Consider the following 57,671-nt stretch of genomic DNA (forward strand, 5'->3'; position numbering starts at 1 on the left):
CGCCTAATTCGCCAGTTGCAGGTAAAGCGACCGTATTTATCTTCCCAGACTTAAATACTGGTAACACCACGTATAAAGCCGTACAACGTTCTGCTGACCTTGTCTCCATCGGTCCAATGTTGCAAGGTATGCGTAAACCAGTCAATGACTTGTCTCGTGGTGCGTTAGTTGATGACATCGTTTATACCGTTGCGTTAACCGCTATCCAAGCAGTACAAAACGAAAACGCTTAACTAAAATTTCATTTATCTTTTATAAGTAAAAAATGCCAACCAGTTCAAACTGATTGGCATTTTTTTATGATGATAAAGACTGAATTATCACTTAAAAATATTATCCTATTTGTCGAAGGTGCAAGTCATAGATGTACTCATTCACCTTTGCCTGCTCAAGATAAACCACCTGTATTTGCAATGGAAGTTCAATACCCGGGTCGATAGTATGTCCACTCGTATTACCTAAAATAACATTTCCACCCACTTCTTCCTTCGTCAACCAGTTTTTTTGACTTTCATACCAGTTTTCAGAAACTTTAGCACCAGCTGGTAATTGGAATGTGAGTTGCCATTTATTAACGCGTGAATTTTGTGATTTTAATGTCAACATGTAGCTGTAAAGATAACCACCTTCCCCAGCCCAACTAGCTTGATACTGTTGTAAAACTTCTAATTCTCTTTCTGCTGTCACCGTAATCGCAGAAATTGCATTATTATTACCTTCATTTTCATAGCCTTTCGGTAGTGTCAGGCTACAGGCTAATTGCGTATCACCTACTGTCGTTAAGCTTGCATTTAATGGAATATTAACAACCTTTGAACTATTTCGGTCTATATCAACCGTTGAAGCAAATTCACCCACTATAACAAGAGAGCTATTCCCTGAATTCGCATTTATAATCGCACTACGAACCAATGTATCACTGTTATTCGTAATCTTAAGTGGGACTGACTTTGACTCTCCGGTTAATAACGTAACTTGCTTATCTATCGTTAGATTTAATTCAACCCTAGCTTTTACCTCGACTTTTACATCATAAGTATTACTTCCCTGATTAATAACACCAATCGGAGTGTGGATCCGAACACTTAATAGTGTTTCACCCGTATTTTTCCCTTCAAGAGATACAGGGATTGTGGTGATCATATTTGAGTGAAGATCAATTAATTCAGGGTATGAAATGACATTGGCTACATCACTATTTTTTGTGGTTATCTCTAATGTGACACCATAAACAGCAACATTGCCTTTATTAACTATATCAATTTCAATATTATTAACTTTACCTAATGTACTTTGGAGAGGGCTTTCAGAAGATATTTCTAAAGTAACTAACTCAACGGGGGCAGCAACAACAGAACGTGTTAGATCATTCCAACCTAAACCAACCAGTGACGCGATTGAAGACAATGCAGGGACTCGTAATATTTCACCATCAAGATTAAGACCTGCGACAAGCGTAGCTGCTTTAGACATATTGTTAACAACACAGGAAACGCCATCATGATGCCCCACATCAAATCCATATGATTCAAGTTCCTTCTGATCAAGTTGAATATCTGGAGATATTAAAAGAATATCGCCAATTTCTGAATTGTTATAATCAATATTTGTATAGAGTGCTAATTTATTAGGTGGGCATTTATCTTTTCCTTTCTGATTTTTCAATAATTCAACTGACTCATTTTTTTTCATAATAAGAATCCTTCATATCAAATAATATTTAAGCGTGTAAAAACTTAAGAAATCCACCTTTTAAAACAGTAAGAAATTAGCCTAAAGGAAGATTCATATAAGTAGCTTAAATTACTATAAGGTTAAATTTATTGCTGACAAGATAAATAAGATAATAATATTCATCAATTGATTGTTAATTATTAAATGAATTTAAATTCAAACTAATCAAATAAAAAATACACCCTGCGATATAATCACAAGGTGCAATATTAATAAAAAATTAAAATATCACTTGTTACTTTGTTTTGCTAAATAATGAAATTATTACCGCCACAATAATATTCAGAATAAATGCAGCAATACCGATATTCATGAAACTTAAACTTTCCCCTAACCAAGGGAACAATTGCGCTAAAGAAATTTTCTCGATATAGGTTACCGCGAGAAATAAAACCCCCGCGGAAATCCCACAAATAGCGCCCGCAGGGGTCATTGGATTTTTCTGTTTAAAACTCATCAACAAAGCTGGGAAAAACTGCGCAACAATATTGACCCCGAGTAACATAATAGCCACCAAGGTATCGTTACTGTGGAAAATAAAATACAAGCTGACTAACGCAACGACAGGCACCATAAAGCGTGCATAAACACCAGACTGGCGTTTTTCTTCACTCACCCCCATCGCTTTTTGTACAACTCCCGCTAACATATTAGAGGTGGTTAGTAGCAACATTGAACCAGGGACGAGTGCCGTTAACATTCCAGCAGCACCAATAAAACCGACCACAATAGGTGAGAAGGTGCTTTTAGATATCTCAAACAACGATAAATCCACAGCTGAACCTTCAAGATGCGGAATTTGTAATATAGACGCATAACCCACAAAAAATGCAAATAACATAATTAAGCTATAGGCAGGAATTAAAATACTATTGCGTTTTAAGGATTTTTCATCTTTAGCCGTAAATACCGCAGCCATATAATGTGGCCAACAGAAATAGGCAACCACAGATAAGAATATTGTGGAAATATACCAAGGGATATTTAGACCCGTTTCGGAGAATGTTAAAAAGCTTGGCATCGCCGTATCTATCGCTTTAAACATCTCCCCAAAGCTACCGTAATAATGAAGTGGGATATAAATACCAATAAATACGACCACAATTAAAATCATTAAATCTTTCAGTGCTGATGTCCAAGCTGACCCATGAATACCGGAGATCATCACAAACAACGTCACTGCAATAATTCCAATCCATATGGCAATATCTGCAGGAATTGCGCCATAAGACGCTTGTGAAACAATAATGCCTAATCCTTTAAGCTGCAAAACAAATAAAGGCACCATCGCAGCAATAGAAATCAAGCTAATTAATAACCCTAACCCCGGGCTTTGGTATTTCTTGGTAAATAACTCAGAAATCGTTCTGACATCATTATCTTTTGCAAAGCGCCATACTCTTGGGTGTACCCAGTATAAAAAGATCCCCATAAAAGCATTGACCGCTAAGGTATATAAAATTGCAGGTCCTTTACCGTAAGCCCAGCCGCTTCCACCAAGAAAAGTAAACGTGGTATATATTTCCCCTGCACTTAGAAGGAAAACTAGCAATGCACCATAGCTGCGCCCACCGACAGACCACCCTTCGTGATCCATCGTTTTGCCTTTTTTAGCACGGATAGCAAGATAAATGCTAAATAGGAAAAAAATTGTAATAATAATTAATGCGGAACTCATGATGTTTCCTTCGTATTTTTATTATCTAATACATTGATTAATAACATAACTAAGGCTGTAACAATCACCCATGAGACAATCCAGAACATTAAAAATGGCAAACCCATAACAAAAGGCTCTACTTGATTGGCATAATAGATACCTACGGTTAATGCGAGGATTGGAAAAATAACTAAATAATGATACCACTTCATATACCACCCCTTATTCCACTGGCCCGAAAGAAATTAATTCACGAGGCAAATGACTTAACATTTCTACTCCGTCCTCAGTAATAAGCAGCATATCTTCAATCATAATGCCACCAACACCAATCCCGTAATACGGCGTTTCTAAACTCATCACCATCCCAGCTCTAAATATTTCTGTCGTCGCAGCGCTCACAAAAGGGGCTTCCTCTAACCCAACGAACACCCCATCACCATGACCTAGGTGCCCACGATTATAATGAGGCAAACCTGAAGAACGAATGAGAGCCATTGTTTCATTAAAAACATCACTTAATGCAACGCCAGGTGCAACTCGGCTTAACATATATTGATGACCTTTTAAGATAGTTTGATAAATATCAGCGACTTTTTCATTCGGTTGACCAACCACAAATGTCCTTGCAATATCTGCACCGTAACCAGCCACATCAACACCACAATCAAATTTAATTAAGTCACCTTCTTTTGCTGGTTGATCATCTGGGATCATTTTGGGTGAAAAATTACTGCCCACTGAAATTAAATTGAAGCGACTATAGTTCGTTTCAGGGAATTCCATCACTTTAGCTTTAAAAGCAGCGGTTAATTCCGCTGAAGTACAGCCAACCCTGATTAATTTACTCGCAGCAGCGATACCGGCTTCTGTAATTTGTGCGGATTTTCTGAGATGAGCAATTTCCCACTCACTTTTAATCATGCGTAATTCATTAAATAACGGCGAAGAATCAACCAAATTTAAACCAGGAATAATCCTATCCAACCATACCTTACCAGTATGTGTAATTTGGTTTAATTCAATCGCAACCGGTTTTCCATAAACCCCCGCTTCAGACAACGCTTCTTTGAGTAAATTGAAAATTGTTTCTATTGGGCTATTAATTGGCCTTGGTTTTACCACTTTGCCATTTTCCGGGTTGTAAGGGTCGTCTACATCCACCCAAATTGGAAATGTTTTAATCTTTGCATTAGGCATTTGAAGTGACAAGTTTGCTGCTTCAAATTCATTCATAATAACCAATGATTCTATGGAAGGATCGCGAAAAATAACCGCAATCGCAGAGCCTGTTTGCCTGAAAGTATACATAAAGAAGCTCGCAAAACCGGTTAGGTGATAGAAGTTATCACCCACGGTTGCGATTAATGCTTCAATTCCTTCACGCTCCATAATCTCGCGAGCTTTATTGGTTACGTTCTCAAGGTGTTGTTGTTTCAAAAAAGTATTCTGTTTATCAATTGTCATTTTTATTCTCTCGAAGCGTTATATATACATCAAGCAGTGCATCATATCGCAAACGATAAATGTTAAGTTCTGTCACATTATATCTAGTGTGGAAATGAATACATCGTTTAGCATGCAAGTTGGTTATAACTAATCGTTATATATTAGCCAGAAATTAACTTTGCTAGAGATTTGATTTTGGGAGAAAAAAATTAAAGGGCTAAATAAAACAGCCCTTTAATAATTTAAATCTGATCGGTTATGAATTTTCAGCACAAGTGATGGTTTTTTCTAACTCATTATTGCGAGTTAACCATAAGGAAAGTGCTTTGAGTGAATCTGGCGTAAATTCATCACAGCGCGCGCTGATCTCTTTAGGGGTCAACCAACTGACTTCAACAACTTCAGATTCTTGTAAAGCAAATGGACCATGACTCACACAGCTAAACAACCCACCCCATACACGACAATTCGCATCTTCAAAATAAAAATGGCCATGTTCCGCAAAAGGAACGCCTGCAATACCCAGCTCTTCTTCAGCTTCGCGCTTTGCAGAATCAAGGATGTTTTCCCCTTTTGTCACGACTCCACCTGCTGTTGCGTCGAGGAAACCAGGGTGAAAATCTTTAATATCAGTGCGTCGTTGAACCAATATTTTGCCCATTCCGTCATGAACAACAATGTAAGTTGCACGGTGGCGTAGGTTTTCTGCCCGCATTTGGCTACGTGTTGCCTGAGCAATCACCGTATTGTCTTCATCAACAATATCGACCCATTCAACGACTTCGGTTGGTTGTTCCATCCTGTAAACCTTTTATTTTTAAGCTAAAAATGCTTATATCATTAGACTGATTATTATTGTATGCCAGACAATACCAATCCGCATTGATCCGCACCTATGGAGATGATCCTAGCTGAATTTGTAATTAGTTGCCATCATAAAAAGCACTTCTTTATTGCAATGATAATGAAGCCAGGTTTCTTTATGATACTCCAAGCAAATCATACAAATTGTATTCACAAATGCTATAGTTAAATCATAATGCTGTAGTTTGTTACTGATCTCAGGGATATCCCCTAAATAGTTCAAATTGCAGCTAGGCGCTAAGAGATGGCATCTTTAGGAGCATACACAAGTATGTGACTAAGGTGATAGAACGCAAGCAACAACGCTGCGGTTTGAAATATGACGGGGATGGCGATGAAAATACTCATAACAGGCGGCACCGGGCTAATCGGAACACCACTTATCCAAAAACTGATTTCTCTTGGGCATCAGGTTACTGTGTTAAGCCGTTCTCCGCAAAAAGTTTATAGCCATTTTTGTAAGGCTGTTGAGTGCTGGACGTCTCTTAATGAGCAAACTCACCTGAATGACTTTGATGCTGTTATTAATCTTGCTGGCGAACCGATCGCTGATAAGCGCTGGACCGAAGAACAAAAAAAGTTATTGTGTGATAGTCGTTGGAAATTGACACAAAAGCTAAGCGAATTAATCCTCGCCAGTGAAACGCCACCACAGGTATTTTTATCAGGTTCTGCTGTTGGTTATTATGGTAACCAAGGCCAGTCAGTCGTAACTGAAGACGAACAACCCCACGATGAATTTACTCACCAACTCACACAGCATTGGGAAGCATTAGCCGTTAATGCACAATCGGAAAAAACTCGCGTTTGTTTACTACGCACTGGCCTAGTGCTATCGGCGAATGGCGGTTTACTGGCTAAAATTCTCCCCATTTTCAAAATGGGAGCGGGAGGTCCAATAGGTGACGGAAAACAATACATGCCATGGATACATATCAACGATATGGTTCGGGCAATTTGTTTTCTATTGGATAGCCCTACTCTTTTTGGGCCCTTTAATATGACCTCACCTTATCCAGTCCATAATGACTTATTTTCTGCCACGTTAGGTGATGTTCTCAATCGCCCTTCATTTGTGCGAACACCCGCTTTTGTGATTAAGGCCATCATGGGGGAATCTGCAGCGTTGGTGTTGGGTGGCCAGCAAGCTATTCCCAAAAGGTTGGAAGAAGCAGGATTCCAGTTTGAACATATAGAATTAAAAGAAGCACTTACTGACTTGCTTATTCCACATACAGATGAATAAGGGTTATTTCACCCCTTGCCAGCGGTGAAATAGGTCTTGTTCCAGTTCGATATCAAACTGATCAAGGATGCGATTCACCGTTTGGTCTACAATATCTTGGATTGTTTCAGGTTGGTGATAAAACGCTGGCATCGGAGGCATGATCACGGCTCCCATCTCTGCCGCTTGTACCATTAAACGCAAATGGCCAACATGCAAAGGCGTTTCACGCACCCCCAGCACTAGCTTTTTGCCTTCTTTGAGGACCACATCGGCAGCTCTTGTGACTAATGTATCCGTGTAGCTATGAACAATGCCAGACAGTGTCTTCATGGTGCAGGGCATGATCACCATTCCAGCAGTGCGAAACGAACCTGAAGAAATTGCAGCGGCGATATCGCGACTATCATAGTTATGGTCAGCTAACTGCTGAACCTCTTTTACACTGTAGTCAGTTTCTAATGCTAATGTTTGGCGGGCAGCTGCACTCATCACCAAATGGGTTTCTACCTCTTTGACAGGCTTCAACACTTCAAGCAAACGGACGCCATAAATAGCCCCACTCGCCCCTGTTAACCCAATGATCAGTTTTTTCATTTCGCTGCCCTATTCACGATAACTCAGCGCATTATATACAATATTCACTGAAATTGCAGATACCAACAATGCTGCAATCCTATCTATAACGAAAATTTAAGCCATCAGCCACAATCCCAATTATACACGACTCGACTAAAATCTCTTTTCTTCAGGTCATCAGGGTGAATAAAGAAATTACCCACTCCCATATCTCCCCACATAATCCCTATTTCATAATCGGTATTTATTTGGAGAAGTAATTCATATTGTTGAATATCTTTTTCGTATTCTCTTGGGTCGGTTTGAGTGAAGAACGGATAACCGCCTATGCAATGTGCCCCTGATTCAAAAGTATCACTGTAAGGCTCAACCCATTCGTCGTAAAAGTCTTCACCGTCAAATTGGTCCTCATAATCATAGAGGTTATCAACCCCTAATATTTTCTGACCAAATTGGAAATCATCGATGCTGATGAACTGTTCCGCAGGCGTATATTCAATACTGTATTGGTGATCTATAGGGGTATAGTAATCATCGGAATGAGCCGCAATCACGGCAGAAAAATCTTGAGTTAATTGGCTGGCATCTTCAATAATATCTTCCCAATAAATAATGCGGAAATCTTCCTGTTTTTGCCTGTGTTCAAAGTCGGCTCCATATAAGTCATCACCACCAATAAAAAACTGTAAAATACCCTTTTCAGGGTAATTTTCTAATTTAGGCATTTGTGCAAAGTTAATTTGGGCAAGTAACTTGAGCGGCGTTCCTGCGCTATTCGTCGGATACTTTTCATTTATTGGCAAATACGGCATTCCCCCGACACGACTATCCCATAAAATATAGTCTTCAACTGGGGTTAACGTCATTTCAACAAGGGATTTTTTAGTGGATTTGATTTTATCTACAAAAGGTTTAATCACATCAGGAAGGGAGTTGAAATCAGCCATATATCGCTCCAAATAGGCAGTTAATGTCCCTCTAGCTTACTCGATTTTTACGTATTTTAAATCAGATATAACTGTAACTTAGGCCTTCATTTGACGTCATAGTTTTCTTGATATTTTAGGCTACAGATTAAAGATGGGAAAAATCAGAATCACTGTGGATTTTCTATATAGTTAGGGTTACAGCTAGGCGGCTAGCAAAGAGACCCTAGGAGCGCAGAAAACTACGTGACTAGGGCGAATTTGTGAAGCCAACAACGCTGTAGCCCAAACTATGACGAAAATTGACGAAAATTTAGCCTTCGTTATAAATCTCTAGGTCTTCAACCTCACTCTGATCCTTCAACTTTAACTCATCGTCCTTACGTAGGTTTTCCAAATAATCTAAATAACTTTGGTCGATATCTTTGGTCACATATATGCCATCAAATACGGAGCACTCAAATTCGGTGATTTCAGGGTTTTCTTCACGGACGGCAGCGACTAAATCGGTTAAATCTTGGAAAATTAGCCCATCTGCACCGATAAGTTTGCGAATTTCATCCACTTCGCGACCGTGTGCTATTAACTCATTTGCATTTGGCATATCAATGCCATATACGTTCGGAAAACGCACTTCCGGTGCCGCTGAAGCAAAGTAAACATTTTTTGCTCCCGCTTCCCGCGCGAGTTCAACGATTTGCTCAGATGTTGTGCCGCGAACAATGGAGTCATCAATGAGTAAAACGTTTTTATCACGAAACTCTGCACGGTTCGCATTGAGCTTACGACGGACTGATTTGCGACGCTCTTGTTGACCCGGCATGATAAACGTACGACCAACATAACGATTTTTCACAAAACCTTGGCGGTAAGGTTTATCCAGAATATGTGCGATTTCTAGTGCGATATCACACGATGTTTCTGGAATAGGAATTACCACATCGATGTTTAAATCTTCCCATTCTCGAGCAATTTTGGCGCCCAATTTTTGCCCCATGCGTAATCTTGCGTTATACACAGACACTTTATCAATAAAGGAGTCTTGGCGAGCAAAATATACATATTCAAAGATACATGGGGTCAATTGCGGGTTATCAGAACATTGGCGTGTAAATAATTGCCCTTTTTCTGTCACATAGACCGCTTCACCTGGAGCAACATCGCGTAAAAATTCGAACCCTAAAGTATCAAGTGCAACACTTTCTGAAGCGACCATATATTCATGCTCACCGCTTTCAGTAATGCGGCGCCCTAGTACTAATGGGCGAATACCATGAGGGTCACGGAAAGCTAACATTCCATGACCGATAATTAGTGCCACACAAGCATATGCGCCACGTAGTTTTTTGTGCATGGCTGACACCGCACTGAAAACATTGTCTGGCTCAAGAGGGAAATGATCAAACCTATCAAGCTCATGCGCTAATACGTTCAGTAATATCTCAGAATCAGAAGTAGTATTCACATGGCGACGCGCTGTTTCAAATAAACTCCGAGTGAGCTCATGAGCGTTTGTCAGATTACCATTATGTGCAAGTGTAATACCAAAAGGTGAGTTTACGTAGAAAGGCTGCGCCTCAGAAGCGCTCGAGCTACCGGCTGTTGGATAACGGACATGCCCTAACCCCATGCAGCCTTGTAATCTCAACATATGACGTGTTTCAAACACATCTTTAACAAGACCATTTGCTTTGCGTAAACGAATGTTGTTTTTGCCATCAATCGTGGCAATACCTGCTGCATCTTGCCCACGATGCTGAAGCACCGTGAGAGCATCATAAATTGATTGGTTTACCGGTGTAACACCGGCGATACCGACAATACCGCACATTTAGTCTTTCCTCATCAGCCAGACGGAGAAATGTTCTCCGGTAGGAAACTTGACGCATTTTGCAGGTAGTCAAAAAACCACCTGATTATATGACTGAACTGCGGAATAAGTTCCGAACGCTGCCAATCCTCACTTTGAGGTAATGGTGTAAATGTGTCGAGAAAAAACAGTAATGCCGAAACTATTAACACACCACGCAGCGCACCGAAGCAGATCCCCAGAACTCGATCTGTACCTGATAACCCGGTTTTTTGTACTAACGAGCTAATCACATAGTTCACCACCGCGCCAACAATTAATGTGGCAATAAACAGTGCAGCGATAGCAATGCCATTTCTAACCAGCACATCCTCAAAACGAGTAAAGTAGCCCGCTAAGTAAGGATAAAACGTACTCGCAACAAAAAAAGCACAGCCCCATGTCACCAGAGAGAGCGCCTCTCGTACAAAACCACGGATCAAGCTAACTAGTGCCGAGAAGCCAATAATGGCGATAATTGTGTAATCTATCCAGACCATATTTCATTCCAAAATTCGCACTCACGACATCAGCGAAGTGCATTCTAACAGAAAACGAAAACGTTTGCGTAACCATTTTTCTATCAAATTTAAAAAAATAGCGGCGAAAAGAAAAAATCATAATCGCCGCAGTAAGTTACTAAATCCCCTTACCTTTTAGGGATTATTTAAATTCTATTTTAAGGTTTATAGCTTTGGATTATCCCTTTCGTCCCCGTAATCTTATTCAGTTCTGGTAAAGCTGCTTCTAGCCTCTGCCTTGAAGCCTCAGGCCCAACGTAGATCCGTGTAAGTTTATTATTCACTGGTTTGGCAGGAACCGTATAAACTTGGTAACCGGACAACCTTAGTTTAGCGACAATCTCTTCAACTTTACTTGCATTGTTCAATGCAATCACTTGCACAACAAATGCTTTGCCCTGTGGTTGAGGCTTCGGTTCTGGCTTAGGCTCGGGTTTTGGTTGTGGTTTCGGCTCAACTTTAGGTTCAGGTTTAGGCTCCGGCTTGACGGGTTCAACTACGCTCGGCGCAGGAGTTGTCGTCGATGGACGGGTTTCAACCTGCTCATTCTGTTGCTGCGTAATGGCTTCTGACAACATGGCTTCAGAAGCACCTTCTGAAGAAGCGGTGGTAGTCGTACTCACAATAGGCGCTATTGCTTCAATATCTTCTTCATCACCCGGTTTAGGGATAATAGGAATGGCCGCAAATTCATTTTCATTGTATTTCTTATCGCCATCAAGCAGAGCAGGAAGCACAATAACGCCCACTGCAACAAGCACAATGGCGCCAGCAAGTCGATTCTGAAATTTACTAGCCACCGGCACTATCCTTCTTGATTTTCCAATAACATCATGACGTGAGCAACGGTATGAAATGACCCGCACACCACAATCACATCTTGCTCGTTTGCATCGATGCAAGCTTGCTGCCACGCTTTTTCTACGCTGTCAAACTGGTTAGCTGTCGGTAAATGTTGACTCAGTTGAGCCACATCAGCCCCCCTAAACTCAGTTAATGGCGCAAGGTACCAATCGGTGACTTGTTGTGATAAACACTCAAGCGTACCTTTGATGTCTTTATCACCTAGCATCCCGACAACCGCACGAATATGACGACCTTTAGTTTCAGGCAAGGCAGCCAATTTACTAACTAAGTACCCTGCTGCATGAGGGTTATGCGCCACATCCAAGATCATCAACGGTTTTTCACCGACAATTTGGAAGCGCCCCGGTAATTGAGCTGATTTCAAACCTTGATGAATAGCGGACTCAGTCACTTTTTGGGCAAAATCAGCATCAATTTCCAATAAGCAACTCACCACACCTAGCGCTGTTGCTGCGTTCGCTAAAGGCACATTCGGTAACGGTAAATTATGCCATTCACGCTGTGAACTTTGCCATGACCAACTATTTGCTTGCTCACTGTATTGCCAATCCGTCCCACGACGAAATAGCTTCGTACCTAAATGCTCAGCCACTTGACTGATTGAAGCTGGCATATCCGGCTCACCAACCACACCATAATGGCCAGCACGGAAGATACCGGCTTTTTCATAACCAATATGTTCACGGTCTGAACCAAGCCAATCAGTGTGATCAAGTGCGATACTGGTGATTGCGGCTATATCTGCATCAACGACATTTGTCGCGTCTAACCGCCCACCTAAACCGACTTCTAAAATCACAATATCGAGTTTAGCTTGTTTAAATAGCTGTAACGCCGCCAAAGTGCCATATTCAAAATAGGTGAGAGAAATATCTGCTCGCTGAGCTTCAATTATGGCAAATGCCTCGCAGAAATCAGACTCGGGAAGTTCTTGGCCTTGAATACGAACGCGTTCGGTATAACGGATAAGATGCGGTGAACTGTATACCCCAACTTTTAAGCCAGACGCCATAAATATGGACTCTAGTGTATGGCAAGTTGTCCCTTTTCCGTTGGTTCCCGTCACAGTGATAACTTTGGGGGCAGGCTGCGTTAGGTTCATTTTCCTAGCAACTTGACCGACTCGCTCCAACCCCATATCAATATTTTGGCTATGTAAGTCGGTGAGATAAGAAAGCCAAGCCTCCAATGGAGACTTGGCATTAGGAATGATTAGATTACTCATCATCTTTTTTATGCTTTTCAGAATCCTTTTTTGGCTCTTGGGCATCAAGTTCATCAACGGCATCGATGTCGATTTCAACCGTTTCCGCTACGATGATTGGTGTCTCATTAAAGCTTGGTTTATTGGTTAACATCGCCAATATTTCAGCTAAACGGTCACGCATCTCAGGGCGGCGAACTATCATGTCAATCGCGCCTTTCTCAAGTAAGAATTCACTGCGTTGGAAGCCTTGCGGTAATTTTTCGCGAACAGTTTGCTCGATAACACGTGGCCCTGCGAAACCAATTAACGCTTTCGGCTCTGCCACGTTAATATCACCTAACATTGCTAAACTTGCAGACACCCCACCCATGGTTGGGTCAGTTAATACTGAAATGTAAGGTAAGCCACGCTCTTGCAATTTTGCTAATGCGGCACTGGTTTTGGCCATCTGCATTAATGATAACAGTGCTTCTTGCATACGCGCACCGCCACTTGAAGAGAAACATACCAACGGGCAGTTATCTTCCAAAGCTTGTTCGACAGCACGGACAAAACGTGCACCGACAACTGAAGCCATTGAACCGCCCATAAAGGCGAATTCAAACGCTGCAGCCACTACTGGCATGCCTTTCAACGTGCCTTTCATCACGACGATCGCGTCTTTTTCACCCGTTTCTTTTTGTGCTGCAACAATACGATCTTTATATTTTTTTGAATCTTTGAACTTCAGAATGTCTTTAGGCTCAAGTTCACTGCCTAATTCTGTTGTTGAGTTTTCATCAAGGAAGGTTTCTAAGCGCTGACGGGCGTGAATTCGCATATGGTGGTCACATTTTGGACACACGGATAAATTACGCTCTAATTCAGCACCATATAATACTTGCCCGCAGCTATCGCATTTAGTCCAAACTCCCTCTGGGATGTTGGCTTTGTGTGATTGGGTCAAGTTACCTTTCTTTAAAATTTTTTCAATCCAGCTCATTAATGGACCTTTTTGTCTGATTCACTCTGGTTATCACCAGTATGTAATTTTTTGCCATTAAACCACAATGATATCTCACTGTGGATAAAAACTTGTTAAACCATCTAGTGGTTATCGATTTTTTGCGCTGCCGCACGCTTTTCTTTCGCAGCTATTCGGCGATGACGAATAATTTCAACAACGCCCGGCAAAATTGAAACAAAGATAATCGCGACTATCAGTAATTTCAAATTCTTTTGTACGAACGGTAATTCACCAAAGAAATAACCCGCATAAGTGAATAATAATACCCAAATAAACGCGCCCGTCACATTATAAAAAGCAAAGTGACGATAAGACATTTTACCCATTCCTGCAACGAATGGTGCAAAAGTTCTGACGATCGGCACGAAGCGCGCCAGTATAATCGCTTTACCGCCATGTTTTTCATAAAAAGCATGGGTTTTATCTAAATAAACGCGACGAAAAATCTTCGAGTCCGGATTTTTGAATAATTTTTCACCAAAAATACGCCCAATGGTGTAGTTTACCGCATCACCAATAATCGCCGCCGTAATCATCAACGCGACCATTAAATGAACATTCAGGTCATTGCTGTCTAATGACGAAATCGCGCCAGCAACGAATAATAACGAATCTCCCGGTAAAAATGGTGTGACCACTAACCCTGTTTCACAAAATAGGATCAGAAACAGGATACCATAGACCCACGTACCATAATCTCTGACCAGTTCAGCAAGGTGCACATCGATGTGTAAAATAAAGTCGATAATAAAAGTGATAAATTCCATATAATCCTCATCAATAATAGCATCCATGCTATTTGCAATAATTATGAGATAAATAAAAATTCGCTTTACATCAGTTCATCTGCCAGAAAAAGCGGCCCCATCACATTCTGAGGTAGCTCAAACTTCTCTGGGTAATCGACACTCACCAAATACAACCCTTCAGCTCTCGCAGTTGCAGCTGCCTTTGTACGGTCTTTTAATTCAAGAAGATGTGCCATCCAATCAATGCTTTGGTTGCCACAACCAATCTCCAACAGACTTCCGACAATATTTCTCACCATATGGTGAACAAATGCATTGGCTTTGATGTCTACCACCACATAATTACCGTGGCGGCTGACATTCACATGCATCACATTACGCCATGGCGACTTCGACTGACACTGGACTGCTCTGAATGAGGTAAAATCACGTTCACCCAATAGTGCCTGTGCCGCTTCATGCATTCTTTTTTCATCGAGTGGGTAATGAAAGTGCGTTACACCACTCGATAAAATCGCTGGCCGATAACGATGATTAAAAATCACGTAACGATATCGACGCGCTGTTGCACTAAAACGTGCATGAAACTCTTCAGCCACCGGTTTACACCAGCGAACAGCGATATCCGCGGGTAAATGGGTATTCGCCCCCATGGTCCAAGCCGCTTCTTTACGAATGGCAGAGGTTTCGAAATGCACCACTTGCCCCGTAGCATGGACACCAGCATCAGTACGCCCTGCACAAAACACGCTAATTGGCTCCGCGGCAATTTTTGACAAAGCGTCCTCTAAACAGCCTTGAACACTTTTAACTTCTTGCTGACGTTGCCAACCGAAATAACGACTGCCGTTGTATTCAATACCTAATGCGATTCGATACAACTGTGTAGACTCAGACATTAGTAAAACAGCTCCTGAGCCAGTTTTTCTGCTGTTTCTACCGCCATCAATGCGCCACCGAAACGCACGTTATCAGCCACTGACCAAAATTGTAAAATTTCGGGTATACCGTAGTCATTACGTACACAACCAATGCTTAATTGGTCATGACCTGACGCTTCAGTCACTTGGGTAGGATAATCACCCTCTTCTGAGACCTGAATATCTTCAAAACGTTCAAGTTCTTCGTTAGCTTCTTCTGCGCTCATTGGGCGCAACGTTTCTAAATGAACGACTTGCGCATTCCCATAAAAAACAGGGGATTGAATAAAGCTAACGGCCACTGGTAAGCCATCATCTTGCAGTACCTTACGCACTTGCTCAACCAAGCGACGTTCATGAACGACACTGCCTTCCATGTCAGCCAATAATGGCAACATATTAAAGGCTAATTGCTTACTAAAACGGCCTTCTTCCGCAGGGATACCATTTAATAAACGTGCGCTTTGCCCTGCTAGCTCATCGACAGCGGCTTTACCATAACTGGAAACCGACAACATATTGGTTAAAGTAATACGCCCTAACCCTGCCGCGTCCACCAGCGGTTTGATTGCCGTTAATAATTGGCTCACTGAGCTGTCAGCCAATGAAATAATATTACGGTTGCGATAATCAGCGAGTACTTGCGGATTCACATTTGGGACAATCAGTGGCACATCCGGTTCTTGAGCAAATACGCCGCTAGTATCAATGACAATACACCCTTCCTGCGCCGCTAATTCAGCGTATTGTAGGCTGACACCTTCATTAGCTGCAAAAAAGGCAATTTGTGCCTGTGACCAATCAAAATCAGTCACATTTTCAACTTGAATATTTTTACCATTAAAACGTACGCCCTCCCCTGCACTACGCTCACTGGCCAGTAAATACAGTTCGCCGACTGGGAATTCTCTTTCTTGTAACAGTGAAATAATAGCTTCACCTACAGCACCGGTTGCGCCTAATACTGCAATATTCCAACCTTCAGTCATGGCTATTCCTCTAAAAAATAAAAAATTAAATAGCCCCAATTGGCGCTATTTAACAGGTGATCATTTTAACTCATTTATTTTGTGCTAACTAAACTTGCCTTAAAACCAAGTGCATTGAGTTTTGATGCCGTTTGTTCATCATCACAAATCACTTCAAGGGATGACCATTCACGACGTTCTTGATAATTTTTGCGCAGTTTATCAAATTCGCCTGTTACCCCTGCAACCGCTCTTAATGCTGCATCATCTCGGCGCACATCATACACGAGATGCACTAACCTTTTGAGCTGGTTTTGCGTTAATTTACCATTGAAAGTCAATTGATTGATATCAGGCTTAGGCAGTAAGGATGAAAGGGAAATTTGTGACGATTTGCCGAGAAACTGGCAGTAAGCTTCATAAACTTGCGTCGTTCCTCGTGCTTTACCTTCTAGCGTATAACCCGCAATATGCGGAGTACCGATATCCACTAATGCTAAAAGTGCGGTGTCTAAATCTGGTTCTGGCTCCCACACATCTAAGATAACGCTCATTTTTTTCCCGCGATTAAGCACAGATAATAATGCTTTATTATCAACCACCTCACCTCGACTTGCGTTAATTAAAATGGTGCCATCTCGTAATTTTGCTAAACCCGTTTCATCCATTAAATGGAAAGTTTGATATTCCCCAGACATATTCAGCGGAGTATGGAAGGTTATCACGTCAGCTTGCTTGAGCACATCTTCAAAAGAAACAAATAGCTCGTCGTCCCCTTTGGCTGCACGCGGTGGGTCACAGAGTAATGTTTTGACTCCCCAAGCCGATAACCTAGCCGCTAAACGCCCTCCGACATTACCAACACCAATAATTCCTACTGTTTTATCACGCAAATCAAAGTTGTCGCGTTCCGCTAGCAGCAATAGTGAAGAAAAGACATATTCAACGACCGCTATCGCATTACAACCCGGTGCTGATGAAAAACCAATATTTGCGGTTGATAACCACTCGGTATCAATGTGGTCAAAACCGGCTGTCGCGGTTCCAACAAATTTAACCGGTGTATTACCGAGCAGTGATTCATTAACCTTAGTGATAGAACGTACCATTAATGCATCTGCATCAATTAATTCTTGTTCTGGTATAGGACGCCCCGGTACCGCTTTCACTTCACCAAGGTCACTAAATAAAGTTTGAGCATATGGCATATTCTCATCGACTAAAATTTTCACGCTGTTATCCCAATCAATCACTTGTTTGTTGTGTGTCGTTATATAGATAAGTGGAGCAATATTTTGCCACGGTTTAAGCCAGATGCCTATGAGAGGTTACCTTCTACTGTAAATTCTTTCGCTCGAAAGCGATCTGGTGTGACACCTGATATTTGTTGGAACATCGCAATAAAGGCGGATGCCGAGCTATATCCGACATCCAATGCAACTTCATGTACACTTTTTCCTTTTTCTAGCCCGGCAACGGCATGTAGGTAGCGTAAACGTTGACGCCATTCACTAAACGACATTCCTAACTCTTGCTGGCAACGCCTTGATAACGTGCGTTCCGATGTATAATAGCGTTTTGCCCATTGTGCTAACGTCGTATTATCTGCTGGGTCACCTTGTAACTCTAATAAGATGGGAGCAAGAAATTTATCTTTTGAAACAGGCAAATAGGTGTCTTGGCAGGGAGACAATGGAAATTGATCAATAAGCACATGAGCCAAACGCAAGTCTTGCTCTGTTTCGGGCTGAACAATACCGCGTTGATACATGTCCGTCATAATTGATTGAAATATCGGGCTAAGCTTAATCACACACGGCCGTTGAGCCAGCACTTGGTTGTATTCATGAGCAAAATCTATAATCCGAAATTTGACACTTTCTTTATTAAAGCTAGCATGGGGAATATTCGCAGGGATCCAAATGCAAAATTCTGGCGGTGCTAAATAATGTTGACCAGCCACCTCCATTTCCATGATGCCACACACCACATACAGCATTTGACCAAAAGGATGCGAATGGGATTTATACTCAGTGAGGGCGGCAGTTTGCTCATGCCGAAAAGCAACCAATTCAGGCTCTGCGATATTACATTCGCTGATTTGCCAAATGTCTGATTTTAAATTTTCCATGGTACCTGTCTGAAAAGCGTTATCGATTGTCTGGTTATCAGTATATATAAAAAATCGGACAGATGTATACTAGCGCCCATTCAATATGGGAGAGTGTTTTAATGAAAAATCTTCTTTTTCCGCTGATTGCGGTTTTATTATGGTCAATTAATGCCATTGTAAACAAAGCGGCATCAACCGCTATTGACCCTGCGGCAATCTCTTTTTACCGTTGGGCGCTGGCCTTGCTTGTCATGACGCCTTTTGTATTACGTTCTGTGCTTCGAAATTTTAAAATGGTCAGGAAGCATTGGTGGCAACTTGCCATTTTGGGCGCTTTAGGGATGATGCTTTACCAAAGTTTAGCTTATTATGCCGCACACAGCGTGAGCGCTACTTTTATGGGAATTATGAACTCCATGATCCCATTATTAACAGTGATTATTAGTATCTTTGTACTACGCGTTATTCCTACCGTGGGGATTGTGCTAGGTTCAATTCTTTCATTATGTGGGTTAGTGTGGTTAGTGAGCCAAGGAAGCCCAAGCGCATTATTCTCACAAGGCTTAGGCCAAGGGGAAGCCATGATGTTAGTTGCGTCTGCAGCATATGCCCTGTACGGTGTGCTTACTAAGCGTTGGTCAATCCAGTTATCCAGTTGGGACTCACTCTACGTTCAAGTTTTCTTTGGCGTTATCATGCTATTCCCTAATTTCTTATTAGCTGAAGATGTCTCGCTGAACAGCCAAAATATCGGTTTAGTGGTATTTGCTGGTATTGCAGCTTCCATTATTGCTCCTGCATTATGGATCCAAGGAGTTATGCGCCTTGGGGCGAATACAACCTCCATTTTTATGAACCTAGCCCCCGTTTTCACCGCTATTATCGCTATTTTTGCCTTAGGTGAAGAACTCAAAAGTTACCATTTAATCGGTGGTGGAGTGGTTTTACTCGGGGTAATGTTAGCGCAACAATTACGCACTCCACTGACAGAATTATTCCGCCGTGAAAAAAAGGTGGTTCAAGAAGATTCTTGCCAGTAGAATAGAATTACAAAAGCAATAAATGCAATGTCGTCACTCATATGCCCCACTTTGTGGGGCTATGTTTGAAATCCTCTTCATTCTTTCGTTTATTTTCCTTTAATATTCCTCATTATTAATACTTTGTGACATTTTAAAATCACTCAATTCACCTTTAGTTCGCCCATCATTGGTATCATTTATCGGATTACCGTTTTTCAGATGAAGGATAATCCGATTGAATCTTCTGGAATTCCAATTAGACTTAAGCAAAATCAAATACTTCTTTAGGAGTATCAACTCCACTCAATAAATCGTGATAACGCGATAAATCTAAATGGATCGTGGCGATTTAGACGTGCTCGTTGCCATCAACCAATGAGCGATTTGCAGTTACGGACTAGTGGCTAGTTTATAATGTCAACCTGTTATATCGCTAAGCTTCCAGCTTGCCATCATGGATATTACATTCGATTTTCTCTAGATGAAATTCAATTAAATACACTATTTACCCAAATATCTAATGAAACTATTTATCTAAAATAGATATAATTTTGTTTACCCCCTAATCATTATCTAATTTAATTAACCACCTAATTATTTTAATGATACTTATTGCAATTTAATTTCAAATAAAAATTAGTTATTTTGTTTTGGTTGATTTATATTTCATTGTCTGGTACTTACGGGTATTACCCCTAAATAATATGGAGCATTTAATATGAATTTAAACTTAAAAAATAATACATCAATCATACCTATAATGGATGAAAACAAATAAAAAATTAAAAATACAAAAACAGAAAATAATGAAGTTAATAACTTTCGTCAATTAGCTACCCTGCTATTTAATGAAGAAAATATCAATATATCGGATATACAACGTGAAAGAGAATATCTAACAGCGATGAGAGATGATTTTATTTCTAACGTTCATAATTATGTTCCATTAAAGTCCGCTATATCCGACGTCAGCGAAGAATCCTACTATCAAACAATTAGAGATGCATTGTTATACATTATCGAGCAACACTCTCAATTAAATGAAATGAAGGTATTAGAGCAAACTGATACTGGCAATATAAATATACAGGAAGGGAAAATCACCAATTTAAAAAACAATCTCGTAAAATACATTCACGACCACTCAGAAAATAAAGATAATAACTTAATTTCACAAGATATATCAGCTTTACTTAACGAAATATACAACACGGATTTAAAAATAAGATCAATAGATGTATTTATAAAAAAACTAGAAAAAGAAACCGTAGAGGCTCTATATAACATCCTTAAAGACAAGAGTGATGATGTAGACACCGTATCGCTATTATCATCCACAATGGCAAACCTAGAACAAAACACAGCGAATCACAATTTTAATCCGGAGACTTCAAATACAACACTACCACTGGTGTTGATGCCAATACGAAACTAAGCGTATCAAGCTTTATTATCCTAAAATTTGTCACTAATGGAGCGCTCTAATTAGGGCGTTCTTTTCAGTGTGGCGCTTGGCTTGCTTTAAATGCAATTCTAACCAACAATCCATTAAGTAACTCACTTTTTAATAACTGTGGTTCAGAACCATGATAACTGGCAATATCTTTCACTAAAGCGAGACCTAGTCCTGCACCTTCCTTTCCTAACGCGTTATTTAATCGAGTAAAAGCTTCCATAGAACGGCTAATTTTAGCGTCTGGGATCCCAGGGCCTGAATCTTCGACCTCCAAAACCCAATGAAGATGGTCATCACTGCTGACCACCCGAACGGTGACCACCCCATTTGCAGGGGTATATTTAATAGCATTATCAATTAAATTTGCACACATCTCAGCTAATAAAATAGGTTCACCTTTAATCCATGCTGTTTCCGCACCTTCATAACCTAAATCAATGTGTTGGCTTTCCGCTTGGGGTAACCGAGTAAAACAAGCCTGGTGAACAATATCCACTAAGTTTATTGCACGATACTGTGTAATGGCTTCTTTTTCATGGGCTTTTAAACGTGATAACTGCAAAAGCCTATCCGTCAAATTGATCGTGTTATCAAGAGTTTTATCGATGGCTTGTAAACTCTGTTGCCGTTGGGTTTCATCCGGACTATTAATTGCAACAGAAACCTGTGTTTTGAGAACAGTTAGCGGTGTTTTAAGCTGATGAGAGGCATCCGCACTAAACCGTTCTTGCCGTCGAACCATCCGCTTTAGGCGGGAAATATAGCGGTTTAATGCATCAATTAATGGTGATAAATCAGACCACGGCAGTAAATCAGGCAAAGGGGTTAAGTCATTAGCGGAACGGCTTAACATTAAATGGGACAATTTTTTTAGCGGTGCCAATAACTTACTAAGTAAAATATAGGCAAGTACCAAAGTTAAAAACACCACAGTACCTTGGCTCATCAGGGCAGAAATTAATAATTGATTAGCGAGATCTTGTCGCGAATAGACCGTTTCCGCCACACGGATTTCAACCATCCCAGTGATACCGCCTTCATTAATGGGTTGATAAAATGCAGCAATACGGATAGGCAAGCCTTTGTACTGCGCATCATAAAAATAAACTAACGCAGTATAATGCTGTGAGCGCATCCAATACGGGGGGATCGGCGGTAAGTCATCATAACCAGAAATAGTTTCACCGTCCGGGGAAATAACTTGATAAAAAATTCGGTCATTATTATTCAGCTCGAAACTATCAAGCACGACATAAGGCACACTGACTGAGAGGTGCCCATCGACCACTTGCAAACGCTCTGCGACGGTTCGCGCTGAAGCTAATAATGTGCGGTCATAGGCTAAGTTTGCGGCATTTTTTGCACTGTAGTAGTGCGTATACACCGAAAAACTCCCCAATAAAATGAGGGGGATACCGAAAAAGAGCAGCAACTGATGAAAGAGAGAGCGTGGATGAGAGACTAATTTCATACACTACACTGCTCTAATCGGTATCCCAATCCGCGTAAAGTACTGATGTTAACATCCGAACCGGCAAGTTTTTTTCTAACACGGTGAACATATAACTCAATACTTTGTAAATTGGCTTCATCTGACAACGAAAACACCTGTTCAAATAATTGCATTTTAGAAACAGGACGCCCTCGTCGATGAAATAAGGTGTTTAACACCGCATATTCTCTTGGCGTCAAGCCAAGTGGTTCTTGTCCTAATAGGAAATAACCGTCCTCATGGTAACTAAGCAAACCAAACTGTTGTGATTCATTCACTTGCCCTTGACTACGCCGCAATAAAGCGCGAAGACGCGCTTCTAATTCCGCAATATCAAAAGGTTTGGTCAGGTAGTCATCAGCCCCTGCATTTAGCCCTTGTACTCGGTCGGCTACGTCTGAATTCGCCGTTAATAACAAGACTGGGGTTTCTTGATGACGTTTGCGCATTTGCGCTAATACCTCAAGCCCACTCATTCTCGGAAGTGATACATCTAACACGACTAATTCATAGTGCTCAGTTTGTAATAGCTGGTCTGCTATCGCGCCATCACTAGCAACATCAACTGCAAACCCAGATGACGACAAAGCCTTCTGTAACCATAATGACAATTCGTCATGATCTTCAACCAATAAAATTCTCATTCCGCATACTCATTATAATTATTTATCAGTATACGTTGGCATTCCATTGAATGAATGGAAAGCAAATGTGCGCATATTTACTGTGTCCATCACAACTATTGTTAATAAACACTATTAACGTGATTAATTTAACATTAAGTTAACATAACAAAAAAGCAAAAATACAAAACAATCTGATATATATCACATAAAAATAATAACATTTGTTAATGAAAGGTAAATGAAAGCTTCATCGGACAATGATGACATACCAACAAAACAAGAAGTAAACAATATATACCTCTAATTATTGTCTTAGTAAGGAAAAAAGAATGAAAAAATTCACACTGAAGGCCTTAGCAACAGCAATATTTTTAGTTGGCATCAACCAAGCAAATGCCCTACCTGAACGCACCGAATGTATTGCTCCCGCCAAACCCGGCGGTGGTTTTGATTTAACCTGTAAATTAGTCCAAGTGTCTCTTCTTGAAACCAAAGAAATCGAAAAACCAATGCGAGTGACATACATGCCTGGCGGTATTGGCGCAGTCGCTTATAACGCCATTGTCGCTCAACGCCCTGCAGAACCCGGCACCATTGTTGCTTTCTCCGGCGGTTCTTTACTCAATCTTGCACAAGGTAAATTTGGTCGCTATAACGAAAATGATGTGCGCTGGCTGGCTAGTGTCGGAAGCGACTACGGTATGATTGCCGTGCGCGCGGACTCACCTTATAAGACTCTGAAAGATTTAATGGATACCTTCAAAAAGGATCCGAACAGCATCGTCTTTGGTGCTGGAGGGTCGATTGGTAGCCAAGATTGGATGAAAACGGCCTTGTTAGCCAAAGCCATTGATATTGACCCTCGCAAAATGCGTTACGTAGCTTTTGAAGGGGGCGGTGAAACCTTAACGGCACTACTGGGCAACCATATTCAAGTCCTTTCAGGGGATATCAGCGAAATGACGCCATATATCAATGAAGGTAAAATTCGTATCCTTGCTGTCTACTCAGATAAACGCCTTGAAGATGGTTTATCTGACATCCCAACAGCCAAAGAACAAGGCTATGACATTGTCTGGCCAATCATCCGCGGCTTCTATATGGGCCCCAAAGTGTCTGATGCCGATTATAACCAATGGGTTGAAGCCTTCCAAAAACTGCAACAAACCGACGAATTCAAAAAACAACGCGAACTCCGCGGCTTATTTGAATACAACTTAACCGGGCAAGAACTCGATAGTTATGTCAAAAAAGAAATCGAGCAATACCGTGAACAAGCCCGTGCCTTCGGTTTAGCCAAATAATGGGGTGAACGATGAGCCAACGCATATTTGCCATAGTTTGGCTAATACTGTGTGCTATCGGAATTTATATTGGTTGGGGGATCCAGAGTGAGTTTAGTTATGAACCACTGGGCCCCCGCCCTTTTCCGGTTGTCATACTCTCTTTAATGGCGCTTTGTGCCCTTGCCTTATTATTTGGCAAGCAAGAAGCCGTTGAGTGGCCAAAACCCTATGTATTACGTCGTTTAGTTTTATTAGTCGTTGCACTTGTTATCTATGCATGGGCTTTTGAATGGTTGGGGTTCCCGATTGCCACCAGTTTGCTCACCATTAGTATTGCCCTGCTATTTGGCGCAACACCTATCGCCGCGGTTATTTCCGGCCCCGTCTTAGGTATCTTTCTATTCTATGCCTTTGATAAATGGCTAGATGTAACCTTACCTATTGGTAGCTTGCTTAATTAAGGAACGAAATCATGGAAACTTGGATGTACCTATCACAAGGTTTTGAGGTTGCTCTTGTTCCTCAAAATATCTTGATCGCCTTAATTGGCTGTTTTATCGGTACTATCGTTGGGATGCTTCCCGGCCTCGGCCCAATTAATGGTGTCGCTATTTTGCTACCGCTGGCCTTTGCACTTAAATTACCGGCCGAGTCTGCATTAATCTTACTCGCCACGGTTTATTTAGGTTGTGAATATGGTGGACGTATCTCATCCATATTACTCAATGTCCCTGGTGATGCCGCTGCAATCATGACCACGCTAGATGGTTACCCAATGGCAAAACAAGGTAAAGGTGGTGTTGCACTGTCAATTTCTGCGGTGAGTTCATTCATTGGCTCAACGATTGCGATTGTGGGTATCATTTTATTTGCTCCTTTATTAGCGCAATGGTCTTTGGCTTTCGGGCCTGCAGAGTATTTCGCTTTGATGGTTTTTGCTATTGCCTGCTTGGGCAGTATGATGAGCCAAAACCCAATTAAATCACTATTGGCGGCATTAATTGGTTTATCTCTTGCTACTGTGGGCGTAGATGCCAACTCTGGGGAATATCGTTTTACGTTTGATAGCGTACATTTATCGGATGGCGTGCAGTTTATCGTCGTGGTTATTGGTTTGTTCTCTGTTAGCGAAATTTTATTGATGCTCGAAGGCACGGCAACAGGACAAGGGCTGATCCGCAAAACAGGCAGAATGCTGTTTAATCGCAAAGAGGTCAAAGCGTGTGCTGGCCCTGCTTTACGCTCCTCTTTTATTGGGTTCTTTGTTGGCGTTTTACCGGGTGCCGGTGCCACCATTGCCAGTGCCATAACCTATATGACTGAAAAGAAAATCAGTGGCGAAAAAGGCGATTTTGGTAATGGCGATGTTCGCGGTGTCGCTGCACCAGAAGCGGCCAATAATGCCTCTGCCTGTGGCTCATTTATCCCAATGTTAACCCTTGGCGTTCCGGGGTCGGGGACAACTGCAGTAATGATGGGGGCGCTAACGCTCTATAATATCACCCCAGGCCCAGGTATGTTTACTGAGCAACCTGATATTGTGTGGGGGTTAATTGCGGCTTTGTTAATTGCTAACGTAGTTCTGCTCATTATGAATATTCCATTAATTGGCTTATTCACACGGATGCTAACGGTTCCATTATGGTTTTTAGTACCGGCTATCGCTTGCATTTCTGCTGTAGGGGTATATGCCGTTCACAGTACGACATTTGATTTGTTACTCATGATGGGGCTTGGCGTATTTGGGTTTATTCTACGAAAAATGAACTTCCCATTGTCGCCATTAATCTTAGGGTTTGTATTAGGTGAAATGCTAGAACAAAACTTACGCCGTTCGTTATCCATCAGTAATGGAAATTTCGATATTCTTTGGAGTAGTACGATTTCTCAAAGTTTATTAACACTGGCGGTATTAGTGCTAATTCTTCCACCTATTGTAAAACGCATTCGTAAACGTAAACATTCCACTATTTCATAATTCACGGTTGTTCATACGATATCTGTTGTTCATACAACCTCTGTAATACTTTGCCCCAGTGTGATTTTGGGGCATTTTTTATTAATAAATAGGGAGCTTTATATAACTTAATAAAACTACTGATTTATCATGAGCTCCTGCGCCATAATAGACATGTTTTGATTGCAAACTAGTGGTTGTGTTCGTTCTCTTTTGGTCATAACTATGCAGTGGAAATATTTTTTCAGTATTATGTATTTTACTAATCATCCCACTAAATTTACTGCGGATATAACGAGATAATGCCTTGCCTAAAATTTTAAAATCCTGCATCCAAATAGCCGCATGAAACCTTGTTACACTCATATAATTTCCTCTATTCAACTAAAAATTGAGCTAATATCATGTCACTGTTTTGGATAAAAAAATTTAATAAAATGATGTATATTCACTCAGTCATTAATAAATCATTGATTAAGATAATGACGATATATTGAATAGCGTCAATCAATTATTTTAGTCATCTCATTTATTAAAACATAAAACACAATGTTCGATAGATTACTTTTCGCCCTTTTTAATATCCAGCCGAAACCGTTAGCGTATACACGTACCATTGATGTCTATGGTGACCGTTACACCATTCATAGCCAAAAGCCCGTAACTATCACGGAAAAAGACAGCGGTTATATCCAAATAAAAGCGCTGGGTAAAATGCATATTTTTTGTGGGAAAATGCTGCATATCAGCGTAAAGAAAAATACCACTTTGGTGACTATTGGTTGGTCGAAAGGCAAAAGTCAAATATTTGAAGTGCGTAAAAATGTGAAAGAAATTGCATATCGAGTGAATTCAAATAATTCGAGTTCAAGCTACACGCCCCCTTATTATGACAGCGCATCCAGTGATGATAACCACCGCTCAAGTAGCCATTATTGTTCTAATGATAACTCAAGTTCTGATTGTTCATCATCCGATTCAGGGGGAGGTGATGGAGATTAGTTAATTTAGTTAAACAGCGTGGTTACCAGTATATTGCTTCTCTTCTAGTACCATATTAATGTCACGATATTGCTCCAAAAAATATTGTTTAATCACTCTGTTTTTTTCAAAATAATCCTTTCTTCCAGCATATGCTTTCGCAAGCATCTTAAATGCTGCTTGTTTAATCCCAAGATATTTATTGTCAATTGTCGATATTGAACTAAAAACACTTTTATAATTGGTGCTATCACTACCAAATAGGCTATTCATAACAGTATCACTCAAATTATCATAATCAATATCTAGAGTTATTTTAGCACCCTTTAAATTAGCATTGGTAAAATTGTAATCAACATCTACCTTAACTGGGATTTTAATCTGTGTATTTTCAGCTATTGCATCAGAAAAATTCGCTCTTAGCAAAGGCATGTTGTTGCTTGTATCCACAACTGTGTTCGATAGATTTGAACCTGAAAAATCAATATTTGCACTACTAATATGAATAGTTCCATCATAGGTACTATTAAGTAAAAGTTTTGACATATCCTCAGCAGTTATTATTTTATTTGAATAATCATAGTATGCTGCAAGCCTATCTAATTTATGTTCTGATTTAATTTGTATAAGGGGACTACTTCTCAACTCTTTGGTATTTGATTTTTCTGTATTAATACTTATAAAGCTATTTATAATATTAATTTGCTTTGTAATTTTCTCTTTATTTTCCGATTCAATATCCCACCCATACTGACTGTATGTATTATTTATTTTAGAAATTACCATGCTAAGTAAATTTTTCTTATTGGCTTCGGATGGATTTTTCTTATAGACTTCAAGCATCTTGCTAGAACTATTGTTGAGTTTATAAATGAGAGTTTTAATACCCATAACTTATTCCTATATCAATTAACTTTATTTATTTGATATATACTCCCATATTAAACATATTAATTATTTAATAAAACAACGATGAAATGATCAATTACTTTCACATAAAAAAACGAGAACCGAAGTTCTCGTTTATTCAATTAGTTAATCTGATACAAATTATGCTTTGTATTTGCTCATCACTAATGTGGCGTTAGTTCCACCGAAACCGAAACTGTTAGACATGACTGTTTCCAGCGCTTGCTCCGTTGGTTTAGTCACGATATTCAGGCCCGCTGCTTTCTCATCTAGATTTTCGACGTTAATGCTTGGTGCAATAAAGCTGTGTTCTAACATCAGCAAGCTGTAAATTGCTTCGTGGACACCCGCAGCACCTAATGAGTGACCGCTCATCGCTTTCGTTGCAGAAATTGCAGGAGAGTTAGCACCAAACACTTCCTGGATAGCTTCTAACTCTTTGGTGTCACCCACTGGCGTTGATGTACCGTGTGTATTGATATAATCAATTTTATCGACACCTTGCATTGCCATTTGCATACAGCGCACAGCACCTTCTCCTGATGGCGCAACCATGTCTGCACCGTCAGATGTAGCACCATAGCCAACGATTTCAGCATAGATATGCGCACCACGTGCTAACGCATGCTCTAACTCTTCAACGACGACGATACCGCCACCACCTGCGATAACGAAACCATCACGGTCTTTATCGTAAGTTCTTGATGCTTTGTCTGGCGTTTCATTATACTTTGTGGACAATGCGCCCATCGCATCAAACTCACAGGTCATTTCCCAGCTCAGTTCTTCACCACCACCCGCAAAAACCACATCCTGTTTGCCTAATTGGATCAATTCAACGGCATGGCCGATGCAGTGCGCTGATGTTGAACAAGCAGAACTAATTGAGTAGTTTACACCTTTGATTTTAAACGGTGTTGCTAAACAAGCAGAAATACCCGATGCCATTGCACGAGTCACCATATATGGGCCTACACCACGTAAACCTTTAGCACGCATACCGTCAGAACCCGCAACTTGATTACGTGGAGAACCACCACCGGAACCAACAACGATACCTGTACGTAAATTTGAAACTTGTTCTTCTGTTAAACCTGAATCCGCAATCGCTTGTTCCATTGATAAATAAGCATAGGCGGAGCAATCACTCATAAAACGGAAAATTTTACGGTCGATTAAGTCTTTCGGGTCTAAATTTTTGACATTACCCCAGACATGGCTACGTAGCCCTGCCTCTTTGAATTCTTCTGAGAAAGTGATCCCGGAACGACCTTCCTTCAGAGAAGCCAGTACTTCTTTCTGGTTATTACCAAGGCTGGAAACAATACCTAGACCAGTGATGACTGCACGCTTCATTCGTTACCTCATGACTATAATTATATGATTGCGGGATTACAGGTTGTCACTTTAGCTTACACTTGTACGCTGAACAAGTCCGATCAGGGTAAATATTTGTATTTTTTTCTTTGTGACGCGAATAAGACTTTTTTATGACGGTAGCCTTACACCGATATCAGCGGTAAAATTTAGGAATGATATAAACAATGTAGGCTTATCGTGAAAAAGAACGCTGTACAAACCGCACGCCTGAGCTGGAATGACGAAGGCACTCCTATGTCTGAACAGTTTGCAGATATCTATTTTTCTAACCAAAATGGCTTAGAAGAAGCTCGCCATGTGTTTTTGCAAGGAAATCATTTTCCTGACCGCTTTGCGACGCACCCTTTTACAACCTGTGTGATTGCCGAAACAGGGTTTGGTACGGGGTTGAATTTTTTAGCATTGTGGCAATCTTTTAATCAGTTTAAAGCCGAAAACCCAAACGCAAGATTACAGCAATTACATTTCATCAGTTTCGAAAAATACCCTTTAACAAAAACAGATTTAATCGCTGCACATCGCTGCTGGCCTGAACTTGCTGGCTTATCGCAAATCCTTTGTGAAAGTTGGCCGCAAGCCTTACCGGGTAATCAGCGGGTCATTTTAGAAAATGGCCATATCATATTAGATTTATGGTTTGGCGATGTTAATGAGCAAATATCTTTACTAAAAAACAACTTAAACAATAAGATAGATGCTTGGTTTTTAGATGGTTTCGCACCATCAAAGAATCCCGAAATGTGGAGTGAACAGCTGTTCACTAACATGGCAACATTAGCTCGCCTTAATGGGACTTTTGCGACATTTACCGTGGCAGGTGCGGTCAAGAGAGGCCTGCAACAAGCGGGTTTTACCCTTAAAAAAGTCAAAGGCTTTGGTAACAAGCGAGAAATGTTAACTGGAGTATTAGCTGAAAAAGAAATTGATATCCCAACCCCTTGGTTCGCAAGACGAAAAGCAGACAACCCAACGGATGTTGCCATCATTGGCGGTGGGCTCGCCAGTTTAACGGCAGCCTACGCTCTTCATAAGCGCGGTGCTAAAGTCACTTTATACTGCCAAGATGCCCAAGTTGCACAAAATGCTTCAGGCAATCGCCAAGGGGCTATTTACCCCTTACTCACAGGCAATAACGATCCACTTGAGCGCTTTTTTGTCAGCGCTTTCCCTTTTGCTTCTCGTTTTTACCATCAATTGGCGAAACAGGGGATCGCATTTGAAGGGCAATGGTGCGGTGTCAGCCAATTAGCCTATAACGACAAAGTGGCTCGTAAAATAGCGGGAATGTTAGAAACCGAGTGGCCTGACGATTTTGCTATTGGTAAAAAACGTCGACAACTGAGTGATATTTGTGGCGTTGATGTCAACCATGATGGCATTCATTATGCGTCTGGAGGATGGCTTTGCCCTGCCCAATTTTGTGAGAGTTTGCAGCAATATTTACAGCAGAAAGGCGTTACCTTCTGTTTTGAACATAATGTGGTGGAATTAAAACAAACTGAACAAGATTGGCAATTATTGATTGAAACAGCGCCGCAAAAAGAGCTAACACGTGTTCACTCAACTGTCATTATTGCCAATGGGCACAAACTGCGCCAATTTGCTCAAACCATCAATTTACCTATCTCACCTGTGCGTGGGCAAGTGAGCCACATTCCTACCAATCACACCCTACAACAACTGAAAAATGTTCTGTGTTTTGAAGGATATTTAACCCCTGCCGATGCCTCCGGTACACAACATTGCTTAGGTGCTAGCTACCAACGTGAGCGACTCGATTTAGATTATAGCGAGGAAGAGCAACAAGGAAACCGCCAAAAACTGATTGATAACCTACCTGATGTAACTTGGCCTAGGGATATCGACATCTCGCAACAACATTCACGCCAAGGTATTCGTTGTGTTATTCGCGACCACTTTCCCTTATTAGGCAATGTGCCTGATTTTGAACAACATCTGGCGCATTACCATGATTTACCCAGCAAAATTGCCAAAGAGCAGCCTATTGCACTAGCGCCTGTGTACCCAAATTTATTTATTTTTGGGGCATTAGGGTCAAGAGGGTTATCCACTGCCCCCCTTTGTGCGGAATTGCTGGCTGCTCAAATTTTTGGGCAAATACTCCCGCTCGACGATGAAACCCTTGCAGAATTGAACCCAAACCGTTTTTGGGTAAGGAAATTATTATTAGGTCGCCCTATTAAACTCCCTTATTAATACCTTATGTTAATGAGATAGCCATTGCACAACGGTCTTCAGCGGTAAACCCCGCCTCAACTTCAGACTGTAAAATAGCCTGTAACTCGGTGGTTAGCTCATTAATTTCAAGAATTTTAAAACCTAAGCGTTGGTAATAAGGTGCATTCCAAGGCACATCACGGCAAGTAGTCAATGTCACTACTGTGATATTCCGTGCCAAAGCGGCATCAAGAACCTGCTTAATCAGCTTTTTACCCCAACCCTGCCCTTGCCATTGCTGGCAGACAGAAACCTCACAAATATGTAGGCTAGTATGATGATCTTCAGCATTGATAAAACCAATTGGTTCATCGCAATCATTCACCGCAACCCATTCTAATTGCTCGGAAATAAAATCGAGGTGGTCTTGCTCTGTTTGCCCATCACCTTCGGCAAGCCATTGATATTTTTCGATACTCGTGAATGTCTGCCCTGCAGAAATTTCCACGGCAGGAAGATGTTTGGCATCGAAGGGGGTTGCTAAACGAATATTCGCCATAATTTTTACTCACAACAAAATTTAGCTAACAAAAAAGCGGGTTTCCCCGCTTTCAATGTATAACATTACAAATTAAATTGCGTTATTTAATAAGTTTTTCCACATATCTAATACCAGTACTTGGTCTGGTGGTGTCAATTCGCCAGCTTTGATGGCATTTTGAATACTGACTTCGACACGTTGATATAATGCTTCAGAGCTAGTTTCGTTTTCTTCTTCCAGCTCAGCCACAGCAAGGGTTAAGTGACCACGCAAATAGCCGCCAGCGAAGAGTTCATCATCACTCGCGTGCTCAACCATATCATCAATCTTCGTTAGTATGCGTGTTTCTAAATCCGCAAGCATGCTTAATCCTTACTTAAATGTGTGTTCATTAGGCAAAAATATCTTCCGGATAAGGAAAAGCTTCTGCACAAAGAGGTGGCGTATTGTAAAACAATTGTAACGCATTAATAAAGCGTAATGGGCGTTCAGGGATACCATTTTCTAAATAAAGCATCACTTGCGCATGAACTTTGCGCATAAACGCAATGCGGTCAGGCTCAAAATCCCCTTCTAAGTTGTCACAACTGACATTAAATGGAATGCCAACAGCAACACAAAACAGCCAATCTAGCGCTTGAGGTTTAATCTCTACCACTTCAAACTCACACTGTGTTTTTTCATCTCGACCGTCTGGGCAATACCAATAGCCGTAATCGACTCGCTGGCGCCTTGCTTCCCCTGCGATGCACCAATGTGAGATTTCATGCAGCGCACTGGTGAAAAAACCGTGTGCAAATACGATACGGTGATAAGGCACAGCCTCATCAGCAGGTAAATAAATGGGTTCATCATCCCCTTTTACCAGCCTGGTGTTATATGTCACACCAAAACATTCATCAAAGATATTGATTAGATCCTGATAATTATGTGTACTCATGAATAATTTAAATCATCTTAAAATAATGAGAGAAACCAAGCTTTAATCACGTCACCATGGCTATCATGGAGTAACTTAATACTCATCAGTAACGAAATCACCACGATCATTGGCCTGATCAGTTTTTGTCCTTTGGTTAAGACCAAACGCGCACCTAAACGAGCGCCAACCATTTGGCCGATTAGCATAACAAAACCTAAGGCCCAAAGAACATGCCCCCCGATAATAAAGAATACTAAAGAGCCAAAATTAGAGGCAAAATTAAGTAACTTCGCGTGGGCGGTGGCTTTAGCAAGATTATAGCCGAGCAGCAGAACATAGCCTAACGCCAAAAATGAACCGGTTCCGGGGCCAAATGCACCATCATAAAAACCCAGTGTCATCCCAATTGCCACCCCGAAAAATGGCATGCTGATACGTTGTTGGCGGTCTTGCACACCGATTGATGGCGTTAATAAAAAGTATAAACCGACACAAATCACCAAGATAGGCAACAGTTGTTTTAAGAACGCGGTATCAATCATTTGAATGACAATCGCACCCAACATGGCACCAATCATGGTCATAATGAACGGAAACAATTGTTCTCGTAAATCTATGGCTTTGCGCCTGACAAAATAGAGTGTTGAAGAAAACGAACCGCCAACAGCTTGCAATTTATTGGTTGCTAACGCTTCAACTGGTGTGATTCCCACGGATAACAGAGCTGGGATCGTTAATAGCCCACCACCACCCGCGATGGAGTCAATAAACCCTGCAAATAGCGCAACAAAGAAGAGTAAAGCGTAAACTTCAGGAGCAACGGCTGTTAGCCAATCCATTTTACTATCCAAAGAGAAGAAATATCATGATGTTGATGTGAATATATCGCCAAACAGCTTTGGTAATATCACAACCTAGATGAGGTATTTTTAGGAGGCTTCATCCGAACCTTCATCATCAACAAAGCGACCTACTAGGCCGCTCCGTTGTCACTACATAAAACACAGTAAAACCGATTATTCAAACGGTTTCATTGCTGGCGTTACATCCGAGCACTGACCACGATGACGTAAATAGTGGTCCATTAGAACAATCGCCATCATTGCTTCTGCTATCGGCACTGCACGAATTCCCACACAAGGGTCATGACGCCCTTTGGTGATCATTTCAACTTCTTCGCCATCACGGTTGAGTGTTTTACCTGAAACGGTAATACTGGATGTCGGTTTTAACGCAATATGCGCAATAATAGGCTGGCTGCTGCTAATACCGCCTAAGATACCGCCTGCATGGTTTGATGTGAAACCATTACGGGTAATTTCATCACGGTTTTCACTGCCTTTGAGCGCAATAACACCGAAGCCATCACCAATTTCCACACCTTTCACCGCGTTAATACTCATCAACGCGTGAGCGAGATCGGCATCTAAACGGTCAAATACCGGCTCACCTAAGCCCGCAGGCACATGCTCTGCAATAACGGTAATTTTAGCGCCAATCGAATCACCTTCTTTCTTTAAACCGCGCAATAACTCATCAAGAGCCTCTAATTTGCTAGGATCTGGACAAAAGAATGGATTTTCTTCGACAATTGACCAGTCTTTAATTTCACATGCGACTGATCCCATTTGTGTTAAGCATCCATGAATTTGCACGCCAAGCTTTTCTTGTAAATACTTTTTCGCAATCGCACCTGCTGCAACACGCATTGCCGTTTCACGTGCTGATGAGCGACCACCACCACGATAATCACGCTGACCATACTTTTGTTCATATGTGTAATCTGCATGGCCGGGCCTAAACACGTCTTTGATTGCACCATAATCTTGCGAACGTTGGTCAGTGTTTTCAATGAGTAAGCCAATGCTAGTTCCGGTTGTCACACCATTAAAGACACCCGATAAAATCTTCACTTGATCAGGTTCACGGCGCGCAGTCGTATAACGTGATGTTCCCGGGCGACGACGGTCTAAATCTTTTTGTAAATCGGCTTCTGTCAATGCTAAACCTGGGGGAACCCCATCGACGATGCAACCTAATGCAATGCCATGTGACTCGCCAAATGTGGTCACACGAAACAGTTGCCCAATTGAATTTCCTGCCATCGGAGTTTCCTATTCTAAGCCATTCTTGTTTTATCAAGAATTTTGGTTGTTAATTATTATATCGTTGTGTCGTTATTATTGATTACATGATCTTAGAACATCACGCAACTGTTGATTAATCGATATAAAGCTCAAAATGTGCGTGATGCTCAACAAGTTGTTCACGAGTTAACATAAACACACCATCACCGCCGTATTCGAAGTCCAGCCAAATAAATGGAATTTCAGGATATTGTTCAATCAGATGAACCATGCTGTTACCCACTTCGCACACTAACACCCCTTCTTCCGTCAGAAAACGCGGTGCATTCGCTAAAATACGACGCACCAGTTTCAAACCATCACTTCCGGCAGCAAGTGCTAATTCAGGTTCGACACGAAACTCTTCTGGTAAATCGTCCATATCTTCCGCATCAACATACGGTGGATTTGTCACGATCAGGTCATATTTGACCTCTGGCATATCACGGAATAAGTCAGAGCGAATCGGTATCACCCGGTGATCTAAACCATGATTAGCAATATTTTGCTCAGCAACGCTTAGCACATCACTTGAAATATCAACCGCATCGACTTCTGCATCAGGGAATTCATAAGCACAAGCAATCGCAATACAACCACTTCCGGTACATAAATCAAGAATAGTTTGAGGTTCATCCGCCACTAAGCCAACAAAGTGATTATTGATTAATTCACCAATTGGCGAGCGAGGGATAAGCACTCGTTCATCAACATAAAATTCATGGCCACAGAACCATGAGCGATTAGTCAGATATGCAACCGGAATACGATCATTAATACGTCGCAAGACACGCTCAATAATGCGGTGGCGTTCTGTTGGCGTTAAGCGGGATGTTAATAGTTCATCGGGCAGGTCTAGAGGCAAGTAAAGTGTTGGTAACACCAATTGTAGCGCCTCATCCCATGGGTTATCTGTACCGTGACCATAGTACACATTGGCAGCATTAAAGCGGCTCATTGTCCAACGTAAAATATCTTGAATGGTATGAAGTTCTGCAACGGCTTCATCAACGAAAATCTTTTCCAAGAAGGGGTTCTCCAGCCTGTATTTTGAAAGGGAATATATGAATAGCTAAAGTTTGCCACGAAGTGAAAGACAAATCAGCAGATTAATGTAATAAAATTTGCTGAGGAAATCTGGTTATCGCGCTTATTGAAGCATATTTGGTCGTAAAAACGCCCTTTATTTTAGCTAAAGGGCGTGAAGAAAAATAACCAGTTCAGTAAAGAAGTCACGATACTAACTTTCGTTTTGCAGTACCACTTCCGCCTCTTTCGCTGGCTTTTTTACCCAAAGTGCATAGGCGATAGTCAGTAATACTAACCAAACAACGCCGACATATAATGCAATTCGTGTCGATTCAAAATATCCCAAAACACCAAAAACAAATACCATAAATGCGATGGCTAAAATAGGAGCAACAGGCCACATAGGTACAGGAAATTTTAATTGGCTAATTTCTTCTGGCGACATTTTTTTGCGCATTGCAAACTGCGACAGTAAGATCATCAACCATACCCAAATCGTTGCAAACGTCGCAATTGACGCAATCACCACAAACACATCATCAGGGATGACATAGTTCAATACCACACCCACCAGCAATACCGCGACCATCACTAATACCGTCATCCAAGGCACACCATTTTTTGTCAGCTTAGTAAAGGCTTTCGGTGCTTGTCCTTCATGTGCCATGCCATACATCATACGCCCAGCACCAAAGATATCGCTGTTAATTGCCGAAATTGCCGCAGTGATCACCACAATATTTAAGATATTCGCTGCAGATTGAATACCTAAACTATCGAAAATTTGCACAAACGGGCTACCTTGCTGCCCAATTTGGTTCCATGGGTAAATGCACATCAAGACAAATAAAGTCAGGACATAAAACAGTAAGATACGAATTGGCACGGCATTAATCGCTCTTGGAATCGTGGTTTCAGGGTTTTTCGCTTCACTCGCTGTAATGCCAATAACTTCAATTCCCCCGAACGCAAACATCACCACGGCAAAGGACGCAATCACCCCACCAATACCATTTGGCATAAACCCATCGTGAATAAATAAGTTTGATACCCCAACCGCATGATCAGCCGCTTGGCCAAAACCAAACATCATAATAGCGGCACCACCAACAATCATCGCAATAATCGCGATAACTTTAATGATTGACAGCCAAAATTCCATTTCGCCGAAAGTTTTCACATGGCATAAGTTTATTGCACCAATAAAGAAAATAATGCTCAATACCCAGATCCACTGCGCAACCTCAGGAAACCACAGTTTCATATACACACCAAATGCTGTCACGTCCGCCAAGCAAACAATGAGCATTTCAAAAACATAAGTCCAACCCGCAAAAAAACCGGCTCTAGCCCCTAAATAATGGCTAGCGTACTGTGAGAACGATCCCGCAAGTGGCCGGTGGACGGCCATTTCACCCAGTGCTCTCATGACCATAAATACAGCGGCACCGCCGATAATATAAGCGAGTAATACCGCAGGCCCAGCGGTTTCTATTGCTTTAGCTGAACCATAAAATAAACCTGTACCAATCGCAGAACCTAAAGCCATAAATCGAATGTGACGCGCAGAAAGCCCTCGCGCAAGTTGTGATGTGCTTTGCATGATTTATCCTTCGTATTATTTTATTGTCGTGCAGATAAATACTTCAGGTGGCCAGTACATTGCCGACCACCTTTTATTTGCTTGATAAACTAGTTAGGGAAAACAGCGCCAGCCTTGAACAGCGCAGACAGTTTATATTGGTTAATTAAATTAATTGCCGCTTCAATATCAGGGGCAAAATAACGGTCTTTATCATAGTAAGCCACTTGGTCACGCAGTGTTTTACGTGCCTTCTCCAAGGTTTCACTCGACTTCAAACCTTCACGGAAATCCATTCCCTGACACGCTGAAAGCCATTCAATAGCTAAAATACCCGTGACATTTTTTGCCATTTCCCATAAACGACGCCCCGCCGCAGGCGCCATCGATACGTGGTCTTCTTGGTTGGCTGATGTCGGCAGGCTATCAACACTCGAAGGGTGGGCTAATGCTTTGTTTTCACTCGCTAATGCAGCCGCAGTGACTTGAGCTATCATAAATCCTGAGTTAACCCCTCCGTTATTCACTAAGAAAGGTGGCAACTGTGACATATGGGTATCCATCAGTAATGCAATGCGACGTTCGGATAACGCACCGATTTCTGCTAATGCCAGCGCAATATTATCGGCTGCCATAGCAACAGGTTCTGCATGGAAGTTACCGCCTGAAATAATATCGCCATTATCGGTAAAGACTAACGGGTTATCCGACACAGCATTCGATTCAATTAATATCACTTCAGCAGCTTGGCGAATTTGGGTTAAACAAGCGCCCATCACTTGCGGCTGACAACGTAATGAATAGGGGTCTTGCACTTTCACACAGTTTTCATGGGACTTCGCCAATTCACTGGTCGGTGATAAAACATCACGGAACATCGCCGCAACATCAATTTGCCCTTTTTGTCCTCGAACCTCTTGAACTCGAGCATCGAAGGGTTTGCGAGAGCCCAGTGTGGCTTCAACACTCAGCGCACCACAAACAATGCCAGATAGCAGCAATTTTTCTGCCTCAAATAACCCTTTCAACGCGAAAGCCGTCGATGTTTGCGTGCCGTTTAATAAGGCTAAACCTTCTTTGGCTTCCAATTTTAGAGGTGCTAACCCCGCTTTTTCTAACGCTTTTTTCGCTGAAATCCATTTGCCTTCATAACGCGCCTTTCCTTCGCCTAACAGAATTAAACTCATATGAGCCAATGGTGCTAAGTCGCCAGAAGCCCCCACTGACCCCTTCGCAGGAATAAATGGATAAACTTGCGCATTCACTAATGCGATCAAGGCATTAATAACTTCAAGGCGGATCCCTGAAAAACCACGAGCTAAGCTATTAATTTTGAGTACCATGATTAAGCGCACGAGGTCATCATCTAACGGTTCACCCACACCAGCAGCGTGAGACATCACAATAGATCGTTGTAATGATTGCAAATCTTTAGTCGCAATACGCGTATTAGCAAGTAAACCAAAGCCGGTATTGATACCATAAGCGGTTCTATCTTCTTCAATAATTTTATTGACCGTCGCAACACTTTTCTCGATAGCACCGTGAGCGCGTTTATCTAATGCCACTGTTACCGATTGTTGGAAAACAATACGCAGGTCTTCGAGTGTCATTTTTCCTGGGTGAATAGTTAACTTAGTCATTAATGGCACTCCTTAACGTGTTTTAATCATCGGTAAATTAAGATTTTTTTCCTGCGCACATGCGATAGCTATGTCATAGCCTGCATCGGCATGGCGCATGACACCAGTTGCAGGGTCATTGTGCAGTACTCGGGCAATGCGCTCTGCTGCTTCATCCGTTCCATCACACACAATTACCACTCCAGAATGCTGAGAGAAGCCCATACCTACGCCACCACCGTGATGTAAAGATACCCACGTCGCCCCACTGGCTGTGTTTAATAACGCATTGAGTAATGGCCAGTCTGAAACTGCATCAGAACCATCTTTCATTGATTCCGTTTCACGATTTGGGCTGGCCACTGAACCTGAATCTAGGTGATCACGGCCGATAACAATCGGCGCTGAAACCTCACCGCTTCTTACCATCTCATTGAATGCCAAACCTAATTTAGCGCGATCCCCAAGGCCAACCCAGCAAATACGCGCTGGCAAACCTTGGAAACTAATACGTTCACGAGCCATATCCAACCAGCGATGCAAGTGCTTATCATCCGGCAGCAGCTCTTTCACTTTCGCATCTGTTTTATAGATATCTTCAGGATCTCCTGATAACGCAACCCAGCGGAATGGACCAACACCGCGACAAAATAGCGGGCGGATATAAGCAGGTACAAAACCGGGGAAATCAAACGCATTTTCTATGCCCATTTCCAGTGCCATTTGGCGGATATTGTTTCCATAATCAAAGGTGGGAATGCCTTGCTGTTTAAATGCCAGCATCGCTTTAACATGTTCAGCCATAGATTTTTTTGCAGCCAATGCAGTGGCTTGCGGGTCTTGAACACTGCGTTCACGGTACTCTTCCCAGCTCATACCAATGGGTAAGTAACCATTCAAAGGGTCATGAGCACTTGTCTGATCGGTCACCATATCCGGTTTCACCCCACGTTTGACAAGCTCAGGAAGAATTTCAGCGGCATTGGCGCATAGTGCAATAGAAATGGCTTTTCCTTCCGATGTGTATTTTTTCAGACGCGCTAACGCATCATCAAGGTCAGTCGCTTGTTCATCCACATAGTGAGTTCTTAAACGGAAATCGATACGGCTTTGTTGGCACTCAATGTTCAATGAGCAGGCCCCCGCCAGTGTGGCAGCAAGAGGTTGGGCTCCCCCCATTCCACCAAGCCCTGCAGTTAAGACCCAACGCCCAGTTAAATCACCGTTAAAGTGCTGGCGAGCGGCTTCCACAAAGGTTTCATACGTTCCTTGAACAATGCCTTGGCTGCCGATATAGATCCAGCTACCTGCGGTCATTTGCCCATACATGGCAAGGCCTTTCGCATCCAATTCATTGAAATGCTCCCAGTTTGCCCAATGTGGTACGAGATTTGAATTGGCGATTAAAACACGTGGCGCATTTTCATGGGTTTTGAAAACACCGACAGGCTTACCTGACTGAACCAGTAGTGTTTCATCGCTCTCAAGCTGCTTCAGGGACTCGACAATTTGGTCATAGCATTGCCAATTACGTGCTGCACGCCCAATACCGCCATATACCACTAATTCATGAGGGTTTTCTGCAACATCCGGGTCAAGGTTATTCATTAACATGCGTAGTGGCGCTTCTGTCAGCCAACTTTTGGCATTTAATGTATTCCCTCTCGGTGCCCTAATTTCGATATTTCGATATTTATTATTCAATGCTGTCACTTGTATACCCTCTTTTATCTGTCCATTAGCTACCTTTCTTGTTCCTATAGATATAGTTGTATATACATGTACGATCAATTAATCTTTTAACATAAAGATTAAAAAAATATGATATAAAAATATTTTTAATCAAATAAAACAATGGAATAAATAAATCACCTGATATTTTGCTGTATTTTCTTTATTCTAAATCTGCATGCTAGATCACATTTAATTTACAATAAATTCACACAAAATAGGTAAAGAAGGCATGCACTCGAGATGATAAGCGGAAAATATGCTTTATATCGTTCCGCCCATACTTTGACGTGGTGAAAAAAACTTATGACGTGAAACTGCCTTTCAGCTTATATCGATGACCCGGGAACAATAATTTTGTACTTGTCACCGTAAAGGACTGAGACCAAGTACGTCTTGTAATTAACAAGCAAGATGCACCTGTATTAATTTGCAATAACCTCGCGGAACGTTCATCTGCCTCCACGGCCTCCACAATATGCTCCCCTTGTGTTAAAGGAGCAACTTGAGACAAATAATCATGTGGTGTAATCGATAAAAAATTTTGCTGTAAGTAATCCGGAGCCGCTAACGCATTGACATATCTGTCTTCAATTTGAACAGGAACATCATTCTCTAAATGGACAATAATCGAATGAAACACCATGGTATCTGGGCTGATATTTAACTCATTTGCGAGCGCAGGTGACGCTTGAATTTCTTCGAGCTTAATTATCCTACAGCTGTATTTGTGGTTTCTTGCCAGTATTTCCGCTTCAATACTGTGTATTTCAAATAGTGCAGATTGCCCTTTTGGCTCAGCCACAAAGGTTCCCACACCTTGCAAGCGAACCAATAACCCTTCAGCGGTTAATTCACGTAGTGCCCGGTTAGCCGTCATTCGACTACATTGAAACTGTGTCACGAGCTCAGACTCGGATGGAATACGGTCATTTGCTTGCCATTCTGCGGTGTGGATCTTTTCAATTATTGATTGTTTTACTTGCAAATATAGCGGGAGCGGTGCCCCTTGTTTATCCTTTTTATCGGCTGTCACAGTCATTTCCAATTTAATGATTAAAATCTTAAGTATTAATATGCTATTCGTTGAATAGCATACAACACGACCTTAGTGCTATCGGACATTTTTTATCCTGACAGTCGCGAATAAAAACATCATGCTTAATTATTAAGCATTAACATAATTAAATGATGCAATTTTAATAAAAACAAACAAAAAACAGCAAACTTTTAGGGTCAAAAGCGGCAAACAACCTCATTCACCGCTATTCATTATTGTTATAGTTAAAACAGCGACTCACCCATTTCACCCATTACGATGGGTAATTTTGCCTTCATGTACTCTGATGAACAGTGGGTTACTCCCTTGTTCATAAATCATTTCTACGGGCTCTTGCGCATTCCACACAACAAAATCCGCAATAAAGCCCGCTTTCAATTGTCCATGGCTATTTTCACGGCCTAACGCTTTAGCCGCGTTACGTGTCACCCCAGCCCATATCTCTTCAGGTGTCAGTTTAAATAATACGGCCGCCATATTCATAATAATACGCAATGAGGCAAAAGGACTGGTTCCTGGGTTAAAATCTGTTGAAACCGCCATAGGAACGTCATGTTCCCGTAACAGCTCAATTGGTGGTAGTTTGGTTTCCCGTAAAAAATAAAATGCCCCCGGTAATAAGACGGCTACGGTTCCGCTCGCTTTAAGTGCTTTAATCCCTTCTAGGTCCAAATATTCAATATGGTCAACCGACAAACCTTTGTAGCGGGCAACCAGTTCGCTCCCACCTAAGTTTGATAACTGCTCCACATGCCCTTTTACTGGGATCCCTAATTTCTGAGCCGCTGAAAATAACTTTTCACTTTGAGCGAGGGAAAACCCCACACTTTCACAGAAGACATCTACTGCCTCAAACAAGCCTTTTTCCCATAATTCAGGCATGATTTTTTGGCAAATCAAATCAATATATTCATCAGGTTTATCTTTATATTCAGCGGGGACGGTGTGAGCAGAAAGCAATGTTGAACTGACTGAAATAGGATATTGTGCAGATAACTGCTTTGCGACTAATAATTGTTTCTCTTCATTTTCATAGTCGAGCCCATAGCCTGATTTCATTTCAATACTTGTGACACCTTCTTGAATTAATGCTTCGAGCCTTGGCTTTGCCCGCTCAAATAATTCGTTCTCGCTCATTTTGCGGGTTTCACGTACAGTCGAATTAATTCCGCCACCTTGCGCACTAATAGTTTCATAAGAAACCCCATTCATTCGCTGTTCCCATTCAGAAGCTCGGTCACCGCCAAAAACTAAATGTGTATGGCAATCGATTAATCCAGGGGTTATTAATTTACCTTCAACATCAATAAGTTCGCAGTCATTCAATTCAATATTTTGAGTAGGAACAATTGCAACTATTTTATTATCACGAACAACTAAATCATGGTGATTAATCAGTCCATAAGGAGCTGATAGTACTGGGTCCATAGTGGCAATACGGCCATTACGCCAAACGACATCCCGAGAGTGTGTTTTGAATACCATCGTTTTTCCTATTGTTGTTGAATTCAGTTTTATTCATTGCATTAATAAATCGTATAGATATGTATATACAATTAGACTAGCAAGTCCCCTTTTGTCAATGCTTACCTGTAAAAAGGTTATAAATATGTTACTTCGCACGAACAATCTACGATTATGACCATTCATCAAAAATGAGTTACACTACCAACCAGAAAAATTAATCACAAAAACATATTAGTAAAATTATGAAGAAAAAATTTGGTCTAGAAGATGAAGATATTCGTCTTTTCAAAGAAGCCATTAATGGAGCAAAAAAAATCCGTCAGGACCAAGTCCTGCACGCACCTGTCCGCGCCAAAGTGACACAACCATCTAATAAAAAAGTCATACAGGAACAGGTTGACGCCTCCTTTTATTTTTCAGATGAATTTCAACCTCAACTTGAAAATGAAGGCCCAACGCGTTATTTAAGGCCCGATGCTAACCCTTATGAATTAAAAAAACTTCGCCGCGGTGATTACGCTCCGGAGTTGTTTTTAGATTTACATGGCTTAACACAAATGGAAGCAAAGCAAGAAATTGGCGCGCTCATTGCGGCCTGTAAGCGTGAAAATGTCTATTGCGCCTGCATTATGCACGGCCATGGTAAACATGTTTTAAAGCAGCAAACACCACTTTGGCTTGCCCAACATCCTGATATTATTGCTTTTCACCAAGCACCTAAAGAATGGGGCGGTAATGCAGCCTTATTGCTGCTTATAGAAACTGCTGAGAGCGCTCGCCGCTAAGCGCTCATGTTGTTCTGTATTATTTAGCAAATAGCAATTGAGATGGGCTCAACATCCATTCAAACTGACTTTTTTGATGAGCCACATCAATGTCAACACATGCCACTGTTGATGTCGTGAACATCGGTGGTTCTTTATGTGGGCACAACTCCGACACTAAATAGCCAACCAGTGGCAAATGAGATACAACCAATATCGCATTTGCGCCTAGCACAGCAACATCCCGAATATGGTCAGCCACAAATGCGGCATTCCCTCCTGGCGTTAATTGCCCTAAAACTTCTGACTTTGCTGGCAAATCAAGGTGCTGGCTCACAACTTGCCGAGTTTGTTCTGCTCTTAAATAGGGGCTCACTAACACCGAATCAATTTTAATACCTTGATTCTGTAGCCATTGAGCCATCAATACTGAGTCGTCTTTTCCCTTTTGTGTCAATGGGCGCTCAGGATCGCTAGGCGCGTGTATCGCTGCATCACCGTGACGCATAATATAAACTTGCATAATCCACCATCTGAGTAACCTACCTGATTAAGGAGGTTATTCTTTTGTTGTTAAGCTAATTGTTGTAAAAGTAACCATCAGTTGGGGTGAAATGTGATTCTGCATGAAATGATCAACAAAGAAAATGATTTGAGTAAATTTTTGTGTATTTTTTTTTAGCAGTCCATGTCGCATGTTAAATTTTAGTATTTATTATCAATCAGTTAAATTTAATATAATGATTTATTCTAATCATACGAGCTTTACGTAAAAGAGCCTGATAACCAAAAATATGTTTGGTATCAGGCATTGATTGGTTTTATTAAAAAAGCAACAAACAGCTAATAGGCTAGCTTACCGCGCCATTATTGTTCATTACTTGGTTTTATTACATCAACCCCACCTTCTACCTTGGTAGAAAAAAAGGTTCGATTATTCTCTGCCATGTCACATAGCAATTCACAAGGCTGGAATTTATCACCATATTTCACGGCGAGGTTATTCAGAGTTTCCACCGTTTTTGCAATCCCTAGGCTATCCATATACCTAAACGGACCACCAAAGAAGGGCGGAAAACCGATACCAAATACCGCTCCCACATCCCCATCACGAGCATTTCTAATAATGTTTTCATCAAGGCAGCGGGCAGCTTCGTTAAGCATCATCATGACACAGCGCTGTGCAATATCCGCTTTAGTCAGTTTATTGTTGGGAACCACTTCAATTAGTGAATAAATGGTTTTATCAACTTGACGTTTACTGGCTTTTTTCCAAAACCACAACTTATTGGTGTGATGACCATATTCATAAAAACCTTTGCCGTTTTTCTTACCTTTACGGTCATCTTTAACCACTTTGTCGAGAATATCAGGCGCCTTAAAACGCTCACCAAAACGTTCAACTAAAATCGGTAAAATTTTTGTTCCTACATCAATGCCCACTTCATCCAACAAATTAAATGGCCCAACAGGGAAGCCAAATTCAACTAAAGCACGATCAATGTGTTCTATTGATTCACCTTCAACAAGGCATTGCGCTGCTTCACATAAGAATGGCGCTAAAATGCGATTTACATAGAAACCTGCATCATCCCCCACAACAATCGCTGTTTTACCTTGGCGTTTTGCTAAAGCAACCACTGTCGCAATTGTAGTTTCATCTGTTTGTTGATGAGGGATCACTTCAACTAAAGGCATTTTATCGACGGGACTAAAATAGTGTAAGCCAATCACTTTTTCGGGATGAATCGCTTTCTGTGCAATTTGGTGAATAGGTAAAGATGATGTATTAGAAGCAAAAATAACTTGCTGTTTCGACATCTTCTCAACTTCAGCAACCATTTTTTGTTTCAGTGCTAAATCTTCAAATACCGCTTCAATCACGATGTCCGCATTTTCAAGCCCTTGATAATTTAATGTGCCTGATACCTTAGCCATAACAGCTGCACGTTCTCGGGCTAATAACCGCCGCTTGATAACTCGCTGGGTCAGTAGATCCCAGCTATAGCGCAAGGCCTGTGTGACGCCTTTGTCTGAAATATCTTTTATGCGGACGGGTAATTTACCTTGAAAAGCGGTGACATAAGCAATTCCACCGCCCATCAACCCGCCACCAAGCACACCAACTTGATTAATCTTCAATGGCGTTGCTTGTGCCCCTGTGTCATTTTTTAATGCGGTAACCGCAAAAAATAAATTACGTAATGCAGCAGACTCTGGTGTCATCACGAGCTCACCGAAAGCTTTCGCTTCTTCCGCATAGCCTGCTTGCAAACCTTTATTCATACCTGTTTTTACGACATGAATAATTTTTTCTGGGGCTGGATAATGGCCTTTAGTTTTGCTGAGTGTTTTTTGTTTGGCACTCTCAAACACTTTATTACGTAGTAATTTGCTGCTTAATAAACGCTGTTGCCAATGGATAGCTGGACGCTGAACGCCCCCTTTTTTCACCATTTTCACCGCAACGTCGAGTAAAATAGGCTCTGGAACCACATCATCAACCAACCCTATTTTCAGCGCCTGTTTAGCTTTTAGCTGGCGGCCTGTCAGCATTAAATCCAATGCATGCGGAATACCAATCAACCGAGGTAAACGCTGAGTTCCCCCGGAGCCAGGTAATAGCCCCAATTGTACTTCAGGCAAGCCTAATTTCGTTTTATCATCATTGGAGCAAACCCGCGCATGACATGCCAAAGCAAGCTCTAGCCCACCCCCTAAACACGCACCATGTATCGCAGCAATAATAGGCAATGGGTAGTTATCGATTTTATCAAACAGTACATGACCTGCTTTTGACAATTCACTGGCTTGGGACTTATTTTCACAGCCTGCTATCATGCTAATGTCAGCGCCTGCAATAAAATTGTCTTTTTTTCCTGAGGTAATAACTAGCCCTTTCAAACCAGAGGTAGACTGCGCTTGTTGTAAAATCGCCAGAAATTGTTCCGCAAACTCCGCTTTTAGTGTATTTACTTTTTCATTGGGGACATCAATGAAGATAACCCCCACATTCTCGTCATAAATTTCTAAGCTAAAGGCCTGTTGTGTTTTTTCTCTTGTAACTTCTATAGCAGAATTTTGAGCCATTATTCCACCTCTAAAATCATTGCTGCACCTAAACCACCCGCAGCACAAGCTGTTGTTAACCCAAACCCACCACCGCGTCTACGTAACTCATTTAAAGTTTGTGTCACCATTCGTGCGCCTGTAGCCGCAAATGGGTGCCCATAAGCAATAGAACCGCCTAAGACATTAAATTTGTCCATATCCACTTCGCCAATGGCGTGATCCATTCCCAGTTTCTCTTGTGCGAATTTACGGCTACCAAACATGTGTAAATTAGCAAGTGTTTGCGCAGCAAAGGCCTCATGCATGTCAATCAGGGATAGATCTTGCAACGATAACCCTGCACGTTTTAAAGCGAGTGGAGTGGCATAAGAAGGCCCTAATAGCATATCTTCCCATACGTCTATTGCGGAAAACGCATAACTTCGAATATAGCCAAGCGGTGTATAACCCAGTGATTTCGCTCGAGACTCTGTCATCATCAATACCGCAGCGGCGCCATCCGTCAACGGCGTGCTGTTTGCTGCAGTAACGCTACCGTGCTTGCGGTCAAATGCGGGTTTTAATTTCGCATAAGAAGACAAAACTGAGTTTGTACGCACATTGTTATCTTGGGAAAATGCTTGCTTAAAGGGAGGCATATAGGCAGTCATAACTTCATCATTTAAAACGCCATTTACCCAAGCTTTTGCCGCTAACATATGCGAACGATGAGCGAGTTCATCTTGCTGGGCTCGGCTGATCTGATAACTTTTCGCCATTTGCTCCGCGGTATCCCCCATGCGTAGCCCCGTAGAGTATTCCGCAACACCCGGTGCGACAGGCGCTAAATCCTTCAAGCGTAATTTCGTTAACAGTGATAATTTTTGCCCAACAGACTTTGCTTTACTTAAAGCTAACAATGTCTCTGCCAATTTTTTTGATACGCCAATAGGAAGCACAGAAGATGAATCCGCCCCGCCAGCAATACCGATAGAAATATCACCTACCATCATGCTTTGTGCAACATTAACAATTGCTTGAAAACTAGTTGCACACGCTCGAGATACACTATAAGCATCCGTCGAAACGCTCATACCTGTTCCGAGAACAATTTCCCTCGCAATATTAGGCGCTTCTGGCATTTGTACCACTTGCCCAAATACCAGTTGCTCAATGAGGTTTTTGTCTAAATCACTACGGGCTAATAACTCAGCAACTACCGCTTTACCTAAATCGACTGCTGGAATTCCTGCATATGCCGTAGATTGCTTTGCAAAAGGCAAGCGTAGACCACTGACAATGGCGATCCTTTCATTTGTTTTATCTGTATTTTCACCATGGTGGAGATGTTGATTCATGGTCGCTCCTGCTAAAGCAAAAATGAAAATTATAGTTAACTCACTCACTAACCGGATAAAGAGGTCTGACCTGTAATGATTGTTAACATAAAATTCACAATTATCAATGGGTATTAATAAAAAATGCGAGCAGGTACGCAACTTAGAGTAAAAATGCAACAAATTGCAGTAAGGGAAAACGAGGGGGATGAAGGAAGCCTTTTATCACTGAGTGTTAATCAGACCACCGTTTTAGCGATAAAAGGCAAATCAGAGCAAATTCAAACGTTTGATTAACGAAGGCCTAACTGAAAAATTAAGCTTTCTGCTTCACAGCTAAAACTAAATTCAGCCGTCAGCTCAACACCACCCTCTACAGGCTTAATAGAATGGGTTATGACACAAGGATCAGACTCAACAGATTTTGCTTTTTCTGTGAGTGTTTTCAGCATGGTTTCAGCTTCACCTTGTGTAGCGAAAACATGCTGATACGACGCAGTACAGTCTTTATTATCCAATACTGTTCCCACATCTACACAGCAGCAGGCTGCGGTTTCATCCGCGCTACAACGGTTAATCGCATCAGTCATTTTACTCTCCAAATAAACAAACTGTTAAGTCGCTATCATAACGCTGAAAAAGTGCTAAAAACTAGTGTGTATCAAAATATATCGCTAATAATTAAACATAAGTTTGATCTTACCCCGTATTCGCATACTTATTGTTCTCAATTTATCCGCTCATGTTGCCATTTTGTTAAATATGTCGCATTTTTGAAAACAATATCACAATAATAGCAAAACAAGCTTGCAACATATCAGGTGGTCAGACCTATACTCTAGTAACTGGTCTGATTTGTCATAACGGCAAGGGACCCTACAATTCTGCGCTTCTTGCGATAGAAGTCGCTTTATTCAAAATAAAACATAAGAGGGTTTTGGTCATGAGCCAGAAAAACCTGTTCTCTAGATCAGCTTTAGCAATAGCAGTGGCAATTGTATCATCCAACGCAGGCGCGGCTGGTTTTTTGCTTAATGAATATTCTACATCCGCACTGGGACGCGCGTTTTCGGGAGCTGGTGCGATGGGCGACAACGCAAGTGAGGGAAGTCGAAACCCTGCTGCCATGATGTTGTTTGATCGCCCTTCTCTTTCTATTGGTGCCGTTTATATTGACCCAAGTGTTGATATTAAAGGCAAAGGCGGTTCACTTCTCGGTAGCAATACCACCGCAAATGACATTGCACCAAGTGCTGTTGTACCCAATGCACACTTTATATTCCCAGTTAATGACAAATGGGCAGTCGGTACGTCAATGACCACCAACTTTGGTTTAGCCACTGATTTTAATAAAAATTATGCAGCAGGCCCTATAGGCGGTAAGACAGACTTAAAAACAGTTAATCTAAACTTAAGTGGTGCATACCGTGTAAATAATAATTTTAGTTTTGGCTTGGGCGTGAATGCCGTGTATGCCGATGCTGAAATTACCCGTCATGCGGGAGATCTAGGTACTTTAGCGCCTAAATTAGGTTTACCTCAATTCCCAGCTAGCACTACCATGGCCAAATTAACAGGCGATGACTGGGGTTATGGTTGGAATGCGGGTATTTTATATGAAATCAATGATGATAACCGTTTAAGCCTAAGTTACCGTTCAAAAGTTAAAGTTAAGTTTGAAGATGGCAAATATTCCAATGACATACCAAAAGCAATAACTCAATTAAATGGTACAGGTGGTGAAAAAATCAAAGGTAAGTTAGACCTTAATTTACCTGATATCTGGGAATTCTCTGGCTACCATAAAGTTGCACCTAAGTGGGCTCTACACTACAGCGTTGCCTATACTGGCTGGAGTGAATTTAAAGAATTAACCGCCTACAGAAAAAGTGACGGTGAGCAGTTATTCCATAAACCTGAACACTTTAAAGATGCATGGCGTTTAGCACTGGGTACCACTTATTTCTATGATGAAAACTGGACATTCCGTACAGGTATTGCCTACGACCAAACACCTGTACGCTCTGATTACCGTTCAATTTCTATACCTGACCAAGATCGTTACTGGTTAAGTGCTGGTACCACTTATGCATTCAATGAAAATGCTTCTGTTGATGTCGGTATCTCCTACATGCACGGTAAGAAAGTTGATATCAAGGAACGGTTAAGTGAAGATATTCCTGAAAGTGTTCTTCCTGCATATCATTTCAAATCTGAAGGTTCCGCTTGGTTATATGGTGTGAACTTCAACTATACATTCTAATTAATTGAATTTTCAGTATCAGGGAGTTCCCTCCCTGATACTATTTTCAACTTCAACTATCTCATCCCACTAATTTTCAAAACTTAACATAAATTTTCTTGACCCTAACCCTCATCATATGTAAATTAAATGTTAAGCATATAATTCACTTTACCATTTCTTTATAAAATAGATACAACCTCATTTTTGAGATAATTTGCTTTATATTTCATTAGATTATCATTCATTCTCTGAATGTTCTTATTTGCAACTACAACCCAATAGCATAATTTATACTGATGACACCCACTAATATATGGCTTTTCATCAAACTATATTAATCACGCTATATTCTATTATTGGCTACGGCCGTGAAGGCATGTAAAAGAGGCAACAATGACGAAAACTTAGGAGGTTTTATGGGAACACTGTTTACTGTAGGTTTTATTGGTGTATTAGGGGTAATCGCCCTGATTGACACTATCTCCCAACGAGGAAAAAGAGACAATGATTAGCTTTCTATTTATCACTCTCTAGTATTGTTCTAATGCAAGAGAGTGATAAACCTTCCAAAACAATTCAATTTACTAATCTATCGAATCAAGCTGGTCTTCAATCGCTGCTGCATTTGGGTTTTCTGTTGCTTTTAACGCACCACCACTTGATAAGAAGTCATTACGTTGGAAATAGGCTTCTCGCATCATTAAGTACGGATCTGAAGAGTTTTTCAGCAATCCATCTGAATCTAACAACCTTGCACGAGTTTCAATTCCTTCCAGTGCCCACTTACCTGCTGACATCCAGAATGTGAGATAGCTTAACATTGGATATAAATCATCAACTAAATCACCACCTTGTTCCCTTGGTGTTGCACTACCATATCCCGGTAGCACCACATAGGGACCATAGCCCACATCGTAATAACCCAAGGTATTACCAAAGCGTTTGGGTTCTTCTTTAACTAGCTGAGGATTGGCCATTGATGCAACATCAATCAAGCCTCCCATACCAAAGACGGTATTAAGGAAAAAGCGGTTAAAATGTTTGAAACCTTGAGTCACTTCACCACGTAAAAAACTATTTAACATACTTGCAGGCTCTTCAAGGTTAACGAAAAAATTGGTTAATCCATTTCGGGCAGGCATCGGGACATAATCATTCCAAGCAACCGCTACAGGCCTCAAGACATAAGGGTCAAGGACGTTATAGTTGAAATTAAACATTGCTCGGTTGAACCCCTCTAAAGGGTCTGAACGCTCATGTGTTTCTGGGTCAATGCTACTAGCACAACCTGCAATCAGCACCCCTGCCAGAAAAACACCCGTCATGCGAAACTTCATAACATTTCTCCATTCCCTGCACCGTCCTACTACGGTACTTTCCACTGTAATAAATATTTTGCTTATAGTAAGGCTAAAAAAAGAATTATGTTAATCCTTTTGAGTTATTTGATTATCTTAAAGACTAATTATAAGCCATTTAATCATATTCTTATTATAAGAAAATTGAACAATTAGTACAAAACAGAAATACTCCCTCACTCAATTTTAAAAATGACAACCTCCCTACTTTCGAATAAAAAACAGTCAAAAAAAAATTTATGGCAGATAAATTCGATTATTTGCCCGTAACAACTTGATTCAATTAGGTCTGAACAGTAAAATGCCCTCGCTGTCGTAATTTTGACACCAAAAGTCCCCTTAGTTAAATGGATATAACGAGCCCCTCCTAAGGGCTAGTTGCAGGTTCGATTCCTGCAGGGGACACCATGCCGAAGTCTACCTGACTCAATAAAAATCCTTTCTAATCAATTAAATCTCTTTATATCCTTCTTTTAAAGCTTTCCGCAAGCTTGATGTATTTACCTTTTCATCCTCACACCAAAATAGCTTTTTAGATTGATGACAACCCAATTTTTGCGTTTGTATTCAAATGGCCGTGGCTGTTTTGCAATATCCCTTTTTTACTGCGGTCGTAATAATGCCCGATGTCACACATTTCTTTCAAAGACCATTAAAAACGATGATTTTTCATAGGGTTCATCAATTCCTTTTCATAAAGTAATTTCCTATTTCAAAATCAGGGTCCCTACACAATAAACGAGTAAATATTCTTATGAATCACTCTGTAACAACTTGAAATAAAGTGTTACAAAAAGGTTTTATTGACACAGAAAAATCATAACAATAAGAAAATAAAGCCATTAGATGTTGATATGATTGGTTTTTCAAATTACAAAACTAAGATAACTCAAAAAAATACATTAATTTGCACTCACACTTATTGATAAGAAAAGTTGATTTATTCATTTAGTGAAGATATAAATAAAATAACTACATAAGTTAAATATATCAAATTCAATTGTAACCATTTAACAATAACCAAGAAATATACCTGTTAAAATTCAAGGAAATTCACTCATGTCAGATAGCTTTCAAAATGAAGTCCCTAAAGCGCGGGTTAATATTAAATTAGATCTGCACACGGGGGGGGCTCAGAAAAAAGTCGAGTTACCCCTGAAGCTGTTAGCGGTTGGTGATTATAGTCATGGGCAAGATGATCGTGCGCTATCTGAACGTGAAAAAGTAAATATCAATAAAAATAACTTTGACAGCGTCCTCAATGAATTCTCACCGTCAGTCAATCTAACGGTTAAAAACACCTTAGCAGGGGATGGAAGTGAAGAAAGTATCGCATTAACGTTTAAAAACATGGCGGACTTTGAACCCGAGCAAGTGGCTCGTCAAATCCCACAACTGCGCGCAATGTTAGCCATGCGTAATCTGTTACGCGACCTAAAATCTAATCTCCTCGATAACGCCACATTTCGCCGTGAATTGGAAAATATCCTTAAGGATCCAACACTCAGTGATGAACTGCGCGAAGAGCTAGCCCAACTTGCACCGAAGAAAGATTAATTTGGATTACTAAAGGATTATGCTGATGTCTGTAAAAACTGAATCAACCCAAGGTGCAACGACTGTACTTGATGATGCGTCTAATCATGGTGTTTATGCTTCTTTATTTGAAAAAATTAATTTAACCCCTGTTGCTACAATCAGTGATATTAATGAATTCCAAGATAATGCTGCACTAGCGGATGCAACTGCGGATGAACGGGTCACGGTTGCTGTTCAAGTCTTTTTAGACCGTTTAAAATCATCCGGTCAAAAAGTGGAACGTTTAGACCGCAACTTACTTGATCATCATATTGCTGAACTTGATAAGCAAATTAGTCAACAACTTGACGAAGTGATGCACCATCAAGACTTCCAAAAAGTTGAATCTACTTGGCGTGGTTTAAAATTCCTCGTTGATCGCACTGATTTTCGTCAAAACGTCAAAATTGAGCTACTGGATATCGCCAAAGATGACCTACGCCAAGATTTCGAAGATAGCCCGGAAATTATCCAAAGTGGCCTTTACCACCATACCTACATTGCGGAATATGACACTCCAGGTGGTGAGCCTATTGCAGCGATGATTTCTAACTATGAATTTGATCGCAGCCCTCAAGATATCGCCTTATTACGTAGTATCTCTAAAGTCTCCGCATCTGCCCATATGCCATTTATTGGCTCTGTTGGACCAAAATTCTTTGGCAAAGAAACCATGGAAGAAGTGGCTGCAATCAAAGATATTGGTAACTACTTTGACCGTGCTGAATACATCAAATGGAAAGCCTTCCGTGACTCGGATGATGCCCGTTATATTGGTTTAACCATGCCGCGTGTATTGGGTCGCCTACCTTATGGTCCAGATACTGTACCTGTTCGTAGCTTCAATTACGTCGAAGAAGTAAAAGGGCCAGATCACGAGAAATATTTGTGGACGAATGCCACATTTGCCTTTGCTGCCAATATGGTAAAAAGCTTTATCAATAATGGCTGGTGTGTGCAAATTCGTGGCCCGCAGGCAGGTGGCGCAGTGAAAGATTTACCTATTCATTTATTTGATTTAGGAACAGGTAGTCAGGTCAAAATCCCATCTGAGGTGATGATCCCAGAAACCCGCGAGTTTGAGTTTGCGAACCTTGGTTTTATCCCGCTGTCTTACTACAAAAACCGTGATTACTCCTGTTTCTTTTCTGCCAACTCAGCCCAGAAACCAGCACTGTATGACACCGCTGACGCAACTGCAAACAGCCGTATCAACGCCCGCTTACCGTATATTTTCTTACTGTCTCGTATCGCCCATTACTTGAAGCTTATTCAACGCGAAAACATTGGTACCACCAAAGATAGACGCCTCCTTGAATTAGAACTCAACAACTGGGTGCGTGGTTTAGTGACTGAAATGACTGATCCGGGGGATGATTTACAAGCCTCTCATCCTTTACGCGATGCAAAAGTGGTTGTCGAAGATATTGAAGATAACCCTGGCTTCTTCCGCGTGAAACTGTATGCCGTCCCACACTTCCAAGTCGAAGGTATGGATGTTGATTTATCGTTAGTTTCACAAATGCCTAAAGCCAAAGCCTAACGGTTCATAAAGGTCATTCAGGATGAAAATCTACCGTCCCCTATGGACAGACGGGGCCTTTTTGGCCCCTCAACAATTTCAACAACAAGCCCGTTGGGACAGCCATGTCGCTGAAGTCGTTGCTCAAATGGGCATTGCCTCAACGTGGGGGGTGATTAGCGCGGAATTTGATGCCAGTGCTTTAACCTTATCTCGCGTTAGCGCACAAAAAATGGTTGTGCGTTTCCATGATGGCACACTTATTGATACCACTCTAGCTGATGCGCTTCCTCCGGTGTTATCCCTTGCAGACTACGCAGACCGCCAGTCGTTAGACATCGTTTTAGCATTACCTTTAATGCTAGCAAATGGTGGCAACTTAGCCTCTGAAGCGGGTACCGATCGCCCTCGTCGATTTAGTCAAGAGTGGGTTAAAGTTCAAGATCTGCTCGGACATGAGGAAACGGATATTGCCGTATTGCGTCATGTGGCAACGCTACGTTTTGCCCATGATGAGAATGAAGCCTATATGACCTGTCCGGTTGCACGGCTTATCCGCAACGCTCAAGGGATGTGGGAATTCGACAACCGTTTTATTCCCCCCTTGCTTGCTTGTCAGGGTAGCCTTGAATTACGTTCATTACTCTCGGAGTTTATGCATAGATTAGTAGCTAAACGCCGCCGTTTAATGGCGCTACGTCGCGAAAGTAATGAAAAAATGGCCGACTTTGTGGTTGCTGATGTCTCATTATTTTGGCTATTGAACTCACTAAACAGCGCTGAACCCGTACTCAATGAACTCGGGTCTGCATTACATCGTCATCCTGAATTACTCTACCGAGAACTTGCTCGTTTAGCAGGGAGCTTATTAACCTTCTCTTTAGAACATAAATTGGAAGATATACCACTATACAAACATGAGCAGCCTGAGCAGGTTTTTCCACCGCTTTTTTCTTTATTAAATACGCTACTTGAAGCCAGCTTACCTTCGCGTGTTATCAGTATTGAATTAGTAAAAGAAGGTCCATTCTGGAAAGGTCAACTCCATGACGGTCGATTACGTGAAGAAGCCGATTTTTACTTATCGGTTCGCTCATCATTACCGGCTCACTTATTAATCGCTCAATTTCCACTCCTTTGCAAAGCGGGTAGTAGTGATGATGTGGCTGACGTCGTTAATGTGGCACTCAATGGTATTCCATTGAAACCGCTCAGTCATGTCCCAACGGCGGTTCCTCTTCGCTTAGAAAATCAATATTTTGCGCTAGATATTGAAACACCTGCGGGTCAAGCCATGCTCTCTTCTGGGCAGTGTGCGTTCTATGTTCCAAGCACGTTAGGTGACATTCAATTAGAGCTGTTTGCGGTACTTCGCTCATGAACAATACAACATCGCACCATACTATCGACATGATCTTCGCTCAAACTTGGCTGATGGTTTGCCAATTACATCAAGGCACTGCCATCACTCAAGGGGATAGTTTTTATCGTCGTGTTTGCCAACTCATTGATGAAACACGCCAAAAATTACTCGAACATGGCTACCCTGAATCCGCCATTGAACATATGCAATATGCCCAATGTGCGCTAATTGATGAAAGCGTGATGAATCGCCAGCACCAAGATGATGGGTACAACACTTGGATCCAATCTCCTTTGCAAGCCCGCTACTTCAATACATTAGAAGCGGGAGACAAACTTTGGGATCGCCTACGCAGCATTTTAAACGAAACCGCCCCGAATCCTGACGTTTTGCTCTGTTTTCATCGTGTGCTTACCCTCGGGTTTGTCGGTAAGTTTCGTCAAAAAGAA

54 protein-coding genes and 1 tRNA gene (2 of these 55 running past the window's edge) are annotated in these 57,671 nt (G+C 41.4%); 17 read left to right on the plus strand and 38 right to left on the minus strand.

Annotated features, from left to right (window positions below):
• Positions 1 to 233 carry the 3' portion of a phosphate acetyltransferase gene (gene pta / locus PR767_RS09575; RefSeq protein ID WP_181937056.1) on the plus strand. 1,897 nt of this gene lie to the left of the window's left edge, so the window shows 233 of its 2,130 coding nt (coding positions 1,898-2,130); the start codon falls outside the window, past its left edge; its stop codon occupies positions 231 to 233.
• Between the two features lie 100 nt (positions 234 to 333).
• On the opposite strand, the gene PR767_RS09580 is transcribed toward pta, so the two are convergent.
• The 5 genes from PR767_RS09580 to yfcD form a co-directional block, all read right to left on the minus strand.
• Complete coding sequence (locus PR767_RS09580; protein ID WP_272520220.1) at positions 334 to 1,692, minus strand: hypothetical protein; 1,359 nt, start codon at positions 1,690 to 1,692, stop codon at positions 334 to 336.
• Between the two features lie 277 nt (positions 1,693 to 1,969).
• On the minus strand, positions 1,970 to 3,412 hold the full coding sequence (locus PR767_RS09585) for a sodium:solute symporter family protein (protein WP_109911547.1): 1,443 nt from the start codon (positions 3,410 to 3,412) through the stop codon (positions 1,970 to 1,972).
• Entirely contained in the window at positions 3,409 to 3,606 is a 198-nt protein-coding gene (locus tag PR767_RS09590; protein WP_004912288.1) for a DUF3311 domain-containing protein, read from the minus strand. Before PR767_RS09590 ends, PR767_RS09585 begins: the two co-directional genes overlap by 4 nt.
• Before the next feature lie 10 nt (positions 3,607 to 3,616).
• A complete protein-coding gene (locus tag PR767_RS09595) occupies positions 3,617 to 4,861 on the minus strand; it encodes a M24 family metallopeptidase (RefSeq protein WP_196719434.1) in 1,245 nt (414 codons plus the stop codon).
• Between the two features lie 238 nt (positions 4,862 to 5,099).
• Positions 5,100 to 5,642, minus strand: coding sequence for an NUDIX hydrolase YfcD (gene yfcD / locus PR767_RS09600; RefSeq protein ID WP_272520221.1), 543 nt, complete (start codon positions 5,640 to 5,642; stop codon positions 5,100 to 5,102).
• A gap of 399 nt (positions 5,643 to 6,041) precedes the next feature.
• On the opposite strand from yfcD, the gene PR767_RS09605 reads away from it, so the two are divergent.
• Entirely contained in the window at positions 6,042 to 6,953 is a 912-nt protein-coding gene (locus PR767_RS09605) for a TIGR01777 family oxidoreductase (protein WP_272520222.1), read from the plus strand.
• 3 nt (positions 6,954 to 6,956) lie between these two features.
• Here PR767_RS09605 and PR767_RS09610 read toward each other — a convergent pair whose 3' ends face one another.
• The 12 genes from PR767_RS09610 to PR767_RS09665 form a co-directional block, all read right to left on the minus strand.
• Complete coding sequence (locus tag PR767_RS09610; RefSeq protein WP_004912293.1) at positions 6,957 to 7,529, minus strand: UbiX family flavin prenyltransferase; 573 nt, start codon at positions 7,527 to 7,529, stop codon at positions 6,957 to 6,959.
• Between the two features lie 104 nt (positions 7,530 to 7,633).
• Entirely contained in the window at positions 7,634 to 8,458 is an 825-nt protein-coding gene (locus PR767_RS09615) for a YwqG family protein (protein WP_117162389.1), read from the minus strand.
• A gap of 292 nt (positions 8,459 to 8,750) precedes the next feature.
• Positions 8,751 to 10,268 carry an amidophosphoribosyltransferase gene (gene purF, locus PR767_RS09620; protein ID WP_004912298.1) on the minus strand — a complete coding sequence of 506 codons (1,518 nt, stop codon included), beginning with the start codon at positions 10,266 to 10,268 and terminating at the stop codon, positions 8,751 to 8,753.
• A 14-nt stretch (positions 10,269 to 10,282) separates the two neighbouring features.
• On the minus strand, positions 10,283 to 10,786 hold the full coding sequence (cvpA, locus tag PR767_RS09625; RefSeq protein WP_004912301.1) for a colicin V production protein: 504 nt from the start codon (positions 10,784 to 10,786) through the stop codon (positions 10,283 to 10,285).
• Between the two features lie 179 nt (positions 10,787 to 10,965).
• Entirely contained in the window at positions 10,966 to 11,607 is a 642-nt protein-coding gene (dedD, locus tag PR767_RS09630; protein WP_004912302.1) for a cell division protein DedD, read from the minus strand.
• A gap of 5 nt (positions 11,608 to 11,612) precedes the next feature.
• Entirely contained in the window at positions 11,613 to 12,902 is a 1,290-nt protein-coding gene (folC, locus tag PR767_RS09635) for a bifunctional tetrahydrofolate synthase/dihydrofolate synthase (RefSeq protein WP_042851620.1), read from the minus strand.
• Positions 12,892 to 13,863 (minus strand): acetyl-CoA carboxylase, carboxyltransferase subunit beta, encoded by a 972-nt coding sequence (gene accD, locus PR767_RS09640; RefSeq protein WP_004912308.1) that lies wholly within the window; start codon positions 13,861 to 13,863, stop codon positions 12,892 to 12,894. The genes folC and accD overlap by 11 nt, the downstream gene beginning before the upstream one ends.
• A gap of 104 nt (positions 13,864 to 13,967) precedes the next feature.
• Positions 13,968 to 14,654, minus strand: a complete 687-nt coding sequence (locus PR767_RS09645) for a DedA family protein (protein ID WP_042851864.1) — start codon at positions 14,652 to 14,654, stop codon at positions 13,968 to 13,970.
• 65 nt (positions 14,655 to 14,719) lie between these two features.
• Positions 14,720 to 15,535, minus strand: coding sequence for a tRNA pseudouridine(38-40) synthase TruA (gene truA, locus PR767_RS09650; protein ID WP_109911543.1), 816 nt, complete (start codon positions 15,533 to 15,535; stop codon positions 14,720 to 14,722).
• Positions 15,535 to 16,545 carry an aspartate-semialdehyde dehydrogenase gene (locus PR767_RS09655; RefSeq protein WP_272520223.1) on the minus strand — a complete coding sequence of 337 codons (1,011 nt, stop codon included), beginning with the start codon at positions 16,543 to 16,545 and terminating at the stop codon, positions 15,535 to 15,537. Before PR767_RS09655 ends, truA begins: the two co-directional genes overlap by 1 nt.
• Before the next feature lie 74 nt (positions 16,546 to 16,619).
• On the minus strand, positions 16,620 to 17,756 hold the full coding sequence (gene pdxB, locus PR767_RS09660; RefSeq protein WP_272520224.1) for a 4-phosphoerythronate dehydrogenase PdxB: 1,137 nt from the start codon (positions 17,754 to 17,756) through the stop codon (positions 16,620 to 16,622).
• 86 nt (positions 17,757 to 17,842) lie between these two features.
• Positions 17,843 to 18,655 (minus strand): helix-turn-helix transcriptional regulator, encoded by an 813-nt coding sequence (locus PR767_RS09665; RefSeq protein ID WP_004912323.1) that lies wholly within the window; start codon positions 18,653 to 18,655, stop codon positions 17,843 to 17,845.
• A gap of 101 nt (positions 18,656 to 18,756) precedes the next feature.
• Here PR767_RS09665 and PR767_RS09670 point away from each other — a divergent pair, with 101 nt between their 5' ends.
• Together PR767_RS09670 and PR767_RS09675 are read left to right on the plus strand one after the other, a co-directional pair.
• On the plus strand, positions 18,757 to 19,677 hold the full coding sequence (locus tag PR767_RS09670) for a DMT family transporter (RefSeq protein ID WP_004912327.1): 921 nt from the start codon (positions 18,757 to 18,759) through the stop codon (positions 19,675 to 19,677).
• Positions 19,678 to 20,563: 886 nt separating this feature from the next.
• The gene (locus PR767_RS09675; protein ID WP_272520225.1) at positions 20,564 to 21,094 is read left to right on the plus strand and encodes a hypothetical protein; all 531 of its coding nucleotides are present in this window, start codon (positions 20,564 to 20,566) and stop codon (positions 21,092 to 21,094) included.
• A 64-nt stretch (positions 21,095 to 21,158) separates the two neighbouring features.
• Here PR767_RS09675 and PR767_RS09680 read toward each other — a convergent pair whose 3' ends face one another.
• A complete protein-coding gene (locus PR767_RS09680) occupies positions 21,159 to 22,586 on the minus strand; it encodes a sensor histidine kinase (protein WP_042851621.1) in 1,428 nt (475 codons plus the stop codon).
• On the minus strand, positions 22,583 to 23,251 hold the full coding sequence (gene tctD, locus PR767_RS09685; protein WP_004912340.1) for a transcriptional regulator TctD: 669 nt from the start codon (positions 23,249 to 23,251) through the stop codon (positions 22,583 to 22,585). Before tctD ends, PR767_RS09680 begins: the two co-directional genes overlap by 4 nt.
• 311 nt (positions 23,252 to 23,562) lie before the next feature.
• Between tctD and PR767_RS09690 the strand changes: the two genes are divergently transcribed.
• From PR767_RS09690 to PR767_RS09700, 3 genes are read left to right on the plus strand one after another with little or no spacing between them, the layout of a single operon-like run.
• Positions 23,563 to 24,537: a Bug family tripartite tricarboxylate transporter substrate binding protein gene (locus tag PR767_RS09690; RefSeq protein ID WP_004912350.1), complete on the plus strand. Its 975-nt coding sequence runs from the start codon at positions 23,563 to 23,565 to the stop codon at positions 24,535 to 24,537.
• An 11-nt stretch (positions 24,538 to 24,548) separates the two neighbouring features.
• Entirely contained in the window at positions 24,549 to 24,980 is a 432-nt protein-coding gene (locus tag PR767_RS09695) for a tripartite tricarboxylate transporter TctB family protein (protein WP_109911536.1), read from the plus strand.
• An 11-nt stretch (positions 24,981 to 24,991) separates the two neighbouring features.
• Positions 24,992 to 26,497 (plus strand): tripartite tricarboxylate transporter permease, encoded by a 1,506-nt coding sequence (locus PR767_RS09700; protein WP_272520226.1) that lies wholly within the window; start codon positions 24,992 to 24,994, stop codon positions 26,495 to 26,497.
• An 81-nt stretch (positions 26,498 to 26,578) separates the two neighbouring features.
• Here PR767_RS09700 and PR767_RS09705 read toward each other — a convergent pair whose 3' ends face one another.
• On the minus strand, positions 26,579 to 26,842 hold the full coding sequence (locus PR767_RS09705) for a hypothetical protein (RefSeq protein WP_109911535.1): 264 nt from the start codon (positions 26,840 to 26,842) through the stop codon (positions 26,579 to 26,581).
• A 183-nt stretch (positions 26,843 to 27,025) separates the two neighbouring features.
• Between PR767_RS09705 and PR767_RS09710 the strand changes: the two genes are divergently transcribed.
• Positions 27,026 to 27,478: a hypothetical protein gene (locus PR767_RS09710; RefSeq protein WP_272520227.1), complete on the plus strand. Its 453-nt coding sequence runs from the start codon at positions 27,026 to 27,028 to the stop codon at positions 27,476 to 27,478.
• Positions 27,479 to 27,487: 9 nt separating this feature from the next.
• Here PR767_RS09710 and PR767_RS09715 read toward each other — a convergent pair whose 3' ends face one another.
• Both PR767_RS09715 and fabB read right to left on the minus strand, forming a co-directional pair.
• Entirely contained in the window at positions 27,488 to 28,348 is an 861-nt protein-coding gene (locus PR767_RS09715) for a hypothetical protein (RefSeq protein ID WP_004912361.1), read from the minus strand.
• 159 nt (positions 28,349 to 28,507) lie between these two features.
• Positions 28,508 to 29,722: a beta-ketoacyl-ACP synthase I gene (fabB, locus tag PR767_RS09720; RefSeq protein ID WP_115167012.1), complete on the minus strand. Its 1,215-nt coding sequence runs from the start codon at positions 29,720 to 29,722 to the stop codon at positions 28,508 to 28,510.
• Positions 29,723 to 29,923: 201 nt separating this feature from the next.
• On the opposite strand from fabB, the gene mnmC reads away from it, so the two are divergent.
• Positions 29,924 to 31,963, plus strand: coding sequence for a bifunctional tRNA (5-methylaminomethyl-2-thiouridine)(34)-methyltransferase MnmD/FAD-dependent 5-carboxymethylaminomethyl-2-thiouridine(34) oxidoreductase MnmC (mnmC, locus tag PR767_RS09725; protein WP_272520228.1), 2,040 nt, complete (start codon positions 29,924 to 29,926; stop codon positions 31,961 to 31,963).
• A 4-nt stretch (positions 31,964 to 31,967) separates the two neighbouring features.
• Here the strand turns inward: mnmC and PR767_RS09730 are convergent, their stop codons facing one another.
• The 11 genes from PR767_RS09730 to hutI all read right to left on the minus strand — a co-directional run bounded on the left by PR767_RS09730 (position 31,968) and on the right by hutI (position 44,022).
• Positions 31,968 to 32,483 (minus strand): GNAT family N-acetyltransferase, encoded by a 516-nt coding sequence (locus tag PR767_RS09730; RefSeq protein WP_272520229.1) that lies wholly within the window; start codon positions 32,481 to 32,483, stop codon positions 31,968 to 31,970.
• A gap of 72 nt (positions 32,484 to 32,555) precedes the next feature.
• Positions 32,556 to 32,828, minus strand: coding sequence for a YfcL family protein (locus PR767_RS09735; RefSeq protein ID WP_004257217.1), 273 nt, complete (start codon positions 32,826 to 32,828; stop codon positions 32,556 to 32,558).
• 28 nt (positions 32,829 to 32,856) lie between these two features.
• Positions 32,857 to 33,405: an elongation factor P hydroxylase gene (locus PR767_RS09740; RefSeq protein WP_272520230.1), complete on the minus strand. Its 549-nt coding sequence runs from the start codon at positions 33,403 to 33,405 to the stop codon at positions 32,857 to 32,859.
• 17 nt (positions 33,406 to 33,422) lie between these two features.
• On the minus strand, positions 33,423 to 34,226 hold the full coding sequence (locus tag PR767_RS09745) for a TSUP family transporter (protein WP_004912371.1): 804 nt from the start codon (positions 34,224 to 34,226) through the stop codon (positions 33,423 to 33,425).
• 177 nt (positions 34,227 to 34,403) lie between these two features.
• On the minus strand, positions 34,404 to 35,492 hold the full coding sequence (aroC, locus tag PR767_RS09750) for a chorismate synthase (RefSeq protein WP_109911529.1): 1,089 nt from the start codon (positions 35,490 to 35,492) through the stop codon (positions 34,404 to 34,406).
• 115 nt (positions 35,493 to 35,607) lie between these two features.
• Complete coding sequence (prmB, locus tag PR767_RS09755) at positions 35,608 to 36,540, minus strand: 50S ribosomal protein L3 N(5)-glutamine methyltransferase (protein ID WP_004912375.1); 933 nt, start codon at positions 36,538 to 36,540, stop codon at positions 35,608 to 35,610.
• A gap of 213 nt (positions 36,541 to 36,753) precedes the next feature.
• Positions 36,754 to 38,145 carry an amino acid permease gene (locus PR767_RS09760; RefSeq protein WP_004912378.1) on the minus strand — a complete coding sequence of 464 codons (1,392 nt, stop codon included), beginning with the start codon at positions 38,143 to 38,145 and terminating at the stop codon, positions 36,754 to 36,756.
• An 89-nt stretch (positions 38,146 to 38,234) separates the two neighbouring features.
• Complete coding sequence (hutH, locus tag PR767_RS09765; RefSeq protein ID WP_109911528.1) at positions 38,235 to 39,767, minus strand: histidine ammonia-lyase; 1,533 nt, start codon at positions 39,765 to 39,767, stop codon at positions 38,235 to 38,237.
• A gap of 12 nt (positions 39,768 to 39,779) precedes the next feature.
• Positions 39,780 to 41,459, minus strand: a complete 1,680-nt coding sequence (gene hutU, locus PR767_RS09770; RefSeq protein WP_272520231.1) for a urocanate hydratase — start codon at positions 41,457 to 41,459, stop codon at positions 39,780 to 39,782.
• Between the two features lie 322 nt (positions 41,460 to 41,781).
• Positions 41,782 to 42,519 carry a histidine utilization repressor gene (hutC, locus tag PR767_RS09775; protein WP_042851623.1) on the minus strand — a complete coding sequence of 246 codons (738 nt, stop codon included), beginning with the start codon at positions 42,517 to 42,519 and terminating at the stop codon, positions 41,782 to 41,784.
• Positions 42,520 to 42,783: 264 nt separating this feature from the next.
• The gene (gene hutI / locus PR767_RS09780) at positions 42,784 to 44,022 is read right to left on the minus strand and encodes an imidazolonepropionase (RefSeq protein ID WP_117162401.1); all 1,239 of its coding nucleotides are present in this window, start codon (positions 44,020 to 44,022) and stop codon (positions 42,784 to 42,786) included.
• Positions 44,023 to 44,246: 224 nt separating this feature from the next.
• On the opposite strand from hutI, the gene smrB reads away from it, so the two are divergent.
• Positions 44,247 to 44,789 (plus strand): endonuclease SmrB, encoded by a 543-nt coding sequence (smrB, locus tag PR767_RS09785; RefSeq protein ID WP_004912393.1) that lies wholly within the window; start codon positions 44,247 to 44,249, stop codon positions 44,787 to 44,789.
• A gap of 19 nt (positions 44,790 to 44,808) precedes the next feature.
• Here smrB and sixA read toward each other — a convergent pair whose 3' ends face one another.
• The 3 genes from sixA to fadI all read right to left on the minus strand — a co-directional run bounded on the left by sixA (position 44,809) and on the right by fadI (position 49,177).
• Positions 44,809 to 45,291: a phosphohistidine phosphatase SixA gene (sixA, locus tag PR767_RS09790; RefSeq protein ID WP_272520232.1), complete on the minus strand. Its 483-nt coding sequence runs from the start codon at positions 45,289 to 45,291 to the stop codon at positions 44,809 to 44,811.
• A 344-nt stretch (positions 45,292 to 45,635) separates the two neighbouring features.
• Entirely contained in the window at positions 45,636 to 47,858 is a 2,223-nt protein-coding gene (gene fadJ, locus PR767_RS09795) for a fatty acid oxidation complex subunit alpha FadJ (protein WP_272520233.1), read from the minus strand.
• The gene (gene fadI / locus PR767_RS09800) at positions 47,858 to 49,177 is read right to left on the minus strand and encodes an acetyl-CoA C-acyltransferase FadI (RefSeq protein ID WP_272520234.1); all 1,320 of its coding nucleotides are present in this window, start codon (positions 49,175 to 49,177) and stop codon (positions 47,858 to 47,860) included. Before fadI ends, fadJ begins: the two co-directional genes overlap by 1 nt.
• Positions 49,178 to 49,300: 123 nt before the next feature.
• Here fadI and PR767_RS09805 point away from each other — a divergent pair, with 123 nt between their 5' ends.
• Positions 49,301 to 49,453 (plus strand): hypothetical protein, encoded by a 153-nt coding sequence (locus PR767_RS09805; protein WP_162598829.1) that lies wholly within the window; start codon positions 49,301 to 49,303, stop codon positions 49,451 to 49,453.
• Here the strand turns inward: PR767_RS09805 and PR767_RS09810 are convergent.
• On the minus strand, positions 49,450 to 49,746 hold the full coding sequence (locus PR767_RS09810; protein WP_004912408.1) for a YfcZ/YiiS family protein: 297 nt from the start codon (positions 49,744 to 49,746) through the stop codon (positions 49,450 to 49,452). The two genes, PR767_RS09805 and PR767_RS09810, sit on opposite strands and share 4 nt — an antisense overlap.
• Before the next feature lie 353 nt (positions 49,747 to 50,099).
• Between PR767_RS09810 and fadL the strand changes: the two genes are divergently transcribed.
• Positions 50,100 to 51,419, plus strand: a complete 1,320-nt coding sequence (fadL, locus tag PR767_RS09815) for a long-chain fatty acid transporter FadL (protein ID WP_004912411.1) — start codon at positions 50,100 to 50,102, stop codon at positions 51,417 to 51,419.
• 566 nt (positions 51,420 to 51,985) lie between these two features.
• Here fadL and mlaA read toward each other — a convergent pair.
• Positions 51,986 to 52,738, minus strand: a complete 753-nt coding sequence (gene mlaA / locus PR767_RS09820) for a phospholipid-binding lipoprotein MlaA (RefSeq protein WP_004912414.1) — start codon at positions 52,736 to 52,738, stop codon at positions 51,986 to 51,988.
• Positions 52,739 to 53,092: 354 nt separating this feature from the next.
• On the opposite strand from mlaA, the gene PR767_RS09825 reads away from it, so the two are divergent.
• The 5 genes from PR767_RS09825 to tssL all read left to right on the plus strand — a co-directional run.
• A tRNA-Arg gene (locus tag PR767_RS09825) sits at positions 53,093 to 53,167 on the plus strand.
• A 651-nt stretch (positions 53,168 to 53,818) separates the two neighbouring features.
• On the plus strand, positions 53,819 to 54,316 hold the full coding sequence (gene tssB / locus PR767_RS09830; protein WP_110732011.1) for a type VI secretion system contractile sheath small subunit: 498 nt from the start codon (positions 53,819 to 53,821) through the stop codon (positions 54,314 to 54,316).
• Positions 54,317 to 54,335: 19 nt separating this feature from the next.
• On the plus strand, positions 54,336 to 55,880 hold the full coding sequence (gene tssC / locus PR767_RS09835) for a type VI secretion system contractile sheath large subunit (protein ID WP_109911521.1): 1,545 nt from the start codon (positions 54,336 to 54,338) through the stop codon (positions 55,878 to 55,880).
• A gap of 22 nt (positions 55,881 to 55,902) precedes the next feature.
• Positions 55,903 to 57,240, plus strand: coding sequence for a type VI secretion system baseplate subunit TssK (gene tssK / locus PR767_RS09840; protein WP_004912456.1), 1,338 nt, complete (start codon positions 55,903 to 55,905; stop codon positions 57,238 to 57,240).
• Positions 57,237 to 57,671, plus strand: the 5' portion of a protein-coding gene (gene tssL / locus PR767_RS09845) for a type VI secretion system protein TssL, short form (RefSeq protein ID WP_272520235.1). The gene runs 222 nt beyond the window's last position; only the first 435 of its 657 coding nucleotides appear in the window; the start codon lies at positions 57,237 to 57,239; the stop codon falls past the right edge of the window. Before tssK ends, tssL begins: the two co-directional genes overlap by 4 nt.

This window comes from Providencia sp. PROV223 (assembly GCF_028479245.1).
Taxonomy (GTDB): Bacteria; Pseudomonadota; Gammaproteobacteria; order Enterobacterales; family Enterobacteriaceae; genus Providencia; species Providencia rettgeri.

Coding starts and splice junctions, on each gene's coding strand:
- PR767_RS09580 (WP_272520220.1), bottom strand. CDS start 1,692: ATGAAAAAAAATGAGTCAGTTGAATTATTGAAAAATCAGAAAGGAAAA.
- PR767_RS09585 (WP_109911547.1), bottom strand. CDS start 3,412: ATGAGTTCCGCATTAATTATTATTACAATTTTTTTCCTATTTAGCATT.
- PR767_RS09590 (WP_004912288.1), bottom strand. CDS start 3,606: ATGAAGTGGTATCATTATTTAGTTATTTTTCCAATCCTCGCATTAACC.
- PR767_RS09595 (WP_196719434.1), bottom strand. CDS start 4,861: ATGACAATTGATAAACAGAATACTTTTTTGAAACAACAACACCTTGAG.
- yfcD (WP_272520221.1), bottom strand. CDS start 5,642: ATGGAACAACCAACCGAAGTCGTTGAATGGGTCGATATTGTTGATGAA.
- PR767_RS09605 (WP_272520222.1), top strand. CDS start 6,042: ATGAAAATACTCATAACAGGCGGCACCGGGCTAATCGGAACACCACTT.
- PR767_RS09610 (WP_004912293.1), bottom strand. CDS start 7,529: ATGAAAAAACTGATCATTGGGTTAACAGGGGCGAGTGGGGCTATTTAT.
- PR767_RS09615 (WP_117162389.1), bottom strand. CDS start 8,458: ATGGCTGATTTCAACTCCCTTCCTGATGTGATTAAACCTTTTGTAGAT.
- purF (WP_004912298.1), bottom strand. CDS start 10,268: ATGTGCGGTATTGTCGGTATCGCCGGTGTTACACCGGTAAACCAATCA.
- cvpA (WP_004912301.1), bottom strand. CDS start 10,786: ATGGTCTGGATAGATTACACAATTATCGCCATTATTGGCTTCTCGGCA.
- folC (WP_042851620.1), bottom strand. CDS start 12,902: ATGATGAGTAATCTAATCATTCCTAATGCCAAGTCTCCATTGGAGGCT.
- accD (WP_004912308.1), bottom strand. CDS start 13,863: ATGAGCTGGATTGAAAAAATTTTAAAGAAAGGTAACTTGACCCAATCA.
- PR767_RS09645 (WP_042851864.1), bottom strand. CDS start 14,654: ATGGAATTTATCACTTTTATTATCGACTTTATTTTACACATCGATGTG.
- truA (WP_109911543.1), bottom strand. CDS start 15,535: ATGTCTGAGTCTACACAGTTGTATCGAATCGCATTAGGTATTGAATAC.
- PR767_RS09655 (WP_272520223.1), bottom strand. CDS start 16,545: ATGACTGAAGGTTGGAATATTGCAGTATTAGGCGCAACCGGTGCTGTA.
- PR767_RS09665 (WP_004912323.1), bottom strand. CDS start 18,655: ATGGAAAATTTAAAATCAGACATTTGGCAAATCAGCGAATGTAATATC.
- PR767_RS09670 (WP_004912327.1), top strand. CDS start 18,757: ATGAAAAATCTTCTTTTTCCGCTGATTGCGGTTTTATTATGGTCAATT.
- PR767_RS09675 (WP_272520225.1), top strand. CDS start 20,564: ATGAGAGATGATTTTATTTCTAACGTTCATAATTATGTTCCATTAAAG.
- PR767_RS09680 (WP_042851621.1), bottom strand. CDS start 22,586: ATGAAATTAGTCTCTCATCCACGCTCTCTCTTTCATCAGTTGCTGCTC.
- tctD (WP_004912340.1), bottom strand. CDS start 23,251: ATGAGAATTTTATTGGTTGAAGATCATGACGAATTGTCATTATGGTTA.
- PR767_RS09690 (WP_004912350.1), top strand. CDS start 23,563: ATGAAAAAATTCACACTGAAGGCCTTAGCAACAGCAATATTTTTAGTT.
- PR767_RS09695 (WP_109911536.1), top strand. CDS start 24,549: ATGAGCCAACGCATATTTGCCATAGTTTGGCTAATACTGTGTGCTATC.
- PR767_RS09700 (WP_272520226.1), top strand. CDS start 24,992: ATGGAAACTTGGATGTACCTATCACAAGGTTTTGAGGTTGCTCTTGTT.
- PR767_RS09705 (WP_109911535.1), bottom strand. CDS start 26,842: ATGAGTGTAACAAGGTTTCATGCGGCTATTTGGATGCAGGATTTTAAA.
- PR767_RS09710 (WP_272520227.1), top strand. CDS start 27,026: ATGTTCGATAGATTACTTTTCGCCCTTTTTAATATCCAGCCGAAACCG.
- PR767_RS09715 (WP_004912361.1), bottom strand. CDS start 28,348: ATGGGTATTAAAACTCTCATTTATAAACTCAACAATAGTTCTAGCAAG.
- fabB (WP_115167012.1), bottom strand. CDS start 29,722: ATGAAGCGTGCAGTCATCACTGGTCTAGGTATTGTTTCCAGCCTTGGT.
- PR767_RS09730 (WP_272520229.1), bottom strand. CDS start 32,483: ATGGCGAATATTCGTTTAGCAACCCCCTTCGATGCCAAACATCTTCCT.
- PR767_RS09735 (WP_004257217.1), bottom strand. CDS start 32,828: ATGCTTGCGGATTTAGAAACACGCATACTAACGAAGATTGATGATATG.
- PR767_RS09740 (WP_272520230.1), bottom strand. CDS start 33,405: ATGAGTACACATAATTATCAGGATCTAATCAATATCTTTGATGAATGT.
- PR767_RS09745 (WP_004912371.1), bottom strand. CDS start 34,226: ATGGATTGGCTAACAGCCGTTGCTCCTGAAGTTTACGCTTTACTCTTC.
- aroC (WP_109911529.1), bottom strand. CDS start 35,492: ATGGCAGGAAATTCAATTGGGCAACTGTTTCGTGTGACCACATTTGGC.
- PR767_RS09760 (WP_004912378.1), bottom strand. CDS start 38,145: ATGCAAAGCACATCACAACTTGCGCGAGGGCTTTCTGCGCGTCACATT.
- hutH (WP_109911528.1), bottom strand. CDS start 39,767: ATGACTAAGTTAACTATTCACCCAGGAAAAATGACACTCGAAGACCTG.
- hutC (WP_042851623.1), bottom strand. CDS start 42,519: ATGACTGTGACAGCCGATAAAAAGGATAAACAAGGGGCACCGCTCCCG.
- hutI (WP_117162401.1), bottom strand. CDS start 44,022: ATGGTATTCAAAACACACTCTCGGGATGTCGTTTGGCGTAATGGCCGT.
- smrB (WP_004912393.1), top strand. CDS start 44,247: ATGAAGAAAAAATTTGGTCTAGAAGATGAAGATATTCGTCTTTTCAAA.
- sixA (WP_272520232.1), bottom strand. CDS start 45,291: ATGCAAGTTTATATTATGCGTCACGGTGATGCAGCGATACACGCGCCT.
- fadJ (WP_272520233.1), bottom strand. CDS start 47,858: ATGGCTCAAAATTCTGCTATAGAAGTTACAAGAGAAAAAACACAACAG.
- fadI (WP_272520234.1), bottom strand. CDS start 49,177: ATGAATCAACATCTCCACCATGGTGAAAATACAGATAAAACAAATGAA.
- PR767_RS09805 (WP_162598829.1), top strand. CDS start 49,301: ATGCGAGCAGGTACGCAACTTAGAGTAAAAATGCAACAAATTGCAGTA.
- PR767_RS09810 (WP_004912408.1), bottom strand. CDS start 49,746: ATGACTGATGCGATTAACCGTTGTAGCGCGGATGAAACCGCAGCCTGC.
- fadL (WP_004912411.1), top strand. CDS start 50,100: ATGAGCCAGAAAAACCTGTTCTCTAGATCAGCTTTAGCAATAGCAGTG.
- mlaA (WP_004912414.1), bottom strand. CDS start 52,738: ATGAAGTTTCGCATGACGGGTGTTTTTCTGGCAGGGGTGCTGATTGCA.
- tssB (WP_110732011.1), top strand. CDS start 53,819: ATGTCAGATAGCTTTCAAAATGAAGTCCCTAAAGCGCGGGTTAATATT.
- tssC (WP_109911521.1), top strand. CDS start 54,336: ATGCTGATGTCTGTAAAAACTGAATCAACCCAAGGTGCAACGACTGTA.
- tssK (WP_004912456.1), top strand. CDS start 55,903: ATGAAAATCTACCGTCCCCTATGGACAGACGGGGCCTTTTTGGCCCCT.